Raw genomic sequence first — 57,192 nt, forward strand, 5'->3', positions numbered from 1 at the left:
CAGATCGCTGACCGACGTGTTGTCGAAATACAGGTCGGTCACACCGTCCAACATGGCAATCTCAGACGGGATTTCCGAAAGCGCGTGGGTGTCCGCAATGTCAAAGCTGAGTTCGGTATCCCCATTTCTCTGCGCTGCCTTGATCAACTCAACCGCGATGCCATAGGCCCGGTCGGCCTCAGATAGGGGCGTCTCTTGATCCACAGCCTCCGGTGATGACTGCCGGGGGGGCTCTTTGGCCTGTTCCTCCAACCTACGAAGCTTGGCGAGGTCTTTTATCTCTTTGGTTCGCCAATCAAACGGACCTTTCATCGCAGTCTCCCACACCTATATTCAATCACATACCGGGGCCAGATATCCCAGCCCGCAGCCACTCTCATTCCCCAGATCCGGCCCCAGATCCAGCCCCAGATCCAGCCCCAGACCTAGACATCAAACGTCGCAAAGACCGGCGCATGATCCGATGGTTTTTCCCAGCCGCGCGCATGGCGCAACACTTTGCTGGAATGGGCCGCGTTGGAAATGTCGGGCGTGGCCCAGACGTGATCCAAACGGCGCCCCTTGTCGGCGGCGTCCCAATCCTTGGCGCGATAAGACCACCAGCTATACAGCAGCCCATCGGGGATATCCTGGCGCGTGACATCCACCCAATCGCCAGCCTCTTGAACCTGCGCCAGATGCTCAACCTCGATCGGCGTATGCGACACGATTTTGAGCAGCTTTTTGTGATCCCAAACATCATCTTCACGCGGGGCGATGTTCAAATCCCCGACAAGAATGCTTTTCTCCGGCTTTTGCGCATGGAACCAATCGCGCATTTCGGTCAGGTAGTCGAGTTTTTGGCCGAATTTCACATTAACTTCACGGTCGGGTTTGTCCCCGCCTGCGGGCACATAGAAATTGTGGATCGTCACGCCATTTTCAAGCCGCCCAGCGATGTGCCGCGCGTGGCCCAGATCGGCGAAATCCTCGCGTGCGACCTCTTGGATCGGCAATTTCGACAGGATCGCGACGCCGTTATAGCCTTTTTGCCCATTGGCAACCATGTGGGTGTAGCCCAGCTCTGCAAACACCTCGGTCGGGATTTTATCGACCGGAGACTTGCATTCCTGCAGGCATAAAACATCGGGCGCGTCTTGGGTCATCAGCTGAGCAACCAGCCCCTGACGCAGGCGAACCGAATTGATATTCCAAGTGGCAAGTGTAAAGGGCATGAGCGTCTCCTGTCATCGCGGCGCGACTGTGCCAAGGCGCGAACAAAAGGGCAACCCGAAGACTGCGCTCCCGAAGACTGCTATTGTGATGGCCTGGCCGCAAGTTGGGTCAGACAGCTTTCCAAAAGCGGGAGCGCGATATCCTCGACATCCTGCAATACCGCTATTTTGCCCGACGTTTTGTACAGATCGCCCACATCGTGGTTTATCCCCATCCCGGCCAAAATCACGCTTGCGTCTTGATTGAGCTCGCCCACCATCTCCTTCAGGTGATCCCACAAATAGGACGGCGTGTTTGCTTCAAGCGTTGAGTCATCAACCGGGGCACCATCCGATATGACCACGACAAGATGGGGGCCGCTTGACTGGTCCTTGGCCCGTTTTACGGCCCAAAGAAGCGCTTCTCCGTCGACATTTTCTTTTAGAAGATCGGGGAGGAACATGGCCCGCAGGCTGTTGGATTTGTCCGTATCATCAAAGTCGGAATAGATGATGTGATTAAGCGCACATAGACGACCCGGCATTTCGGGTTGACCTTGCGATATCCAAAACTCACGGACTGGGGTGCCTTTCCATTCTACCGTTGTGAACCCCAATATCTGATAGGGTAGGCTCAACTTGACCGCGACTTGCGCTGACAACTCACACAGCAACGCTGCCAATTGGATATTGTCGCCGCGCATGGACCCGGAATGATCCACCAGGATCGTCAGACTGGCATCTTTCGGCAAAGAGATGCAGGTTGAAAGCTTGCCCGACAACACCGTTGCTTGCGCTTGCAACAGCGCCAACTCGCTGCCCCAACCGCACTGAACAGCACGCCACGTTTCATCGGCGGTTCGCACCGGTTCCCCTGAAAAACGAGACGAGATTTCTAGGGCTTTGGCGTGTATTTCTTGATCAAAGTGATCGGTGAATACCGAATAGGTGTCAGACAACCGCACCCTGTCATCAATGGGTACTGGCTTTGAAAAAAGCCTGCGTAACCAAGTCACTCACCACTCTCTACAGTTTGATGCAGGGGGCTAGCGCCCCCTGATCCGGTTTGCGTTTACTCTGGCAATTTCGCCATGCGCAGATAGGGCAAGACCTTGTTGATTTCACCGTATTTGGCCGCGGCATCCTCATCTGAGACCGACATCGGCACCACGACATCCTGACCAACGGTCCAGTTCGCCGGGGTCGCCACGTTTTCACGCGCCGAGGTCTGAAGCGCGTCCAATGCTCGCAATACTTCGGCAAAGTTGCGGCCAACGGTCATTGGATAGGTCATCGACAATTTCAGTTGCTTGTCGGGCCCAACGATGAACACCACCCGAACTGTCGCGCTATCCGCGGGTGTGCGGCCATCGGGCAGCACATATTCGGCCGGCAACATGTCAAACGCCTTGGCAACCGTCAGGTCTTCGTCGGCGATGATAGGAAAACCAGCGGGTGCCCCGGCGGTTTTTTCGATATCGGCTTTCCAACCTTTGTGCTCTTCGACACCATCGACGGAAATGCCCATCACCTTGGTGCCGCGTTTCTCCCATTCATCCGCCAATTGGGCAACAGCGCCGAATTCGGTTGTGCAAACGGGGGTAAAATCTTTTGGGTGGGAAAATAGGATCGCCCAGCTGTCACCGATCCAATCATGCAAGCTTAGCTCACCATGATCAGTGGTAACCGTCAGGTTCGGAATCTCGTCGTTGATGCGCAGACCCATGTCGCGTCCTTTCCTAAAAATGTCGTGGCCAGAAGATCGCCACGGCAAATAGATATTTTCCCCGCGTCAGATGTAAACCCCCTGCTTGCGAAGGTTGAGGCTGGGTGACACAGTGTCCCGGAATACCGCCCCTGAGGCGGCTCAGGTTTTGCTTTGGGAGACACGCATGATCGAGAAAAAACAGTTTTATATCAACGGTAAATGGGTCGCTCCGGCTGAGGGGCGTGATCATTCGGTGATCAACCCATCCACCGAAGAACCCTGTGCAGTGATCTCTTTGGGCGGTCAGGCTGATACCGATGCGGCTGTTGCCGCCGCCAAAGCCGCCCTGCCCGGCTGGATGGCCACCCCGGTCGAAGAGCGCATTACGCTTTTGGAAAACCTGCTGGCGGTTTACATGGATCGCGCCGAAGACCTTGCCCAAGCGATGACGGTCGCAATGGGGGCCCCCATTGATATGTCGCGCACGTCGCAAGTCGGTGCGGGCTCGTATCACCTGAAAAACTTCATCCGCGCGGCCAAGGCCTATGAATGGGAACACCCGTTTGATAACCGCACCGATGGGGCCCGCATCATCCATGAAGCCGTTGGTGTTTGTGCGCTGATCACCCCGTGGAACTGGCCAATGAACCAAGTCACGCTCAAGGTTGGCGCGGCTTTGGTTGCGGGCAACACCATGGTGTTGAAACCTTCTGAAGAAAGTCCGCTCGATGCCATCGTCTTTGCTGAACTGATGGATGAAGCTGGCTTCCCACCCGGTGTGTTTAACCTGGTGAATGGCGACGGTGTCGGCGTTGGTAGCCAGCTTAGCGCCCATACGGATGTGGATATGGTGAGCTTTACCGGCTCAACCCGCGCTGGCAAGCTGATCTCCAAATCAGCGGCAGATACGCTCAAACGCGTTCACCTTGAACTCGGTGGCAAAGGCGCAAACCTGATCTTTGCGGATGCCGATGAAAAGGCCGTCAAACGTGGAGTTTTGCACGTTATGGAAAACTCGGGTCAAAGCTGCAACGCCCCAACCCGCATGATGGTCGAAGCCGCTGCTTATGACCGCGTGGTCGAAGAAGCCACGGCCATGGCGCAGAAAATTCAGGTCGGCCCCGCCGATCAATCTGGCCGTCACATTGGCCCCGTCGTCAATGAAAGCCAGTGGAACAAGATCCAAGATCTGATCCAAACCGGCATCGACGATGGCGCGCGCCTTATCGCCGGGGGTGTCGGCCGCCCCGAAGGGTTGAACAAAGGGTTCTACGTCCGCCCAACGGTGTTTGCCGATGTGACCCCAGATATGACCATCGCCAACGAAGAAATCTTTGGCCCGGTCCTGTCGATCATGAAGTTCGAGTCTGAAGACGACGCCGTGCGCGTCGCCAATGACACGCCCTATGGCCTTACAAACTATGTCCAGAGCGCCGACCCGGCCCGCCGCAACCGGTTGGCCCGGCAATTGCGCTCTGGCATGGTCGAAATGAACGGCATGTCCCGCGGTAACGGTGCGCCGTTTGGTGGTATGAAAATGTCGGGCAATGGCCGCGAAGGCGGTCACTACGGCATCCACGATTTTGTTGAGATCAAATCGGTTTCCGGTTGGACCGAAGACGAAACTGCCTAGACATTTGCCGACAAAACAAAAGATCAAGGGCCTTGCCGCCTACGGCATGGCCCTTGCTTTTTCATCCAGCGCGCCTGTGTCACGTTAGCGTTTGTTGAAAGTCCCGACATGACGACGGCCGACTCGCCATCATTGGCCCAGGCCGCAAATTGAATTTTCGCCGAAAATTCGCCGCCCGGTTCAAAACGGTGTCTTCGCCCGAACCCGAATGCCTTTGCCGCTTTCAGGATGACCAAAGCGCAGCTCTTCGGCATGCAGCATCATTCGGTCATACCCGTCCGAGGTCTCGGGCGCATAGAGCGGGTCGCCGATGATCGGATGCCCCAGCGACAACATATGCACCCGCAACTGATGGGTCCGACCCGTTTTCGGGAACAACCGCACGCGGGTCTCATCCGCATTGGAGCGCATCACCTTCCAACTGGTCAGTGACGGCTTTCCGGTCTCTTGGCACACCATCTGGCGCGGCCGGTTTGGCCAATCCACAGTCAAGGGAAGATCGACCTCGCCTTCCTTTGGCTCCAACGCGCCAAACACCCGTGCCACATAGGTTTTCTTGGTTTTTCGCGCTTCAAATTGCGCGTTCAAATGCCGCTGAGCATAAGCCGTCAACCCAAAGACCATCACGCCGGATGTGTCGCGGTCAAGCCGATGAACCAACCGCGCCGTGGGAAAGGCAACTTCGATCCGGGTCAGCAAACAATCGGCCAAATCCTCCGTCTTTCCCGGCACCGATAACAGTCCGGCAGGCTTGTTCACCGCCAAAACCTCTTGGTCCTCATAGAGTACCTCAATCGGATCCATCGGCGGGTTGTAAACATCGTTTTGCTGCATTGGGGCCCCAGAGATTACGCCGCCCGACGCATCTGCCGGACCAAGGGCACGGAATAGATCACAAGCGCTGCCCAAATCAATGGGAAAGCCACCATGCGCGCCGGATCAACCGTTTCGCCAAAGGCAAACACCGCAACGAGAAAGATCATCGTCGGTGCAATATACTGCAAAATCGCGGTGGTTGATAAGCGTAAGAGCTTGGCACCATTGGCATAAATCAACAAAGGCACTGCCGTGACCAGACCACAGCCCATCAAGACCAAACTGTCATAGCCGCCGTTAAGAAACTGGCCTTGGGGGCCAAGCCAAATGAGGTAAAGCATTGATGGAACAGATAAAATCAAAACCTCAAGCATAAAACCCTGGTTGGGGCCAATCGGCAGAGATTTCTTGAAATAAGCATAAAAACCCCAACTGACCATGAGCCCAATCGGGATCCAGGGCGGACGTGGAGCGGCGACGAAAAGGATCAGAACCGCCAAAGCTGCCAAGGAAATTGCCAGCAATTGCATACGGTTAGGCCGCTCCCCCAACAACACAGCGCCCATCAACACGCTAAACAGCGGGTTGATATAATAGCCAAGCGCGGCATCAACGGTGCGGTCCACAGAAATCGCCCAGACGTAAATCCCCCAATTGACGGAAATGAGGGCGGCGGTGACACAACCCATGGCAAGCATGCGTGGATTGCGCAGCGCTTCGCGTAAATCTTTGGTTCTGCGCAATAAAATCAACACGACAAGGGCGACAGGAACAGACCAAATCACCCGATGTGCCACCACTTCGACAGCCGGCAAATGGCTGACAAGCTTGAGATACAGGGGCAAAAACCCCCACAAAAAATAAGACGAAATCGCAAAGGCAAGCCCGCGTGGGCTATCGATGTTGTCTGTCGATGTCATGGAAAAGTCTCCTTGGAGAAACCTAATCACGTCATTTGACCGGACAAAAGAGAGTGCGTGATGACATTTTGTGATGAGGCTGCACATTTTGTGATGATGCGGAGGCAATCCCCCCCAAACGGGCAAAGTTTTGTACAAATTGCCCCCTCACTTCGCCGGATTTTCGGAGTTCACAGGCCCTGTCGCAGCGCGCGTCCGGTTTTCGTTCGCAAAACAGGCAATCAGTCCAAAACCCTTTGAGTTTGGTAGAGATTGCCCCCTAGAAAATGGCGACCCAAGCGATCAACACCGCAAGACAAAGACACAAAGGACCGTAGTAGCGTCGATCCATCGTTGCAAAGGGTTCCACCGGAGTCAGCGCCCGCCAGGCTCGGGTGTAAATCGCGCCGCCGCGCAGAGCGAACACCGCGACCATCCCCCAAATCGCCAGGTCGTAAATCGCCAAGTCGTAAATCCAGTCAGGCGCGAAGGCATTGGACAGCCCCGAGACGACCAGAACGATATGACACCCCAGAAGCAAAAGAAGAGCGACCAAGGCGCTTGCCGCCGGGGGTGGCATTCGATCGACGCCCTCAAATCCGGCCACCCGCCGCGCGAGATCCTGCTCGGATGTCTCTGGCCAAGTCAGCCCAACGGCCCATGCAACATGCAGCCCTGCAAGCACTGTTAAAATGAAGCTTGAAACAATCGCGGCCATGAACGCCCCCTAAGAGTTTGGCCCACCATACGGAGGCGTATGGATCAATGCAACCGTGAAGCCCCCTCCTTGTTTGATGGCCCAGCCTGATGAACCAAGGCCCCCACCGCAAAAGGCCCCGACGTATCGGGGCCTTGGTCATTGTCTTGATGTTGATCCTGCGAAAAGGCCGGGGCGGGAGCCTAGACCTTTACCCGTTCCGATTTGGGATCGTAGAACGGCTTGCTCGAGACCTCGGCTTTGACGCGGGTGCCCATGACGTCGATCTCGTAAGAGGAGGCCAGAACATCGGCAAGTTTTTCGCCCGCCGCCGGAATGTAGCCCATGCCCATCGCGCCACCCAAGGTGTGGCCGTAATTGCCCGAGGTCAGATAGCCCACGATCTCACCATCGCGCAGGATAGGTTCGTTGTGATAGAGCATCGGCACCGGATCGGTCAGTTTGAATTGCAACAGACGGTTTTGGGGGCCGACCTCCTTGCGCGCAATCACCGCCTCGCGCCCGATGAAATCACAGCCCTTGTCGACCTTGACCGCAAAGCCAAGCCCAGCATCAACGACGTGATCTTCGCAGGTGATGTCATGACCAAAATGGCGATACCCTTTTTCGAGGCGGGCGCTATCCATCATATGCATGCCACAGAGTTTCAGGCCCATGTCCTGCCCGGCGGCGTGCAGGGTTTCGAACACATGACCGGCCATATCGGCAGAGACATAGACCTCCCAGCCAAGTTCGCCGACGTAAGTCACACGGTGGACACGGGCAAGGCCCATGCCGATCTCGATCTCTTGGGCGGTGCCAAAGGGGTTCACATCGTTGGTGAAATTGGCGGGCGAAACGGCTTGGAGCAGCTTGCGTGAATTCGGCCCCATAACGGCCAGCACGCCTTCGCCCGCGGTGACATCGGTGATGACCACGTTGAAATCACCCTGATTGCGCCTCATCCATGTTTGATCGGCAAGACGGGTCGCGGCCGGAGTGACCACGAGATAGGCCAGTTCCGAGAGGCGGGTGACCGTGACGTCGGCCTCAATCCCGCCGGAGCGGTTAAGGAATTGGGTGTAGACGATTTTGCCGGTTGGGACAGAGTAATCGCCGCCACCGATGTAGTTCATAAAGGCTTCGGCATCGGGGCCTTCGACACGGATTTTGCCAAAGGAAGACATGTCATACATGCCAACGTTTTCGCGAATGGCACGGTGTTCGTCGGCGCTGTTCTTGAACCAGTTCTGGCGTTTCCAGCTATAGCGGTATTCGCGTTCTTGCCCCGGATTGGCGAACCAGTTGGCGCGTTCCCACCCGGCGAGTTCGCCCATCACCGCGCCCTGTTCCAAAAGGTGGTGGTGGAAAGGGGTGCGGCGCACGCCGCGGGCGGTGGCCTTTTGGCGATAGGGGAAGTGATCGGCGTACAGCAGGCCCAGCGTTTCTTTGGAGCGTTCAAAGAGGTATTTTTTATTGCCTTGGAAGGGCTGCATGCGGGAAATGTCGACATCGCCGAGATCAAAAGGTTTTTCGCCGCTATCCATCCAATCGGCCAGTGCCATACCAGCCCCGCCAGCGGATTGAATACCGATGGAGTTGAAGCCCGCAGCGACCCAAACATTGTCCATTTCAGGTGCAAGACCAAGGTGATAGGCGTCATCGGGCGTAAAGGATTCCGGGCCATTAAAGAAGGTGTGAATACCCGCCTCGGCCAAGAGAGGCACACGTTCGACGGCCTTTTCAAGGATCGGCTCGAAGTGGTCGAAATCTTCTTGGAGCTGATCAAATTCGAAGCTCTCGGGGATGCCGTCCATCGCCCAGGGTTTGGATTGCGGTTCAAAGGCACCAAGCAGGATTTTGCCTGCGTCTTCTTTGTAATAAGCGTATTCGTCGGGCACGCGCAGCACCGGCATTTGCGTCAGACCGTCGATGTTTTCGGTGACGATGTAGAAGTGTTCGCAGGCGTGCAGCGGCACGTTCACCCCGGCCATTTTGCCAACTTCGTGGCCCCACATCCCGGCGCAATTGACCACCATATCGCATTCGATATGGCCGCTTTGCGCGCCATCATCCGCCATCCAATCAACACCGGTGACACGGCGGCCCTGTTTGACGATGTCGGTGACCTTGATGCGTTCTTTGACAAGCGCACCGCGTTGGCGGGCCCCCTTGGCCAGCGCATGGGCGATGTTGGCCGGGTCGCCCTGGCCATCAAGCGGCAGGTAAACCGCGCCTTTGATGCCATCAAGATTGATATGGGGATAGAGTTCCTGGACGCGCGCGTTAGATATTTCCTCGACCTCGACGCCAAAGGAACGGGCCATGGCGGCCTGACGGTAAATTTCTTCGCGGCGCTCTTCGGTCAGGGCAACGGTGATCGACCCGCAGCGTTTAAAGCCGGTGGCAACGCCGGTTTCTTCCTCAAGCGTGCCATAGAGTTCTTGGGAGTATTTCGCCAATTTGGTCATGTTTTTGGTGGCGCGCAATTGCGCGATCAGACCGGCGGCATGCCATGTGGTGCCGGAGGTGAGCTGTTTGCGTTCCAGCAAAACAACATCCTTCCAGCCCTTTTTGGTCAGATGATAGGCCACCGAACAGCCGATAACACCACCGCCGATTATGACCACACGGGCCTTTTGAGGAAGATTGCTCATGCGCTCACAGTCTCCGAAACGTCAAGAATTTTGAGGTAGATTGGCATGAAAGCCAAAAGGCGAATGTTGGAAATCCGTCATCTTGCGTCGGATTCTTGAGGGTTTTGCACCTTGGCCGCCATTTGCCGACGTTGTTTGCGCAGGGCAAAGGGGGTGATTCCGAAGAAGCCCTTGTAGAGGCCAGAAAACCCGCTGGGAAAACCGCAGGCAAGACCAACTTCGCGCACGCTCATATTGGTGTTGAGCAGCAGGTTGTTGGCGCGGGCCAGACGCAGTTCGCGGTAATAGGTATTGGGGGTGGTGTTGAGATGTGTGCGGAATTTGCGCTCGAGCGAGCGGCTGGAAATCTTGAGCACCTTGACCAGTTCCGCAATTGGCACCGGATCTTCGATATTGGCCTGCATGATTTGCAGACACTGATCGAGTTCACGATCGCCCGAACCCGTGCAGCGCGCACCACCAAGCGGCTGACGGGTGGAAAAATCGCGAATTTTCTCATGCAGGAGGATATTGGCGACGGTCATCAGGTTGGCCGAGGAGATGTGACGGCGCAAAACCGCGAGCATGACATCGACGGTGGCACCCATGCCTGCGCAGGTCACCACAAGGCCGTCTTCGGTGGCGATGGCGTTGTCTGCTTCAAACAAGACCGACCGTTCGCGCAGGATATCCGAGTTTTCCCAATGGGTTGACATGCGCGTCCCGCTGGCACCGCGTTCCTTGATATGGCGGCTGGCGGCTTCGGCCAACAGGAAGACCTGGGCACCACGAAAGGTATATCGGTCAATCTGAGTACCCACGGACAACGCCGCACAATCGGGATCGGCATTGCCAATCACAAAGGCATAATCGGCCTCGGGTTTAAGGGCGAAGGGCTCGGCGTTGACCATGAGGTCCGAACTGCTTTGGACAGGCCCGCCAAGAGCGGTGCGATAGGTCCAGGAAAAGGGCGGAAAGGCGGCGACGCGATTGGCGATGCGCATCGCGTCGATGATGCCCGCAACTTCGGTCAGGACAAACCCGTCTGAGACCAGCAGGTCAACATGCCAGGTGGATTTGTCCGCCCCGTTTGTCATACCACAACATGCCCGGCGGCGCGCAGACGGCGGGCGATTTCGGCGATATGGGCCGGGCCAGTTTCGCAACAGCCGCCAACGATTGTCGCGCCCATGTCAACCCAGCCCATGACATGTTCGGCATAGGAGTCGGGGCCTAAATCGCTACGGGCGCTGAGCGAATCGACGGTTGGGGCGTCTTGGAGGAAATCCGTGGTGATTTGGGTGAAACCGTTGGCATAGGCCCCAAATGGCAGGCCGGATTTGGCGAGTTGATGCAGCGCGGCAGGCATCGCCTCGGGGGCGGAGCAATTGGCCAGAAGCGCCGAGGCCCCCTCAATCAACGGTAAAACATCAGCGACCTTTTGCCCCGACCGCAAGAGGTTGCCGTCTTGGTCGTCAACGGTCAAAGCGATCCAGACCGGTTTGTCGGTCTGCCGCCCTGCGGCCACAGCAGATTGAGCATGCGCCAAGGAGGCCACGGTTTCAAAGAGGATGATGTCGGCCTGTGGCGCGAGGATCTGGGCGATCTCGGTGTAGAGCGGCGTGGCATCGGCGGGCTCGGGGTGGATGTCGGGGCGATAGCTTGCGCCCAAGGGGCCAATGGCCCCCGCAATCCGGCCAGAGCCATGGGTCATGCGGGCCTTTTGGGCTTCGGAGAGTGCCATTGCGTACAGGGTTTCAAACTGATCCTCGATCCCGGCGCTCACCAGCCTGTCCCGCAAAATCGCGTAGGTGTTGGTGGTGGCGATAGTCGCCCCGGCTGCAAAATAATCACTATGCACGGCCCCGACCAAACCGGGATGGCCAATCATCACCTGAGTTGACCACAAAGTGGTGGGTTTATCGCCGGCCCGATGGACGAGTTCCTGGCCCATGCCGCCATCCAAAAGTGTTATGTCTGCCATATCCGATCCTGTCCCATAGCAAAGGGGTGTGAGGGTGTGGGCCAAGGCCGCAGAGCGGCCTTGGGGGGGTGGTTTTGCCGTTGGGATTACGCGCGCAAGCGGGCGTTTTCGGGATCCCAAAGCGGTTGATCTTCTTGGACAACAGCTTTGCACATTTTGCCAAAGATGTTGACCTCTAGTTCGGTGCCCGGTGCCGCGAGATCAGGGCGCAGCATCGCCAAGGCGATCGAGGCATTCACCCGATAGCCATAGGCCCCTGACGTGGTTTCACCGACAACCGCACCGTCGTGCCAAATGGTTGACATATAAGGTGCATCTGCGTCTGGCGCATCTATGATCAGGGTCGCAAATGCCTTGTTCGACCCTTGCTTTTGCTCCTGCACAAGCGCGGCCTTGCCGGGGAAATCCTGCTCCTTGGTCAGTTTGACAAAGCGCCCGAGGCCCGCTTCAAGCATGGTGTAATCGGTCGACAAATCGCCCTTCCAGGTGCGATAGCCTTTTTCGATGCGCATACTGTCGAGAGCAAACATGCCAAAGGGTGTCGCCCCGGCGGCCCGAAGGACGGTGTACACTTGGGCGGCATGGGCGGTGGGCACATGCACCTCCCAACCAAGTTCACCGACAAAGGAGACCCGCGCAAACATCGCATCCTGACCGGCGATCTTGGCCTGCTGAAGGCTTAGCCAACCGGCGGACAGATCGGCGTCTGACACCCCGGCGAGCAGGTCGCGCGACGTCGGACCGGTGACAAGCATCGTGGTGTAGTCCGCAGAAACATCGTTGAGGGTGAGACCCGCAGGCAGGTTGCGCCAGAGCAGTTCGTAGTCATGCCATTGCGCCACAGCGGCGGTCATAAAGGTGAAGTCATCTTCACCATGACGGATACAGGACATTTCGGTGACAACCCGACCGCGGCTATCGGCAAAATAGACAAGGTTCATGCGGCCAATCTTGGGCAGCGCCCCGGCAACCATGCTGCGCAGCCATTCGGCGGCACCATCACCCGACAAGGTAAAGCGCGAGAAACCGGCCATGTCGATTACGCCTGTGCCGGTGCTGACGGCCTCGACTTCGCGTTTGACGGCTGCGGTCCATGAGCCTTGGCGATCCCATGTTTCGGTGCCCGCTTCTGAGGTATCGTCGCCGTCTTGGGCGAACCAACAGGCACGTTCCCAGCCATTAAAGGCCCCCATTTGGGCACCATCCGCGATCATGCGGTCATGGTTGGGCGAGAGCTTCTTGTTGCGCGCAGCGGGCCATTGGTGATGCGGGAAATGCATTGCGTATTCATGGCCGTAGGTTTCCAGCGCCTTGTCGCGGCAGAACTCAAAATCGCAATGAGCGGTGTAGCGGCGGGCATCAACAGCCCACATATCCCATTCGGTTTCCCCGGTGGTGATCCATTCGGCCATGACCTTGCCCGCACCGCCCGCTTGGACAATGCCAAAGGTGAAACTATGGGCTTCAAACGCATTTTTGACGCCAGGCATTGGGCCCATGAGCGGCAGGCCATCAGGCGCATAGGGGATCGGACCGTTGATATTACGACCAACCCCGGCCGTGCCCAGAACCGGCACACGCGCCATGGCGTCTTCGATATACCATTCGAGGCGTTCAAGATCGTCAGGATAGAGTTGGAAGCTGAAATCTTCGGGCATGGGATCGTCGGAGGTGACCCAATGGGCTTTGCAGTTGCGCTCATAGGGGCCGAGATTGAGGCCGTTTTTATCCTGGCGCAGGTAATAAGAGGAATCGACGTCGCGGATCATCGGGAGCTTTTTACCGTTTTCCTTGGTCCAAGCTTCGATTTCCGGGATTTCTTCGGTGAGGAAATACTGGTGGGACATGACGACCATGGGCACATCGCGGCCACCATAGGGTTTGAACCACTCACCAATGCGCGCCGCGTAATAACCGCCGCAATTGACGACGTAATCACAGGCGATATCGCCTTTATCGGTGTGGACGATCCATGTGTCATCGTCGTTTTGGGTGACGCCGGTGGCCGGGCAGAAGCGTTGGATTTTTGCGCCAAGATCGCGGGCCCCTTTGGCCGTGGCCTGGGTCAGTTGGGCCGGGTCAATATCGCCATCGAGCGGATCCCAAAGACCGCCCGCAAGGTCATGGGTCTCAAGGAAGGGATAGTATTCCTTGAGCTGTTCGGGCGACAACATATCAAGCTGGAGCCCCTGATAACGGCCCATGGAGGCGACCCGTTCAAATTCCTGCATCCGCTCTTTGGTGTGGCCCAAACGCAGGGCACCGGTGACGTGATAATTCATCGGATAGTCAACGTCTTCGGCCAAGGTGCGATACATTTCCAGCGAATAACGCTGCATGTTCATAATCGCCCATGAACTGGAAAAGTTCGGGCAATTGCCCGCCGCATGCCAGGTAGAGCCGGCCGTCAGCTCGTTCTTTTCGAGCAACACACAATCGCTCCAGCCCGCTTTGGCCAGATGGTACAGTGTCGAGACGCCAACGGCGCCGCCCCCGATGATGACCACACGGGCCGTAGTCGGAAAATCGCTCATGCTTGAGTTCCTTTACCTTGAGTTTTCTTAAAGCGTTTACAGTCTTGCCTGTATGCGGCATGCCTATTTCGTGCGTGCAATTTTCGTTCAGAGGACCACTTATGATTGAAAATTTTATCTATTGGCTGACCGACCCGGACGTTATCGAGCTGGATACCAGCGCTTATGAGTTTGTGGTTATCGAAAGCGGTGTCACTTCGATCTACGGAGCGCAGCTTAGTTTGGCGGAGCTGACGCAATTGCAAACCGCGGGCACTCCGGGCACTGATGATGATCGCACGGTTCTGGGCTATGTGAATGTCGCGGTGACCGATCATAACCGCACCTATTGGAACCCGTTTTGGGTCAGCGGCGCAGATCCCTCCAACCCTGATGTGGGCACGCCAACCGCCAACGCCCCGGCGTGGCTGGTCAACGCGCTGGGGACCGCGCGTGGCCCGGTCGGTCATGGTGAGATCGAAGACCCGAATAATCCGGGCCAGACGATCTATGGTCCGATCGTTGACTTCACCGATCCTGATTGGCAACAAATTGTTATAGATCAGGCTGTTGCAATTGTTCAGGCGGGCTATGACGGGGTCTTTTTGGATGATGTCGGGCGCTATTATCTCAGCGATGGTGATGTCGGGCAATCCATCCCTCTGGCGGAGCGGACCGAGGCCATGATGGAGCTGGTGAATGCTGTCTCTGACGCCATTTCCGCCATCAATCCCGACGCTTTGGTCTATATCAACAGCGACGCCTATATGACCTGGAACAACGGGGATGACGTCACCGCCGCCGAAGCGGATTTCATGCAAAATGTCGACGGAATTTTGATGGAGAACCTGTTCAACACGGCCCCCTATGCTCTGACGGCGGCGGCGGATGTTTGGACGGGCCACGCCAATATCCTGTCTGTGGAATGGGAGGACACGCTGCGCGATCCGGGAGCCTATGCGCATTTCTCCACCAGCCTTGGCATCACGACCCATGTGCCAAACGAAGCGTCCTATGACGACTTCACACCGCTGCCCACGTCGGTGCCAGAGCCCGAATACACCGTGATTGTCGGCACATGGCAGGGCGAAGTCATTCACGGCACTGAGGGCGACGACCTGATCTTTGCCCTGGGGGGCGATGATACCGTTTATGGCGGCGGTGGCAACGACACGATTATCGGCGGCGACGGGAATGACATGCTTGTTGGCGGCGACGGCAACAACGTTCTGATCGCTGGGGCCCCGCCGGACGAATTCGTCTGGGGTGGCTGAGCGCATCAGGGGCGCCGCCGCGCCGCTCATCCTATGCACCGCGCCCATCAATAGACAGGTGGCGCAATGACCCAAACCGCAATGGCCGGGTCATCATAGGGGTTGGACCAACGAAAGGCTTCGCCTTTGATGCGGAAACTGTCGCCGGGATGGAGCGTGAAGAGATGCCCGCCGATTTCAATGTCGAGCTTGCCGGTGATGACATAGCCGACCTCTTGGGTGGGACGGGTCACAGGCGTCGGCAGGGCCGCACCGGGCAGAAAGGTAGAATGCACCATTTCGAAATCATCGGTGAGATCGGGCGAGAGCAGCTCTTCCTTGAGGCCCACGTCGCCCGGCCCAATGGAACGCCGCGCACCAGATCGCACAATGCGGCCGGTTTCATGGGCGGGCGACGGGGCGTTGGAAAACAGGGTTGAGATCGACACATCCAGCGCCTTGGCCAGCGCGCGCAGATCGTCGATGCCGGGTTCGGACAGATCGCGCTCCACTTGGCTGAGCCAGCCCACAGACCGGCCCAGCGCATCTGCCAACTGTTGCAACGTCATGCTGCGGGTGCGGCGCAGGGCGCGAATATCGGCGCCCAAGGTGGTGGTGTGTCGGTGTGTCTGATCCATAGTCCGAGTCGTGAAATTATTACCTGGAATTTCACGCTGACACGGATCGGTGAAATTTCAAAGAAAAATTTCACGTCTCATCTTGCTTTTTGGCCACCAAATGAGAGCACCAGTGCCATAAACCCAAAAAAACACCCCCGACCAGGGGCCGAGGGTGTCGATTGATCGGTATAGGATGTTGAGGTTAGGGGCGTTCAAGTGCGATGGCTGTGCCTTCGCCGCCGCCAATGCAGATCGCGGCCACGCCACGCTTGAGCCCCCGTTTTTCCAAAGCATTCAGCAAGGTAACCATGATCCGCGCCCCAGAGGCCCCAATCGGATGGCCCAGCGCGCAAGCCCCGCCATTGACGTTCACCTTATCATGACCAATGCCCATTTCATGCATGAAGGCCATCGGAACCACGGCAAAGGCTTCGTTGACCTCCCACAGATCCACATCATCGACGCTCCAACCCAACCGCTCCAACAGTTTTTGGGCGGCAGGCACCGGCGCGGTTGGAAAGAGATTCGGCGCATGGGCGTGGCTGGCATGCCCCATAACGCGGGCGCGAATGGGCGCACCGGTAGCGGCAGCGGCCTCGGCAGTGGTCATGACCAAAGCCGCAGCCCCGTCGGAAATCGACGACGAATTGGCAGGGGTGACCGTGCCATCTTTACGAAAGGCCGGTTTCAGATGCGGGATCTTTTCGGGGCGGGCATTGCCGGGCTGCTCATCCTCGGCCACCGTGACATCGCCTTTGCGGGTCGTCATTGTTACAGCGGTGATTTCCCTCTCAAACGCCCCGGATTTTTGCGCCTCAAGCGCGCGGGACAGGGAGGCCAAGGCATAGTCATCTTGGGCCTGGCGGGTGAATTGGAAGGCTTCGGCGCAATCCTCGGCAAAGGTGCCCATCAAACGCCCCTTGTCATAGGCATCTTCGAGCCCATCAAGGAACATGTGATCCACAACCTGACCATGGCCCAAACGCGCACCGTCACGCATCTTGGGCAAAATATACGGAGCATTTGTCATACTTTCCATGCCGCCCGCGACAATGGCTGTGGCATGCCCCAAGGCCAGACGATCAAAGGCAAACATCGCCGCGCGCATGCCCGAACCGCACATCTTATTGAGGGTCGTCGCAGGGACTTCGTCGCCCAAACCGGCGGCAAAACCGGCCTGACGCGCCGGGGCCTGGCCTTGCCCAGCTGGCAAAACACAGCCCATCAACACTTCGTCAATCTCAGGAGTGGCCGCCTGGTCAAGCGCGGCTTTGATCGCGGCCCCGCCTAGTTTGGCCGCCGCTTCGCCCGCAAAGGCCCCCTGAAACCCGCCCATAGGTGTGCGCGCCGCACCTGTGATGACAACATCTTGCATGTGAATTCCTCCAATTCTTGGCCCCTGCATACCGAATGGTAAGGATTGGCGTCTAGGGTCTGTCTGACTTGAAAAAAGAGGCCGGCATGGATTTTTCAACCCAAAACAACGGAAATGTCAGTGTTGTCACTGTTGAGGCTGAGCGGATCGACGCAGCCGTTGCCATTTCATTTAAAGACAAGATGCGTGAACAGATGACTGATTTTAGCGGGCGTATGATTCTCGACCTGCAAAAAGTCAGCTTTATTGATTCAAGCGGGCTTGGTGCAATTGTTGCGGCAATGAAACTTATGCCATCGGGTGGCAAGCTTGAACTGGCGGGTCTGACCCCTGCTGTGGACAAGGTATTTCGTATGACCCGCATGGATTCGATCTTTTCCATCCATGAATCCGCGCAAACAGCACTGGCCGAAAGTGCATGATGGACTGGCGCTGATCGGAGTTTCTTGCATGACCGGCAAAACAGGCAACCAAAACGCATTGGCGTTTCGTTACGTGCTCCTGAGCACACCTGAAGCTGTGCGTGAAACGCTGACATCTTTGCGACGCGAATTGGAATCACAACATTTTTTCACCTGTCCCGGCGACATGTGGGAACTGGTGCTGGCCGAAGTGCTCAACAATATCGTGGAGCACGCCTATGGCGAAAGCCCGGATGGTGAAATCAGATTTGATGTTAAGTTTGATCAGGCACGTTTGATGGCGGGCTTTGTGGACAAGGGCACGGCAATGCCTGAGGGCGCGCTTCCTTCTGGGAACCCGACCAATTTGGATGTCGAACAACAGAATCTCCCCGAGGGCGGTTTTGGCTGGTATCTGATCCAAAGCCTAAGCGATCGTTTGATCTATGAGCGCAAGGGGTCAGAAAACCATCTCAGTCTTGAGATGAGATTGAAGATGCAGGCAGACGGGTAAGGCCCGCAATTTCCAAGGCCTGTGTCTAAGGTCAGTCTCCATGGTTTGGCACAAAGCCTTGGAAACTCCCCACCCCCGCCACAATCAGGGCCGATTTCAGGATCATACATGGTCTTGTAGCTGCATATAGCTTCCCTCGGCACCGTGTGTTCTAGCCCCCACCCAGTGCACGGTGTCGAGGACTACTTCCCTCCAATTTTTGATCCTGGTGATTAAGCAGGCGTTTTTGCCAGCCTAACGCTTGTGCACAATTAAGCCAGGCAAAGGCCGCGCGGTCTTGCGCTATGGCAACGCTTGCACATGGGACGCCGTCAACAGCGCGCCCTGCCTCTCATCAAAACACCCCTCCTCAAAAACACACGACCTCAAAACACCGGGTTCCTGCTGCAGCTCAGTTAACAAAATATGACGATCTGAATGCTGACCCAGTGCCCGATTCAAACCTTTGCAGGGTCACATTCTCACCCCATTTTTCAGCGAAAACTGGACTTGTAGCTGCATAGGCTTCCCTCGGTACCGCGTGTTACAGCCCCCACCCAGTGCGCGGTGCCGAGGATTTAAAATCCCCAGATTTTCACCCCCCATTCTCAGCGATTGACCTCGTGGCGATTGCACCTATTGTTTCGTTGGAACAACAGGATAATGACACGATGCGCGACTTCCACCAGCCCGGCCGATCTGCGGTTTTTGCAACCAATGGCATGTGTGCCACATCCCATCCACTGGCCGCCCAAACTGCGATTGATGTGTTGCGCAACGGCGGCAACGCCATGGATGCCGCTATCGCGGGGGCCGTCCTGCTGGGGCTGGTCGAGCCGCAGATGACCGGCCTCGGTGGCGATTGTTTTGCGCTGGTGTCAGAAGCCGGGTCAAACAATGTCACCGCGATCAACGGGTCCGGTCGTGCGCCCGGTGCAGCCAGCGCAGATCGGATATTGGCGCAAGGACACACAGAGATCCCGCTGCGATCTGCGGATGCAGTCACAATTCCCGGCGCGGTAGATGCCTTTTGCACGATGTCAGATCGCTGGGGAAAACTGGGGTTGGCAGACAGCCTCGCCCCTGCGATTTACTATATGGAACAAGGGGTTCCTGTAGCTCCGCGCGTCGCCGCCGATTGGGAACACTGCGAATCCACCCTCTCGGGCAGCGCCCGCCACGATTTTCTTGTAAAGGGGGGCACCCCCAAGGTTGGCGATATGTTTGCCATGCCAAAACAGGCTGACCTGTTGCGCAAGATTGCCAAACATGGGCGGTCAGCATTTTATGAGGGTGAGGCGGTTGATGACATGCTGAACACCCTGACGGCTGGCGGCGGCGTTCACACCGCTGAGGATTTTGCCAAGACCAACTGCACCATCGGTGAACCCGTCGCCGGATTTTACAAAGACCGCGAGCTGCTTGAGCATCCGCCCAACGGCCAGGGGATCATCGCGCATTTGATGCTCAATATCCTGTCGCATTTTGACCTGCCGAGCCTTGAACCGATGGGCGCGATGCGGGTGCATCTTGAGGCGGAGGCTGCGAAACTGGCTTATGATGCCCGCAATCGTTTTCTGTCTGACCCGGACCATATGACGAAACTGGACCACCTGCTTTCGGAGCAAACCGCCAAAAATTTGGCCGGGCTGATTGATCCAAATCGCGCCATGACCGCGCCAAATACGGTCAGCGAGGCGGTTCATAAGGATACGATTTACATCACGGTCGTTGATCGTGATCGCATGGCTGTTTCGCTGATTTACTCTATTTTTCATGGCTTTGGCTCTGGGATTTCCACGGATAAATTCGGCATCCTGTTTCAGAACCGCGGGGCTGGCTTTTCACTCACCCCCGGACACCCCAACGAGTTGATCGGTGGCAAGCGCCCGATGCACACAATCATCCCCGCAATGCTGCGTGACAATGGGCGGGTGAGCCTGCCCTTTGGTGTCATGGGCGGACAATATCAGCCAAACGGCCATGCCCGTGTCCTGACAAATTTGGTCGATTTTGGCATGGATTTACAAAGCGCGCTGGACGCGCCGCGTAGTTTTAGTGAAAGTGGCAAACTGAATCTAGAGCGCGGTTACGGCGACTCCGTTCGGGCGGTATTGGCGGAAAAGGGTCATGACATCGTCACACCGGATCAACCTATAGGTGGGGCGCAGGCGATTGCCATTTGGGAAAATGGCGTTCTCGAGGGGGCATCCGACCCACGTAAAGATGGCTGTGCCATCGGCTATTGATCCAGCATCGCTGTCGAAAATGAGGTTCAATAGAGACTGAAAATATATTGTGTTACAATGGATTAACGCCAATTTATCGCAATGGCCCAAAGCTTTTCATGGTCTCGCCCGATTTTCGCCCCGCTCTGACAGCAAACAGAGGGGGCGACAACTGGAGCGAGCAAATGATTCCCCCCCATACCGCCTTGGAAAACTATTTTTTTCGTGCATTTGATATTTCCGGACGGGCGACCCGAGCGGAATTTTGGTGGGTGACAGTGATCTTGATCGTTTTTGGCGTGATTGCTTTTGTCATGGATGCCTACACAATTTTCACCGCGCCGGTGACCAATTACAACCCGATGGCCTACCTGACACCATTCTTGCTTTTGGTGACCTTCATTCCGTCAACAACCTTGATGATCCGCCGCTTGCATGACGCGGGCCGGTCCGGCATGTGGTATTTTGTAAATTCGATCCCAATTATCGGGCCAATCTGGCTTTTGGTTTTGCTGGTTTTGCCGTCTGACACCGAACACAATCAATGGGGCCAGCCTCCGCAAGATCCGCGCGCAGCACGGACGTTCGACCAGTTTAATGGGCAAGGCAAAGCGCAGGTCAGCGACAGCAAACCCCATGATGCGCGCCAGAGCTATGCGACATTGCTCAGGCTGGAAGATGACCCGTCGCCCGAAGAAGTCGCCGAACAGCGTGAGCAGATCAGCGACTATTATCGAACGCGGGTTTTAGGCCGAAATTCAACGGCCTAAGCTCCCCCGCGTCCAGGTATGTGCGCGGGCCCAGGGTTTGGACTCTAGTAGGAATATTCGGAATAAATCCGGCTCAGATCGCCATTCCAATCCCCGTGATATTGCTCAAGCAGCTCATCTGCAGGCACCTGCCCGGTTTCCAGCGACTCTTTGAGCGCGTTGAGGAAATGGGTTTCATCCGGCACCAAACCGCCCGCGCCGGGTTTGGCGCGCGCCTTGAGACCAGCTTCTGAGATCGCCACCACCTCACGCGCGAGATCGTGCATCTTGATGCCGTTCACCTCGGTTTGCAGGCCGTGGATGGAGGCTTGAACCCGCAATTCTTGGCGCGTTTCATCATCCCAATCTTTGGCCAAATCCCAAGCCGCATCAAGCGCGGTTTGGTCATAGGTCAATCCAACCCAGAAGGCCGGCAACGCACAGAGGCGGCGCCATGGGCCGCCATCCGCCCCACGCATTTCGATGAATTTCTTGACGCGCGCTTCGGGGAAAACCGTGGTCAGGTGGTCGGCCCAATCGCTCAGCGTTGGAGTTTCACCGGGCAGTGCAGGAAGCTCCCCCTTGAGGAAATCACGGAAGGACTGGCCCAGCGCGTCTATATATTCACCGTCGCGATAGACAAAATACATCGGTACATCGAGCGCATATTCGACCCAAGCGTCAAAGCCAAACCCCTCATCAAAGACAAAGGGCAACATGCCGGTGCGCGCCGCGTCGAGATCGCGCCAAATGCGCGACCGCCAGCTTTTGTGACCGTTTGGTTTCCCTTCAAAGAACGGCGAATTGGCGAAAAGCGCGGTGGCAACAGGCTGGAGCGCCAGCGCAACACGCATCTTTTTGACCATGTCGGCCTCGGATGAAAAGTCGAGATTCACCTGCACGGTGCAGGTCCGATACATCATGGATTTGCCCATGGTGCCGACCTTGTCCATGTAGGAATTCATCAACCGATACCGGCCTTTTGGCATCATCGGCATCTGGTCGTGGGACCATTCCGGTGCCGCACCAAGACCGATAAAGCCAACGCCCAATTTCTCGGAAATGTCTTTGACATCAACAAGATGCGAATTCACCTCGTCACAGGTTTGGTGAATGGTTTCAAGCGGGGCACCAGAGAGTTCGAGCTGACCACCCGGTTCAAGTGAGATATTGGCACCGTCTTTTTCGAGACCAATGATATTGCCCCCCTCAAGGATCGGGGCCCAGTCATGGCGATCACGAAGCGCTTCGAGAACCGCTTTGATCGAGCGCTCACCCTCATAGGGGAGCGGCTTGTGGGTCTCTATGCAATAGCCGAATTTCTCGTGTTCGGTGCCGATGCGCCAGTCTTCCTTGGGCTTGCAGCCCGAAGACAGATATTCAGCCAACTGTTCGTGACGCTCGATAGGACCGCCGCCAGATTGAGGAATGGACATGGGCTCTCCGCCTGTTAGGTGCCGCTTGGGTTCCAAGCCATGAGGGGATTGACGCGCGGTGTCAATGCAGCGTCGCGATGGTTGAGCGCTGTGACGGCTTGCGCCAGATCACATAGCTGTGTGGTTCTGTTGCCGTCATTGCACGAATTGCGGTGTCAAAATCGGCACCGGGCAATGCCGAGAGCATATCAAAAATCGTGTCGGTTCCGGCCGCGTCAATTGGGATGTGCAGCGTACCGTCTTCGCCAACAAAAACCCATTGGATTCCGTCTGGGGCACGCACCTCAACAGTCACGCGCCACAGCCCATCGACCGATAGAATGCCCCCGCCTTCGGGGGCGAAATAGCTGATTTGGCGTTCGTTGATCTGAACGATGCCAGGGCCGCCCTGATCATGCGAGAAACGGGCGCGGCGCATACCAGTGGCACATAGAAAGGCCCCGAGCACGGCGATGAAATAGCCGATCCAATGCAGGATTCCCCCACCTGTAAACAGCGCCCAATAGAGCCCAATAGCGCAGACCAACGCGCCGATGAGGGCTTCGCTCCAACGCGACAGCTCGCGCGCGGCTTCGGGGCGGATCAAGCTCATTTTCAGTCCTTGGGTGATGCATGGCGGAGAGCGCAGTGCGGCGGCGATTACATATGCATATCGGCCCTTTGCCCGGTTCTGCAAGGGCCGTGCAGGTCATACCCCAGAAGACCGGCCCGCTGTGCAAAAATGCACAGAACTTCCGGGTTCACGCACAATAAAATAAGCTTGTTTTGAATGTGATCCAAGGGTGGCCCAAATCCGTTCCACAAGCGCCAGAGTTTTGAAGACTGAGTTTCAAGGCAGCATTTCAAGGCGACTTGCCGCGTCAATTTCAGACGCATGTTGAAAATCACCTGCAGGCTGCGCATTCCCGCAAACGGCAGGTCAGCGAAAATAAAGGGACCATCATGTCCAACTTCAAAACGTTCCTCGGCGGGATCGCCGTCTCTGTTGCTTTGGCCACATCCGCACTGGCGGCTGGCGTTGATGTCAACGCATCAAACACGGGTCTGGCCATGCAAGGCTATGATCCTGTTGCCTATTTCACCGATGGTGAACCCACCAAGGGCGACTACCAAACCACAACCGTCTACAACGACGCGACTTATTGGTTCTCATCCGAAGAAAACAAAGCTGCGTTTGAGGCAAATCCAGAAGCCTATGCCCCGGCCTATGGCGGCTATTGCGCCTTTGGCACCGCGATGGGTTTCAAATTTGATGGCGACCCAACTCTTTGGAAAATCGTTGATGACAGGCTGTACCTGAACCTGTCGCCAGCCATTCAGGAACGTTGGGCGGGCAATATCCCCGGTTTCATCGCCGATGCAGACAGCAAGTGGGGTGACATTGTTGATGTGGAGCCGGCGGTTTTGCTTGAGCAGTAAGACTGTTGAAATCTGATCTGTGGCGGCACCTTGGTCGCCCCAGATCACCAATCGCCCAAGCGGGTTTGCCAAATAGTCATCGCGGCAACAGCAGCGGTTTCCGCCCGCAAAATGCGTGGACCAAGGCTTAGGGTATGCGCATTGGGCAGGCTTTGCAGACGGGTGCGTTCGGCGTCCGAAAATCCGCCTTCTGGGCCAATAAAGATACACCATGCCCCCTTTGGCGCATCGCTCAGGCCGCGCTGCGAACCGGCCTCGGCCTCATCACAAAACAGAATCTGCCGGTCAGCGGCTTGGGCGAGCAGCGCATCGAACTTGGTCAAAGCGGTGACCTCGGGCACATAGGTCGCACCACATTGCTCCGCCGCCTCAACCGCATGGGCTTGTAAGCGATCCTGACGAATGCGTTCGGAATTGGTGAAATCGGTGACCATGGGCACAATGCGCCGCGCACCCATTTCGACAGCTTTTTCAACGATAAAATCGGTGCGCGCCTTTTTGATCGGCGCAAAGCACAGCCAGAGGTCGGGCGGCATGACCTGTGGGGCGATGAGGTCATGGCATTGCAAGGTGCCGCCACGTTTCCCGGCCGCGACGACTTGGGCACGCCATGCGCCATCGGTGCCGTTGAACAGAGCGACATGCGCCCCAACAGGCAAGCGCATCACCCCAAAGAGATAATGCGCCTGGTCGCGCGACAGCGAGACGTCTTGTCCCTGCCCCAAGGGTTGCTCTACATAAAGGCGGATTTTAGCTTTCATGAGGCGCAGCATATGACCGGCACCGAGCAGACACCAGAGCCAGAAGGTCAGGTTTCCGATGCTGTGAAAGGCAATTGGGTCGACACCCATGCGCCCGAAGGATTGCGGCCCTATCTGCGGCTAAGCCGGGCAGATCGCCCGATTGGATCGTGGCTTTTGCTGTTGCCGTGTTGGTGGGGCGTGTTGCTGGCGATGGTGCATGACGGGCAAGTCCGGCTGTTTGATCTCTGGATCATTGTTGGCTGTGGTCTTGGTGCGGTTTTGATGCGCGGCGCGGGCTGTACGTGGAACGATATCACGGATCGCGATTTTGATGGGCGGGTTGAGCGCACGGCGTCGCGCCCTATTCCATCGGGGCAAGTGAGCGTGAAACAGGCGTTGGCTTGGGCGGTGCTGCAATGCCTGATCTCCTTTGCGATCCTGCTGACCTTCCCGCCAATGGCAATTTTGCTGGGGGTTTTGGCGCTGATCCCGGTGGCAATTTACCCCTTTGCCAAGCGGTTCACCTGGTGGCCGCAGGTGTTTTTGGGCATCGCCTTTAACTGGGGGGCCTTACTGGCGTGGACGGCCCATACCGGGAGCCTTGGCCTCCCGGCGGTGTTTTTGTATCTGGCGGGCATGGCCTGGACGCTATTTTACGACACGATCTATGCCCATCAGGACACCGAAGATGATGCGCTGATCGGGGTGAAATCCACCGCGCGGCTGTTTGCCGATAACACGCCGCGCTACTTGGCGTGGTTCCTTGTTTTGACCGTTGCGTTGTTGGGCGTGGCCATCATTGCCGCTGCGCCGGACGGGGAAATCCTGCAAATGATGATTTTGCTGGTGGGGCCTTGGGCGATGGGCTGGCATTTGATGTGGCAGCTTCGTCGCCTAAAGATGGACGATAACGACAGATTGCTGGAATTGTTTCGATCAAACCGGGACGCTGGGCTTATCCCTGTGCTGTTTTTTGCCGCTAGCCTATTCGCTTGATTGCGAATTCCGTTTCGCTTGCGTATCAACGCCTAAGACTTAATCAGGACCGGAGCGTCTATGCGCCTTTCCTCCATCGCGACCTTTGTCGGAACTTTCACTGCGGCTGGCGCTGTCAGCCTTGTCAGTGCCTATTTCTCCGCCGGGGTTATTGAAACCGCTTCAAAGACCGATGTCCTTCAACAGCTGGATCTGGCCGGGCTGACATGGGCTGAAGTGGATACCAACGGCTTGCAGGTCTTTTTGATCGGCACAGCACCGGACGAAGCCGCGCGTTTCCAAGCGCTGAGCACCGCCGGAAGCGTGGTGGATGCGGCGCGGGTGATTGACCAGATGCTGGTCGAAGAACCCGAAGACATCGCCCCGCCTGAGTTTTCCATTGAGATTTTGCGCAACGATGCCGGTGTGTCGGCGATTGGACTGATCCCAAAGGCCACCGATCGCGAAGAGCTGATCGAGGGGTTTGCCAAGCTTGCCGGTGAGGGTGAAGTGTCTGACCTGCTTGGAGTTGCAGATTATTCTGCACCTGATGGCTGGGACACGGCGCTGAGTTTTGCGCTGACCGCACTGCGTGATTTGCCCCGCTCGCAGATTTCCGTGCGCCCCGACCTGGTGGCGATCAAAGCCATGGCCGAAAGCGAAGAACATCGCCGCCGCATCGAAAGCGGCTTGGCACGCAGGGTGCCGGAGGGCTTGAAACTGGCGCTGGAGCTGACCGCCCCGCGCCCGGTGATTTCGCCCTTTACGCTGCGCTTTATCATTGATGACAGCGGCCCGCGTTTTGACGCCTGTTCCGCCGATACCGAAGAGGCCAGCCAACGGATTTTAAAAGCCGCCACCGATGCGGGTTTGGAAGGCAAATCCTCCTGCACGCTTGGCCTTGGTGTGCCATCGCGCCGGTGGGCCGATGCCGCCGTTTTGGCGATTGCCAAACTGGCCGAGTTGAAGGGCACTTCGGTCACATTTACCAATGCCGATATTTCGCTGGTCGCCCCCGAAGGCACCAGCCAGGACGTGTTTGACCGCGTGGTCGGGGAGCTTGAAAGCGCCCTGCCCGGCGTGTTTGCATTGCACGCGGTGCTGCCAAAAGCGCCCGAGCAATCCGAAGAAGGCCCCCCGGAATTCACCGCAACCCTAAGCCCCGAAGGCAAAGTGCAATTGCGCGGCCGGGTGTCGAGCGAAATCGCCCGCCAAACCATGGATAGCTATGCGCGCGCCCGATTTGGGTCTGATGACGTCTATACCGCCGCCCGCGTTGCCGAAGGGTTGCCCAGTGACTGGCAGGTGCGCACATTGGCCGGGCTGGAAGTTTTGTCGAGCCTTGTGAACGGGGCGGTGACCGTGACGCCCGACAATGTTGCGATTTCCGGCAAGACCGGCAACCAAAATGCCCGCGCCGATATTGCCCAGCTTTTGGCCTCAAAACTTGGCGATGCGTCGGAGTTTGAGATCAATGTTGAGTATATCAAACAGCTTGACCCGACGCTGGGGCTTCCTTCTCCCGAGGAATGTGAAGCGCAGATTGTCGAGATTATCGGCACCCGTAAAATTTCGTTCGAACCGGGGTCGGCGACCTTGGATGGCTCGGCCGAGGACATCATGGATGAGCTGTCGACACTGTTGAAAAAGTGCGGAAATATCCCGCTTGAGGTCGGTGGGCACACCGACAGCCAGGGTCGTGAATCGATGAACCAGAAGCTAAGCCAAGACCGTGCCCAGGCGGTTCTGGATGCGCTACGAGAACGTCTTGTGCCGGTGCGGGCCTATACGGTCACCGGCTATGGCGAAGCGACACCGATTGCCGATAACGACACCGAAGAAGGCCGCGAAGCCAACCGCCGCATCACCTTTACCCTGCTGAAAGATAAGCTTGAAGAGGCTGCGGAGGCAGAGGCGGCGGATGCGGCAACTGATCCTGCTACAAATGATCCTGAGGCCTCAGGGGCCGGGGATGACAAAAAAGACGACAATGCCGACGCAGACGCGGCAGAGGGGACCAAGGATGGATAGAACGCAGTTCATCATAATGACGGCTGTCATTCTTTTTGTGGCCTTTTGTGTGGGCTGGTTTGCCCATTGGCTGCTGCATCGTTTTACCCGCGTCAGTCAGGCCGACATGGATCAACTGGAACGCATGAGCCAAGAGTTGCACGAGGCCGAAGAGACCCGCGATCAGGCCATCACCTATCTGCAACAACGCGAAGCCGAGCTGACCAACCAATTGGCCCAGACCGAAGCAGAATTGTCGGCAGCGATGGATGGGTTGCGTGAAGCCCGTCAAGAGGCCGAAGAAATGCGCGTTTATGTCGAGCGTCTTCAGGGTCAGGCCTGATCTGAACCGAATACTTGCGCCCGTGCCCCTTTCCAGTCGGGGCACGATATGGGATGACCGGGGCAACCGTTCCCAACATGCGATCCCAGACCATGACCCAGATTATCTCCTCCCTCTCCGAGATTTCAAACCGCTATGACGCGCTTTTTGTCGATCTGTGGGGGTGCGTGCATAACGGCGTCACCGCCTTTCCCGAAGCCGTGGCCGCGTTGCAGGGCTATCGGGCCAAGGGCGGCATTGTGGTGCTGGTCACCAATGCCCCGCGCTCGCGCCATGAGGTTGCCAAGCAATTGGTGCGGTTTAACGTGCCCGACGATGCCTATGACGACATCGCCACATCCGGCGATAGTGGGCGCGCGGCGATGTTTCAGGGGGCTGTCGGCTCCAAGGTGTGGTTCATTGGTCAGCCACATGATCTCCCGTTTTTTGAACCGCTGAGCCTGATCGACAACCCCGTTGAGATTGAACAGGTCGCGCTGGACAAGGCCGAGGGCATCGTTTGTTGTGGCCCCACCGATCCCCATGCCGACCCTGACGTGATGCGCCCCCAGTTTTTGATGGCAAAACAGATGGGCTTGAAGCTGCTTTGCGCCAATCCCGATATTGTTGTGGATCGCGGTGAGACACGCGAATGGTGCGCCGGGGCCTTGGCAAAACTCTATACCGAAATGGGCGGCGAGAGCCTGTATTTCGGCAAACCGCACCCGCCGATTTATGATCTGGCGCGCCGACGTTTGGCGACATTGAAAGCAGGAATCCCCGATGCTTCGATCCTTGCGATTGGCGACGGACCGCATACCGACATTCTGGGAGCCATGGGCGAGGACATCGATTCCCTGTTTATCACCGGCGGATTGGCGCGCGCGGAAACAAAAACCACAACCGATCCCGAGGCTCAGGCGCTAACGGATTATATTGGCAAGGAAAACATCAACCCGCAATTTAGCATAGGGATGCTGCGTTAACAGAATTCCCCCTTGATTTTTCTGCAGCTGCGAAGTAATTAAATTACCAAGCACAGCAGAAAGACGCCCGTTTGTTACCCAAAGGTCGTAGGGCGGTCATCATGGAGGATGAGATGTTGGACAACCTGCCACGCGGCACGATCTGCATCGAGGATATCGAAATGGGCATGTCGCGGTACCTGCGCAAGCAAGTCACCGACCGTGATATCGAGATGTTCGCCGAGGTTTCGACGGATCATAATCCAGTGCACATGGATGACGATTATGCACAGGATACGATCTTTGAAGGACGCATCGCCCACGGCATGTTGACCGCTGGCTTGATCTCTGCGGTGATTGGTGAACAGCTGCCCGGCCACGGGACCGTGTACATGGGTCAGACGCTCAAGTTTCTGGCCCCTGTACGCCCCGGCGACATGGTTTATGCCGAGGTCAAAGTGGTTGATATTGATCATGGCAAACGCCGCGTGACGTTGGAATGCCATTGCTCGGTGGATGGCAAGAAGGTGTTGATCGGTGAGGCCAAGGTGTTGGCACCGTCGCGCAAGTTCGACTGACCATCAGCGCCCCCCCCAAGAACACGGCCGGATCGTTTCGCGATCCGGTTTTTTTGTGCCTGCGGGATGGTGGGTGGGGCGAGGGCGCAGCCCAGCGTCCATCCCTATCCCTACTCAACAGGCGTCAAATCCAAACCCGTCAGGGATTGCATCTCGGCCCTCTAAAACCAGATCGGCCATCACCTCGGCCGCTTTCGGGGCCATGCCAAAGCCGATCTTGAAGCCTCCATTGGCAACAAAATGCCCATCGCGGCCTGGCCAGGCCCCCAGCAGAGGCGCGCGGGAGCGTGCCCTTGGCCGCACCCCGGCCCAGCGGCCAATCTCCTCGGCCTCTCGTAATATGGGCATGGCCTCATGTGCCCGGGTGATCAGGTCGTCACATTGCGCGTCCACAGACGTTGGGTCTTCAAACTCACGCTCTGAGGTCGAGCCGATGGCAACCGTCCCATCCGCATGCGGAATGATGTGCAAACCGCCAACAAACACCTGTGGGGCGTCGGATGCGGCATGGCGCAGCAACACCGATTGACCTTTGACGCCATCGCCGATTTTGCGGCCCAGTTGATCCGAAAGGTCATGCAAACCGCGCCAGCCCGTCGCCCAGACAACAGCCCCTGCATCCGGTGCCACTTGGCAGAACTCAACACCACGCGCCGTCAGCGCTGCAACCAAAGCGTTACAAGCCCGGCGCGGTGCCATGCGGGCGGTCAGTGTATCGCGGATCAGCCAGCCGCTTGGGCTGGTCGGCGCAAAATCTCCGGCATCTTGGACACGGATAACATCCCACGCCGCCTGGCCCTGCCATAGATCATCAGCCCCCTGCCCGCGCCGACGCGCCAAGTCCAAAGCGGGCTCATCCGCAACCGGCTGCAAACGTCCGGTGCGCCCATATCCCGCAGACACACCCCCCTCCGCCGCGACCTTGGCCCAAAAGGCCTCGGCCATCAGCAAGCTTTCCAGTTGAAAGGCTTTTTTGGGGTTCCAGTTTTCGGGTACATGCGGGGCGAGCGCCCCAACCATCCCGCCCGATGACCCGGTTCCCGGCCCAAACGGATCAACAACACGCACGCTGGCGCCGCGCAAAACGCAGACCCACGCCACGGACAGGCCGAAAATGCCCGCCCCCCGAACTGTCACATCCACTTTTGCCGTTGCACTTGCCATTATTGGTACTCGCTGTATGTCCTGCGGCACGCTTGTAAGGACAAAGCCGATGACAGACCACAGCAGCCTCGATTGGCGCGGCGAAACGCCCGTGTCGACCCGCTTTGACGACCCATATTTCTCGCTTGAGAATGGGCTGGACGAAACCCGGCATGTGTTTTTGCAAGGCAACGATTTGCCCGAGCGGTTTTGCGATGGGTTTCACATTGCTGAATTGGGCTTTGGCACCGGGTTAAATCTGCTCGCGGCATTGGAGCTTTGGCGGCAGGCGGGTGCACAGGGGCAGTTGCATTTCACCACATTCGAAGCCTTTCCTTTGGCCCCCCAAGAGATGATCCGCGCTCAGGCCGCCTTTCCAGAGCTGGCTGTTCTGGCCTCGGAATTGGCCCCGCATTGGGGAGCTGCGCAATTTCAGCTGCCGGATTTGCGCTTTGAGATGGTGCAAGGCGATGCACGCGAGACATTGCCAGCCTGGAACGGCACAGTGGATGCATGGTTTTTGGATGGGTTTTCGCCAGCCAAAAACCCTGAGCTGTGGTCACCCGCTTTGATGGCTGAGGTTGGCGCTCATATGAAACCGGGAGCAACCGCCGCCACCTATACGGCGGCAGGCCATGTGCGACGTGGCCTTGTCGCTGCGGGGCTCGACGTGGCGCGCATCCCCGGCTATGGCCGTAAGAGACATATGACACGGGCCAGCAAAGCCCTTTGACGAGGGCCCGAAATGGCACAGCAAAATCAGGCCCTTGGCATTTGGCTGATGGTCGCCACCATGTTCATTTTCGCCGTTCAGGATGGCATGTCGCGCCATTTGGCTGACACCTACAATGTCATGATGGTTGTGATGATCCGCTATTGGTTCTTTGCCGCCTTTGTCATTGCGTTTGCGACACGCCAAAGCGGTGGTTTACGAGCGATTGCCCGAAGCAAAAAGCCGTGGCTTCAGCTGTTTCGAAGCGCTCTTCTGGTGCTTGAAATTTGCGTGACAGTTCTGTCGTTCGTGTATCTTGGACTGGTGGAAAGCCACGCGATTTTCATCTGTTACCCGCTGATTATCGCCGCCCTGTCCGGCCCGGTTTTGGGCGAACATGTGGGGTGGCGGCGCTGGGGGGCGATTGGCGTTGGCTTTGTCGGTGTTCTGATCGTCCTACAGCCCTCGGGCGGGGTGTTTTCACCCTATGCGATCATCCCGCTGGTTGGGGCGTTGATGTTTGCGCTCTATGGGTTGCTCACGCGATTTGCAGGTCGTCATGACAGCGCCATGACGTCGTTTTTCTGGACCGGCACAATTGGCGCCCTCACCGCGACGATCATTGGCATCACCTTTTGGGAGCCAATGAGCACGCCGGATTGGGGGTGGATGATTGCGCTGAGTCTGCTTGGCATTTTGGGGCATTTCCTGTTGATCAAATGCTATGAAATTGCCGAGGCCAGTGCGCTGCAACCTTTTGCCTATCTGCAATTGGCCTTTGCCAGCGCCTTTGGTGTGATGCTGTTTGGCGAGATCATCCGCCCCAATGTTGCCCTTGGATCGGTCATCATTATTGGCGCAGGCCTATTCACCCTGTGGCGCGAGCGCCGGAAGCGTTGAGCCGATCAGCTCCTTGGAGAAGGGCACCGGATGCGGGTTTTGGCCAAGACGCGCGCGGTAAACCGGCAAACTTTCCGAGACACGCATCACATAGTTACGCGTTTCATCAAAGGGAATGAACTCAATAAAATCAATAACATCGACCTCGCCCTTACGGGGGTCGCCATAGAGTTTCATCCATCTGGTCGGACGCGATGGTCCGGCATTATACCCGGCCGCCATCATCACCGCATTGGCATCGAACCGACGCGCCAGCGTCGCCAGATAGGTGGAGCCAAGCGTGGCATTGTAGGCCGGATCGCTGAGCAGTTTATCTTTGCTATACTCAAGGCCAAGCTGACCCGAGACCTCCTTGGCGGTGCCGGGCATGAGCTGCATATAGCCCCGCGCACCCGCCCCGGAAATCACACCGGGATCAAATTCCGATTCCCGGCGCGAGATCGCCAAAACCAGTTCTTTGGGCACCGGAAAGGAGGCTTTGGCGATCTGATCGGGCACCGCATAATAGGGGGCTGCCAGCTCATGACCAAATTTCGCCGCCCGTTTGCCCAACATGACCTGAATATGGGGCCGACGCATATCGCCCAGCATCCGGCCAATTTGCCCCATGCCCACACGATCTTGCGATTCGGCCAGATGGGTCAAAAACCGCTCGGCCAGGCTTGTTTCACCGGCGGCCAGCAAGACCACCCCGGCATTGAAGACCGAGGTTTTGGTGAAGGCGGCGTTGCGCCAGTCGGGGAAGGTTTCGGAGCCATCCAAAGTGCCGTCAAACCCAACCCCGCCACGTTCCGCCGCCAGCAGCCCGTAAAACGATGTCTGGTATTTCGCACCAAGCCCATAGGCCTCCTTGGCGGCGCTGGCATCGCCCATGGCTTCAAACGCGCGCCCCAGCCAATAGCCCGCCCGACCAAGGGAAATGGGTGTCCAGACAGCGGCGCGGAAATTGCTAAAATGCTGAACAGCCAGTTCGGGATTGTCCAAAAAGCGCAGCGCGAGATACCCCGACAGCCATTCCAAATCAGCGAAATTGGAGCCTTCGACCAGATGGTGAGACGAGGCGATGTTATAAGCCTCGGTCACGGCCCCCGCACGCATGCGTTTTCGGGCCAGATCGCGCCGTGATCGGGCCCAGGCCCATGGCTCACCCAAGGTTTCTGCACTTTGCGACTGCGTCAGCAGCAACGCAATCGCATCGACGTCGCGGCCCTTGCGCACACGCCACATAAACCGTTCAAAGGCCAGCCCCGGATGATCCTGAAGCGCGGCTGGCACCTTTTCGATCAAAGCATCGACGCCGTCACCCTTGTTGCGCAGGGCCAAACGGGCTTCGGCCAGAGCCTGCCAACCGTCATCCACATAGGGAATCATCGCGCCAGCGTTGCGGCTCCAGCCCTTCCAAAGCGCGTAATCCAGACGCGCGACATGATGCGGGCCGAGAATGTCGCCCCAATTTTCCAAAAACGCCCGCCGTTCATCACCCGACATCGACAAGGTTCGCCATGCCAGCACGATTTCCGCCTGCGCCGCGCCTTCGTCCCCTGTATCAAGCCAAGCCCGCGCCAAGGACAGGGCTCCGGTGCCCGTTTCAGGGGTGTGATCGTCATAAAAGGCGCGAATATCTGCGTAAGAGGCGGATGACATCGACGCTTCGGACTTCTCCTTGAGATAGACCAAGCCCGGCCAATCCCCATTGCGCGCCAGAAAATCCTGCACTTCGACGGCGTCACCGCGCCCGGCGCGCAGGGCGTGCCACAAAATAACATCCAAAGCGGCCTGACCATCGCCGCGGGCTTCGATTCGGGCCGCGGCCCAATTGCCGTTGCGCATTGCCTCCATCGCACGGGCCATAGATTGGCCAGCATCTTGGGCCCACACAGGCAAGCTGGTGAGGAAAAGAAACACTGTCAGGAAACCTGAGACAAGAACACGCGACATCGGCTTGCATTTTCCGGCTTGAAAAGGAATAGACGCTTACGGAGGAAGATATAGCCAGCCAGCGGGCCTTCAACTGACAATCCTGTTTGGTGGCGGTTTTTCTCCTGAACCTGATGATGAACAGAAAATAGGAGCGTGAGATGTTCAAGGGATCAATGCCAGCCCTGGTCACGCCGTTCAAGGACGGCGCAGTGGATTTCGCCACGCTCAAACACTTGGTCGATTGGCAAATTGAGCAAGGGAGCCATGGGCTTGTCCCGGTTGGCACCACAGGCGAAAGCCCGACGCTGACCCATGACGAACACGAAGCTGTGATCGAAACCGTGGTGAAACAAGCCGCCGGTCGCGTGCCCGTGATCGCCGGAGCCGGGTCAAACAACACCGCCGAGACCATCCGATTCGTGCAATTTGCCGCCAAAGTTGGTGCGCAGGCGGCGCTCGTGGTGACGCCGTATTACAACAAACCGACCCAAGCCGGTCTGATCGCGCATTTCACCGCCGCCCATGACAGTGCGGATTTGCCGATTGTTATCTACAATATTCCCGGCCGTTCGGTTGTAGATATGTTGCCCGAAACCATGGGTGAGCTGGCCAAGCTGAAAAACATCGTCGGCGTCAAAGACGCCACCGGTGATTTGGCGCGGGTCTGCCAACAGCGGATCACCTGCGGCACCGATTTCGCGCAGATTTCCGGCGAGGATGCCACGGCGCATGGGTTTAACGCCCAAGGCGGTATCGGCTGCATCTCGGTCACCGCCAACGCGGCCCCTGCCCTGCTTGCTCAGATGCAAGAGGCCTGTTTGGCGGGCGATTACGCCAAGGCGCTGGAACTTCAGGATAAGGTCATGCCATTGCATCAGGCGATCTTTGCTGAGCCGGGCCTGTGCGGCGCGAAATACGCCATGTCGAAGCTGGGTCTTTGCGACGAAGAAGTCCGCCTGCCACTGCTTCCGGTCGGAGAGGAAACCCGCTCCAAGATCGACGCCGCACTGGCGCATGCTGGCTTGCTCTAAGATTTAGGGCGTTTCAACATTCAAAGGGCGGGGCTTATCACCCCGCCCTTTTTTGTTTCCGTGTAACGCTGTGCTGACTCAAGTCTCGGCCAAACTCTCGGCCAAACTCTCGGAGAGAATGCGCGCGGAGGGGGCAGACAGCCGCCACCGCGCGTCCCCTAAAAAACCAAACGAGACGCTGCTCAGAGCCCTTCGGGTTGCCCGACAATAACAAAGCGCAACGCGTCGGGCTTGAGAAGCTCAGCGGCCACGCGCTTAACATCCTCCAAGGTCACCGCATCAACCTGTTCGTTCCGGGTGGTGATGTAATCGGGGGTCAGCCCCTCCATCTGCATCCCGACCAAGATGCGCGCAATCGGCCCATTGCCATCAAAGCGCAGAGGATAGGCCCCGGTCAGATAGGTTTTGGCCCGTGTGAGTTCGTCTTGGGTCACGCCATTTTCAGCCATTTTCGCCCATTCATCCTGAATGACAGACACCGCTTCGGCAATACGATCATTGGCAGAGGCGACGCGCCCAAGGTACAATTCGGCGTGGTTTTTGGGAACCAGATAGGAATACACCCCATACGTTAGCCCGCGCTTTTCACGCACCTCTTGCATCAGACGCGCTTCAAAACCGCCGCCGCCAAGAATAACATTCAGCACGTAAGCGGCAAAGAAATCAGGGTCATGGCGTTTCATACCTTTGTGACCAAAAATTGCGACCGATTGCGGCGTGTCGAATGGAATAACGGTAACGCCCGCCTTGGTTTGCACATCCAGATCGGCCGGGGGCGTTGCGCCGGTGGCGGGCAAATCGGACAGGAGCTCATCCATCAAGGCAGCGAGTTCCTCGGCAGAAATATCACCCGCCGCAGCAACATAGACCTGATCGCGCGTCATGATAGATTGATGCGCCGCAACCAGATCATCGCGGGTCAGAGCCGCAACGCTGGCTTCGGTGCCATTGTAATCCGAGCCATAAGGATGGTCACCAAACACCATGTGATCCCAGCTTTGGTTGGCAATGCTGTCAGGGTCTTTGGTGTCAGATTGAATGCCCGCAATCACCTGTCTGCGCACCCGGTCAATCGCGTCTTGGTCAAAACGTGGTGACATCATCGACAGACGCAACAACTCCATCGCGTCATCCCGCGTTTCCGTCAGAAACTTTGCCGAAATCCGCAATGAATCATCGCCAATATCGTATTTGAATTGCGCCGCGATGCTTTCACCGGCCTGGGCAAAGGCGCGTGCATCCAAGTCGCCTGCCCCTTCTTCGAGCAGCGCAACCATCAGATTGGCGGCCCCGCGTTTGCCAGCCGCGTCAAGCGACGCACCGCCCTTGAACCGAAGCTCAAGCGCCACGAATGGGATCGAGGGTTCTTCGACCAGCCACGCTTTGAACCCGCCAGCGCTTTCGACTTCCTGAATATCGGTGCTGGCCTGGGCGCTCAGGCTTGCAAAGATCAGGCCGATTGCAAAAAAGATCTGTTTCATTGACCAATCTCCTGGGCGGCTTGGCCAGTTAAATAGCCGGTCACGGAATTCTTGAGGTTAAACACCTCATGGGCGGCGGCGATCACATCTTCCGCAGTCACGGCCTGCAAAACATCAGGCCAGGCCTGCACGTCTTCGACGGTTAAACCCGAGGTCAACGCCACCCCATAGCGACGCGCCAAACCATTGGCGTCGTCACGGGAATAGATTTGCTGAGCCTTCATCTGAAACTTGATCCGTGCCAGTTGCTCTTCGTCCACGCCTTCTTGCAAGAACTCCGATACCGCAGCATCCAAGGCCGCCTCTCCCTCCTCTAGGGAAACCCCGGCTGCAGGGACGATGATCAGACCAAAGGTGCTGTCATCCAGCGACACGCCGCTATAGAAGGCGCTGCTATACACCGCTTGTTGGGTCTCGAACTGTAATTTTCGGGTCAGGACGCTGGTTTGTCCACCGGCCAAAAGCTCGGCCAGAATGGTCAAAGCTGCGGCTTTCTCTTGGTCGCCGCTGTCGCGTTCGGGGGCCAAATAGCTTCGCATAACATAGGGTTGCGCAACGCGGGGATCACGAAACGTCATACGCCGTTCCGCCATATGACGCGGTTCGGACGGACGGGCACGTTCCCCCAATTCGGGATTGGCAGGCAAAGGGCCGTAATACTGATTGGCCAGTTCCAGAACCTCTTGCGGTTCCACGTCACCGGCGACGATCAAGATCGTATTATTGGGTGCGTAGTATTTTTGGTAAAAGGCCAGCGCATCCTCAAGAGACAGCTGTTCCATCTCATGACGCCATCCGATAATCGGCGTGCCATAAGGGTGGTTGAGGTAGAGCGCGGCGCGTCTTTGTTCGCGAAACAAAGAGCCGGGATCATTTTCAACCCGCGTGTTTCGCTCTTCGATAATAACTTCGCGTTCGGTGGCAATGTTTTCTTCGGTCAGGCGGATGTTGCGCATCCGGTCCGATTCCATTTCCATCATCAAAGGCAAGCGATCGGCGGCAACCCGTTGGAAATAGCCGGTATAATCAAAGCTGGTAAAGGCATTGTCAGACCCGCCATTGGCGGCAACGACCTTGGAAAATTCCCCGGCTTCAAGCTTGTCCGTCGCTTTGAACAACAGATGTTCGAGAAAATGCGCCACGCCCGATGTGCCGCGCGGTTCATCCGCCGATCCGGCGCGGTACCAAAGCATGTGAACCAAAGCCGAGCTACGATGATCTTCGATCACCACAACGTCCATACCGTTATCAAGCTTGTAGGTTGTGACCTGATCACTGGCCGCCGCCAATCGCGGTACCAGCGCCATGGCGCACACTGCGAGAGTGGAAAGGAAGGGCAATCTCGGCATAGGGGCTCCTCTTTCTGATTGTGTCAGATGGAACCTACGCTACCGTTGGTTAACTTCAACCTGTCATGACAGCTCTGTGACCGCAATTCAGCAAACAAAGAGCCGAAGACAGGATCGTTAACGGCCCGGAGGCGGTGCCGAGGGGGTGCGCGCTCCGGCTTTGCGATAGCGGGCCAACCAGCTGTAGGGATCCAACGACTGCCGTTTATAGGCGCGGTAGTATTCATCCTCGGGGACGATGGACCATGAAAAGAGCGATTTGCGTTTGCGATAAGCGTGGTCTTCTGTCGCCAGGGTCTGACGGATTTCGCCGTCGCGGCCATAACGGCTTGCGCGCGAAATAATCGCCGTGTCGGACGATGGAACGCCCCCCCCCGATGCCAAACGGGACGGATCCCCCCCCAAGGCCACGACCGCGTCAACTTTGGGTGTTTGATCGGTGCGGTTGGCACCACCCGGAGTCGGGGGCGGCAAATCCGAATAGTTTTCGGGTTGCACCAAGGGTTTGGCCGGAAGAACCGAGAATTCCTCAGGTTGGCCATTATAGGATTTGAGGTTGTGAAGGGTGATGTCCCGTTCACGTCCACTGCTGCAGGCCGTAAGACCCACAAGTGCTACCAATGCCACAAGATGCGTGATCCGCATCGCCACCCTCCGGTTTTCATTTTAAGACAGCTTTAAACCATTGCGCGGGCGAGGTCACGAGGCGTTTTTGCCTCCTGGGAAGAGCACAAGCCCCAAAGCGCCGGCGAAAATCGCCACATCGGCGACGTTAAAGGCAAATGGGTTGTCAAAACCGCAGCAAGACATGTTGAGAAAGTCCGCAACCGCCCCATAGGCGACACGATCCACGACATTTCCCAATGCACCACCAATGAGCATACCGGCGGAAATCAGCCCATAGCGCCCCGGAGGGTCGCGGCGCATCCAGACCAAGACAAATAAAACGATGCCAATAGCAACGGAAATCAGAATCCAACGGGTCGCGGGGGCTTCGCCCGCCAAGAGACCAAAATTGATGCCGTAATTCCACGCCATGCGGAAATTCAACAGCGGTGGCCAGACTTCGATATTCAAACGCGTGGCCAGATCCATCACATGGACGACCCAGATTTTTGTCAGCTGATCAATCACAAAGATAATGCCTGCCACAGCCCAGACCAATCGCAACATCCCGCTTTGACGCTGTTTTCCCACGCGTTCCATGTTCTTTTTCTGCCCCTTCTTAGGCTTTTGCTCTTTTTTTGCCTTGATCCTCGAGGTGGATCGCTCAGTCGCCCCCCCTATACGTTTGCGCGTAGTTGAGCCGACAATGCAAATCAATTAGGGCCGATTTAGCCCAAGCACGATCAAAGGCAAAGCGCTGGCGGCGGGGAAAAAGTCGTAGAGACACCGCAAAAAGGTTACTCTGCTGCGGTTCTCAACAGATTGAGCAAGGCGCGATAGCTCGAAAAAGCCGCCTTTTCGTCTAGGGCAACGTCATTATTGAGCGTCACAGCGGCGCATAACGTGTTTCCTTGGCTATCCTGCACCACGGTTGTCATGTTCAGAACGCCAATTTCCGACCCGCCTTTATAGGCGATTTGCCGCCAATCTTTGTTCGACGCCGGGCCGGAGCTAATCCGATAAGGCGTCAAATCAGCGGTTTCGATCAACAGGGCGCAAAGCCGATCCAATCCGACATACCATTCCACCCCCGGCTGATAGGCGGGCAAGCTGGCGGATTTTTGGAGCGTTTGAGCGGCTTGGGCAGCTTGGGCAGCTTGGGCGGCGATTTCGGCACGATTGGCGGGGTGGTCCAAATAGGTTTGGCGCGCATCATCGTCGAACTTCAGGGCAAAGAATTCGCGGGTGCTTGGCACAAAATCCATTCCCAAAGCAGCGGCGATCCGGGGGCGGCCAAGCAGATGCATGAGATGATCAGTGGCGGTGTTATCGCTGATCGAGATCATCAAGGACGCCAAGGTTTGCACCGTGATCGGCGCGCCATCAGGATAGTCCTGCAACATACCGCTTGGCAGGGATTTCAAGGAGTTATCAAGGGGGACCACGTCGTCCCAGCGCAGCACACCCTTGGCAATATCTTCGCTCAGAACCTTGAGAACGGCGATTTTAAAGGCCGACCCAACGGCAAGCGGTTGATCGGACTGGCGTTGGGCCAGAACCTCGCCGTTTTTCAGCACAAGCCAAGCAACATCGGCACCGAGGGGAGCGAAGCCAGCCAGCGCCTCATCAAGAGTAGCAACCCGTGGCGTCACCCCAAGAATGCGCAGCCCTTCGATCCGCCCCATGCCATTCAGGCCGATCAAGCCAGTGACAAGATGAGAGGCGGTTTCGATCTCAAACCTGTCGCCCTCAACATGAACATGAGTAACGGGGCCAATATCGGCGCGCATGTCGCGGCTGATGTCGTGCAATTGGGTCAGAGGGATGGCGTTGAGAAAGGCCGGAGTGAACATCTCGGAACGAGGGCCGGTTGCGAGAAGCTCATGGAGCAAGGCCTCGGCCCTGGGATGGTTCGCGGGATCGGCCCGCAGGGATGCGGGCCAGATCAGGATCAAAACGGCAAGAACAAGTTTCAATGAATTCAAGTTCTTGCCTCCTATACCTTAGTGACGGAAGTGGCGCATTCCGGTGAAGACCATCGCAAGACCGGCCTCATCGGCGGCGGCGATGACTTCGTTGTCACGCATCGAGCCACCCGGCTGGATCACACAAGTCGCCCCGGCGGCGGCGGCTTCCATCAACCCGTCAGGGAAGGGGAAGAACGCGTCAGATGCCACAGCCGAGCCTTTGGTCAGCGGCTCAGGCAATCCCAAAGTCTCGGCCATACGCTCGGCCTTTTTGGCGGCGATCAAGGCGCTGTCGACGCGGCTCATCTGACCGGCACCAACACCGACGGTGGCCCCGTCTTTGACATAGACAATGGCGTTGGATTTCACATGCTTGGCGACTTTCCACGCAAAGAGCAGGTCAAGCATTTGCTCATCGCTCGGCGCGACTTTGGTCACAACCTTGAGATCGTCCAACCCGATAAAACCAACATCCTTGTCTTGCATCAGGAAGCCGCCGGCGACCTGGCGCAGGGTTTGGCCACCGGCGCGCACATCTGGCAACCCTCCAGTTGTCAGCAAACGCAGGTTCTTCTTGGCGGCAAAGACCTCTTTGGCCTCATCCGTCGCGTCCGGCGCGATGACCACTTCGGTAAAGATGCCGGTGATTTCGCGAGCGGTGTCGGCGTCAAGTGTTTGGTTCAACGCAACAATGCCGCCAAAGGCCGAGGTGCTGTCGCAGTTGAACGCCGCCTTATAGGCCTCGGTCAGGGTTGCGCCACGGGCCACACCGCAAGGGTTGGCATGTTTGATGATCGCACAGGCGGCAGTTTCGGCCGGGTCAAATTCCGCCACCAATTCAAACGCCGCGTCGGTGTCGTTGATGTTGTTATAGGAGAGCTCTTTGCCCTGATGCTGAGAGGCTGTGGCGACGCCGGGGCGATTGGTGCCATCGGTGTAAAACGCCGCCTTTTGGTGCGGGTTTTCACCATAGCGCAATGTCTGGGCCAAAGTGCCAGCTTTGGCACGGCGGTAGGGTGCGTCCAGATCAATGGCATCGGCCATCCAGTTGGATACAGCTGCGTCATAGGCCGCGGTGCGGGCATATGCCTTTTGCGACAGCTTGCGGCGGAACTTCGGGCAGGTTGCGCCGCCGTGCTGATCCATATCGGCCAGCAATTTGTCATAGTCTTCGACATCAACAACCACCGACACAAAGGCGTGGTTCTTCGAAGCCGCGCGGATCATCGCCGGGCCACCGATGTCAATGTTTTCAATGCACTCGTCCCATTCTGCGCCTTTGGCGACGGTCTCTTCGAACGGGTAGAGATTGACGACCAAAAGGTCGATCGCGCCAATGCCATGTTCCTCCATCGCGGCGACATGGGTGTCATTGTCACGCAGGGCTAGCAAACCGCCATGCACCATCGGATGCAGGGTTTTGACCCGGCCATCCATCATTTCGGGAAAGCCGGTGATTTCGGCGACATCTTTGACAGAAACACCCGCATCGCGCATGGCTTTGGCAGAGCCGCCGGTCGACAAAATCTCGACCCCGCGCGCATCCAGCGCCTTGGCCAGGTCAATAAGACCGGTCTTGTCGGATACAGAAATCAGCGCGCGGCGGATGGGTTGATCGGTCATTCAGGCGGTTCCCAGAGCTGTTAAGTCTCGATGTCCGCCTCATCTTGGGCCAGATCGCGAATAGCAACGGCAGTTTCCTGCGCCTTGGCAAAAGACCAGCGGACGCGCGTCGCATACTCCATTGCGCGGCCGGATAAAACGATCTGTTTCGTCGCGCGCGGTTGAAGGCGACCTTTTTCAAGGTAAACCGACGGTTCCAGCTCCAGGCTATAGTCGCCTTCGGTCCGAAAAACCCATATTTCCCCGGATCTTAGCGCCATGGAAACCGCTTGCCCGTTTAAATCAAGCGCCACATCCACCTCTGGGTGCAAATGAAAGCGGACGTCAAAGGGAACACCCGCAAGGCGCGATTGATCCATGGCTTTGTCGAAACGCTTCTTGGCGGGCGAATCAAGCGCGACCAAGTAATCTTCGCCATTGAGGGTGCGCCCATCGAGCATCAGCTCAAGGCTACGGGCATGTGTCAGCCCATGAATCGCCACATAGCCGTCCATCCCTCCCTCAAAGCGGAAGCTTTCAGGCAGGTGGGTCATTTGCACCGGCACATGGCTTGGCAAATCCTCCAGCAATTCGCGTTTGGACGCGCCAATCCAACGCGGCGGTGCCAATCTGGCGCTTGAATAGCCTTGTAACGACAGCGTTGAATGCGAGAGGGTCGCGCGGCCAGCGCGGCGCCAATCTTCGCCAAACCCACCGCCAGAGCCACAATTGACAATCATCGGACGACGCCCGGATGTGAGTTCAAACGCCAAGGTCGAGGCATGTGCATGCGCCGAGGCGCTTCCCGAGGGCGGTGGCGCGGCATCAACGATGACTGTGGTACGACCGCCAGACAGGCGTGCAAAGCCCATAGCCAACCCTTCGGCCTGACGTTTTTTGTTTCCAGAAGCCGCCAAGGCTTGATCCAAACGCCCTTCGAGCCCCCTGCCCCCGCCGTGAAAGCGCGCCAAACCCCCATCGGCATGGCGCAGCGTGCGCAGGGTCGGCGCGATTTGGGCAATGGCTTCGAGATGAGCGTCCGCAGGTGTCTTGCCAGACTCATTGAGCGCCAATTGCGCCCATGTCAGAAGGGTAAAGACTTCGAGAAGTTCTTCGGGATTGCGGGTCGGAATACCGCCTTGATCATTGATTTGGCGCTGACATTCTTCGCCCAACGCAAGGCGCGCCGGTTCGATATGATGCTCCATCCCTTCGAGCGACAAGCCCGCGTATAACAGACCGGTCAGCGCCTCAAACCGAGGCAATCCCGGCGTTGCGGTGTGCCAGCGCCTTCCCAGAAATCGGGCCTGAATCGCCAGAGATCGAAAATAGCCTTCGGAATCGACGGATTTGCCGCGCAACAAGAACAGCGCATGATGCACCCACCGAATAAGCCGCCGACCCGTCAGTTCCGGCGTCCAGCCCGGCCCATGACCCGCGCCATACCGCTCAATCCAGCCCCACAGCCAGCTTTGCGCCAATTCCCGCGCCTTGAGATCCCCAACAGCAGCAAGATCATCAAGCCAAGCAAACCCATGAATTTCCTCGGCAAAAGCATGGTCAGGCAGGTCGAGATCCCAGATCATCTGGTCCTTGGCTTCGACCAAATGGCCCGCAAACATCAGGTTGCCCGCCATCATTTGGCGGCCACGCGCAAAGAAGCCGACAGTGCGTGGTTCTGGATTGGAGACAAAGGCCGTCGCTGCACGCGTACGTGCTGCCATACGCGCATGCATACGGTTCATCACGCGCGCCCGCGCGGTTCGCCAACTTTGCCGTTTGGCCATCTGCACTGCCTCTTGTCACCCGGATGGGCCGCCCAGTTTCGGGCCATTCTTTGCCCGCAGCATATCGCAGCAATTTCACAAAGTCATCAGCGCAATGCCATGCCGTTGCGGTGGGCCTTATCCCTTTTGCAGAGCCGCCATATAAAAACCGTCCATTCCGCCGCGATCTGCCCAAAAATCGGGCCGCAGGCGAAGACCGCCTTCTTCGGATTGCCAGCCGTCTTCGATCCAAGGAAGGTCTAGCGGGACAATGGATATGTCTTGGTGTCGCTCCAGCGCCTCTTCGACCTGACACTCTCCCTCATCGGGGATCAGGCTACATGAGGCGAAAACCAGCCGACCACCGGGTTTCAATAGGGTCAGGGCATGGTCGATCATCTGTGTTTGCAGGCCAATCAGTTCTGCGATTCGCTCGCCCTCATGGGAATGGGGCAGGTCCGGGTGCCGGCGAATGGTGCCGGTCGCGGAACAGGGCGCATCCAGTAAGATCGCATCATATTGCCCCTCATGCTCGAGCGCGTCGCCTTCGACCAGCTCAGCGTCAAGCCCAGTGCGGCGCAGGTTGTCACGCACACGGCGCAGGCGCAACGCCGAGATATCAAGCGCCGTAACCAGTGCTCCGGCTGCGGCCAATTGCATGGTTTTGCCGCCCGGAGCCGCGCACATATCCAAAACCTGCAACCCAGTGACATCGCCGAGCAGCTTAACCGGCAAGGCTGCGGCGGCGTCTTGAACCCACCAATCACCGTCATCGAACCCCGGCAAGGCCGAGACCTGCCCTCCGTCTTGCAGACGGACGGATCCGGTCGGCAGCAACTCGCCTCCAACGGCCTTGGCCAAGGCCTCAGCGTCGCCCTTGGCGGTCAAATCAAGCGGTGCGCCTTTGTGATGAGCAATTTCCATCGCCGGGAGAATTTCAGAGCCCCACGCCTCGATCAGAGGGCCGCGCAACCATTTGGGTAGGCGTGGCACGCGCAAACTGTCCCAAGTTTCCGGGCCTGTGGCGGCGATTTTTCGCAAAACGGCATTGACCAGCCCCTTGGCCCCTTGGGTATGCACGCCAACGGCGGCGACATTGACGCAATCGCTGACCACGCCATGCGCAGCCCCACCGGTGCACAGCTCATAGGTGCCCAGACGCAGAATATTCATCACGCGGGTTTCTGGTTTCTTGCGCAAATGATGCTGCAACAGCCGATCCGCCCGCTCCATGCTCCGTAAAACATCCGCCGAAAGCCGCTGTGCTGCGGCACGATCCGCCGGGCCAAGCCGCTCCAACACGGCGACGTTTTCAGACAAAGGGCGCCCCTCGTCCAAGACCTGGTCCAAAAGATCGACGGCGGCTTTGCGGGCCGGGCTGGGCTGTTGCGGCATGTGTTCTCCATAGGCTGCGCTTTCGGGCCACCTTGCCCCTACGCTGCCGCGCCGTATATCAAGGCCACAAAGCCGAGGAAAGCACCATGTCCGACACGCCCAACGATCTCCCGCCCGCCGCACAACGCGCATTGGCCGAAGCCGCCGAACGCCGCGACGCCCAAGCGGCCAAAGAAAAAGCCACTCCAAAGGAATTGGGGGGCCGCGATGGGCTAGACCCGGCCCGCTATGGCGATTGGGAGAAAAAGGGCATCGCGATTGATTTCTGAGCGGGCCTAGCTCGAGCGGGAGTTGCGCGGGGCGGACAGAGCCCTTTACAAACAGGCACGCTCAAAACGGTTTGTCGGATTGACAGGTCGGAGTGGCACAGGTTTTTAGCAAACGGTTTTGGCACACGTTATTGACCGGCCAAAACCTTTGAAACACTCGCTGGGCACGACAGCACGCCCTCGCCCAGCGTCTTCTTGGTAACGTCACCGTGACGGCACACGCGTCTTGCCTGCGAAAGATCGGAGCGCCCCTCAGCTCCCCCGCTTTTATCGGAGCGTGAGGGCGGGTGGGTGGGGAACGCTGCGATCAAAGCGGGGGAGCTGATCAGCCCTTAAGCCCCAACACATCAAGCATATCATATTCCCCCGGCGCTTTGTCTTGTCCCCAAAGCGCGGCCTTCAGCGCGCCACGGGCAAAAAGCGAGCGATCCGATGCCATATGTTTGAGCATGATCCGCTCACCGCCGGTGGCAAAAATCACCTCATGCTCGCCAATCACATCGCCACCGCGAATCGCGTGAAAGCCAATGTCACCTTGTTTGCGCGCCCCTGTGATTCCGTCACGACCCCGATCTGAGACATCATCCAAAGCAACACCGCGCCCTTCGGCTGCGGCTTCCCCGAGCATCAACGCCGTGCCCGACGGCGCATCAACCTTGCGGTTGTGATGTGCCTCTACAATCTCAATGTCCCAATCGACGTCCAGTGCCGCCGCCACCTGTTTGGTCACTTGCGTCAGAAGATTGACCCCAAGGCTCATATTGCCGGCGCGGACAATCACCGCATGCCGCCCGGCTAGGTGGATCTTGTGCAAATCATCGTCGGACAGGCCGGTTGTGCCAATCACATGCACCGCACGCGCCTGCGCCGCCAGGGCCGCAAACTCAACTGTTGCGGCTGGCGCGGTAAAATCAATCACCGCCTGCGCCTTGGCAAAGGTTTCAAGCGCATCATCGCTCACCTCGACACCCAATGCGGCACCGCCCATCGCCGTGCCAAGGTCACGACCAACCCAGTCATGCCCCTTGCGCTCCAACGCGCCTGCCAGTCGCAATTTGTCATGCGCTAAAATCTCACGCACCAACATTTGGCCCATCCGGCCAGACACGCCTGTCACCACTACGCCTGGGGCTTCGGTCATCGCTTTTTCTCCATTCGCTATTATTCGCCTGCATACCCGCCTTGGCCCGCTTGGCAAAGGGGGCCTTACCGCTTAAGTCTGGCTACATGGCAAAAAACAGATCCAAAGAACAAACCGGCCCCCGTCAGCGTCAATTGCGCGTGGCCGAGCTTATCCGGCGCAAATTGTCCGAAACCTTGTTGCGTGGCGAAATCCATGACCCTGACTTGAACAGGCTGAACCTGACTGTCGGGGATGTGCGTGTGTCGCCCGATTTGCGTGTGGCAACGGTGTATGTTGTCCCGCTCGGCGGCAAAGGTGCAGAAGAAATGAACGCAATTTTGCGCCGCAACAAAGGCGAATTACGCCGCGCCGTCACACATGGGTTATCGCTCAAATTCGCACCTGAATTGCGCTTCCGTCTGGATGATACCTTTGATCAGATGGATGAAACCCGCCGCCTCTTCGACAACGAAGACGTGCGCCGCGATTTGGACAAATAATATGACGCCTCTGCGCGCCCTTTTGGCAGGCCTCGCGCTTGCTTTTTGTACTGCGGCCCCTGCGGCCGCAGTCGATTGCGCGCGCGAGGCATATAAGGGCAATCGCTATACGGTCTGCACTGTCTCGCCAAAAATCGAGGATTTGCGGCTGTTTTTGAATGGTCGCGATGGCACGCCCTTGGGATCATTCGAAAATGTGCAACTACAGCTGCGCGGATTGGGGCGGACCCTGATCTTTGCGATGAATGCAGGCATGTACCACGAAGATCGCAGCCCGGTCGGGCATTATCTTGAAAACCAGACCGAGGAAATGCGCGTGTTGTCAGGGGCCAGCCCCGGCAATTTCGGTCTCTTGCCCAACGGCATTTTCTGCATTCGCCGCAACCGCGCCGATGTGATCGAAACGCGTGCTTACCTCGCGACGAAACCCAATTGCCAACACGCCACCCAATCGGGCCCGATGCTTGTTATCGACGGGGTCATGCATCCCCGTTTCCTTGAAAACAGCACGTCACGATATATCCGAAATGGGGTCGGCAGCGCCGACAGCGGCGCGCGCACGGTGTTTGTTATTTCGGACAACGCCGTCACCTTTTACGAATTCGCAGAGTTTTTCCGCGACAAACTCAACACACCAAATGCGCTGTTTTTGGATGGCAATGTCTCGCGGCTTTATGCGCCGCAGCTTGGCCGTTCGGATACGGGGCGGCGGATGGGGCCCATTGTTGGCGTGTCTGTCCCAGCCACGCAATAGCCCCAGCAGCCTTGCAATAACGAGGATCACAAAGATGCCCGCCTCCCCTCTCGACCTGACCCAAGCTTTGTTGGGGGCCGCCAAAGCGGCTGGTGCCGACAGCGCCGACGCTATTGCCTTAAGCGGCACTTCGATAAGCATTGATGTCCGTGATGGTAAGCTAGAACAGGCGGAACGTTCCGAAGGGCAAGACATTGGATTGCGGGTGTTTGTTGGTCAGCGCAGTGCCATTGTATCGGCCTCTGACACTCGGCCCGAGACCTTGCAAACCATGGCAGAACGCGCTGTGGCCATGGCCCAGGAAGCCCCGGAAGATCCCTATGCGGGCATTGCTGATCCCAGCCAATTGGCCCGCGATTGGGATGTTGACGCGCTGGAGCTTCACGACCCAAGCGCCGAACCCGCGCCGGGGGCATTGCAAGACGATGCCCAGCGCGCCGAAGCCGCGGCGGCCGCCCAAGACGGGATCACTCAGGTGCAATCGGCCTCGGCTGGGTATGGATCATCGGAGGTTGCGATCTCGGCATCAAACGGATTTGCAGGCGGCTATCGCCGCACATCTCGGTCGGTGTCATGTGTCGCAATTGCGGGTGAAGGCCTGACAATGGAGCGCGATTACGATGGTGACGGGCGGGTGTTTCAATCGGAATTGCGCAGCCCCGAAGAGATCGGGCTGACCGCAGCGACACGCGCTTTGGCGCGAATGAACCCGCAAAAACCCAAAACCGGGGCCTATCCTGTGCTGTTTGATGAACGGATTTCATCCTCCCTGATCGGGCATCTGATGGGGGCGGCAAATGGTGGCGCGATTGCGCGGGGATCATCTTGGTTGCTGGACAATTTGGGGGATCAGGTTCTGCCCAAGGGCATTGATCTGGTGGAAAACCCGCATCGCCCACGCAAAACCGCATCACGTCCGTTTGATGCAGAAGGGCTTGCGACGCGCAGCCGCAAGATCATTGATGACGGCACCCTGACAGGCTGGACGCTTGACCTTGCCAATGCGCGCAAACTTGGGCTGAACTCGACCGGGAACGCGGCACGTAGCGTGTCAGGCGGAGTGGCCCCTGCGTCTTGGAACCTTGAATTGACCCAAGGCAGCGCGACACAGGCCGAGTTGATGGCGCAAATGGGCACCGGGCTTTTGGTGACGTCGATGATTGGCTCGACCATCAACCCCAATACCGGGGATTATTCGCGCGGGGCGGCGGGTGTCTGGATCGAGAATGGCGAACCAGCCTATCCTGTCTCGGGTGTGACCATCGCCGGGAACCTACGCGATATGCTGGGGTCGATCATCCCGGCCAATGATGCACGCGCGTGGCTCACCTATGTGGTGCCATCATTGCTGGTTGAAGGAATGACCCTTGCCGGCGAGTGATCTGACCTTATTGACGGAAACCGCCCGCGAGGCGGGGAAACTGGCGCGCAGTTTTGTGGGTGGGGAGTTGGATATCCGCCACAAAGAGGACAACGCCGGGCCGGTGACAGCGGCAGATCTGGCGGTCAATCGGTTGCTCGAAGACAGATTGCGCAGCGCACGTCCGGACTATGGCTGGCTGTCTGAGGAAAGCGATGACAACGAGGATCGCCAATCCAAAAAGCGGGTGATTATCGTTGATCCCATTGACGGCACCCGCGCCTTTATCGAGGGCGGGAGCACTTGGTCGCATGCTTTGGCAATTGTTGAAGACGGGGTGCCCGTGGCGGCGGCGGTGTATTTGCCGATGCTCGATCGCCTGTATAGCGCCTCGCTCGGACAAGGCGCGCGGCTTAACAGCCTGCCCATCGGGGTGAGCCAGACACACGACGTCGATGCCTCGGATGTGCTGGCCACCAAACCAAGCCTTGATCCGCAATTTTGGCCACGCGGCGTGCCATCGGTCAAACGCCATCACCGCCCGTCCTTGGCCTATCGTCTCAGCCTCGTTGCTGAAGGCCGTTATGACGCGATGTTCACGTTTCGACCAAGCTGGGAATGGGACATCGCCGCCGGTGCATTGATCTTGTCTGAGGCAGGCGCACGGGTAACAGACCGGCGCGGCGCGGTGTTAAAATTCAACAATCCAGTGCCCCAAACCGATGGCGTTTTGGGCGCAAACCCCACATTACACGCGGCATTTCTTGACCGTTTGGTCTGAAAAACGTGGGTTTTTCACGGTTTTGCGTCATATCGCACCAAGTTTCCCCGCGACATGGCGCAGGGGGTGGGATTTCCTGTCATAACTCTGTAACAGATGCGCAATCCAACACTCGGAGACCAGCCGTTGCTAGATCTTACGCATGTTCGCACCACCCTTTCAGACCATTATGACCTGACTCCGTCGCCCGAATTGGCGGCGTCGATGCAGGACATTTATGCACGTATGGACCGGGTTGTGGCCCCCCCCGATTGGGCCATCTATGCCCCCTATGTCAAAGCTATCAATGCGCTCAAGAAAGAGCGCAATGCGGTGATCTTGGGCCACAACTATATGACGCCGGAAATCTTTCACGGCGTGTCCGATTTTGTCGGCGACAGCCTGCAATTGGCCATGAAGGCCCAGGACGTTGAAGCCGATGTGATCGTACAGGCCGGTGTGCATTTCATGGCCGAGACCTCGAAAATCCTCAGCCCGTCCAAAACCGTGCTCATGCCGGATATGCAGGCGGGTTGTTCTCTGGCCGAAAGCATCACCGCCGAGGGCATCGAAGAGATGCGCGCCAAATATCCCGGCGCGCCGGTGGTGACCTATGTGAACACCACAGCCGAGGTCAAAGCCGCCTCTGACATCTGCTGTACCAGCTCAAACGCCGTCCAGATCGTCAACGCGATGGAAAGCGACACGGTCATCATGACACCGGACCAATATCTGGCCCAGAACGTCGCGAACGAGAGCTTTAAGAACGTGGTGTATTGGCCCGGTTCTTGCATCGTGCATGAACAATACACGGCCAAAGACCTTCGGGATTTCCGCGAATGGAACCCCGGCACCCGCCTGATTGCGCACCCTGAATGCCCGCCCGACGTGGTGGCCGAGGCCGATTTCAGCGGCTCGACCAGCGGTATTTTGAAATACGTGCATGATGAGAAGCCTGAAAAAGCCATGCTGATCACCGAATGTTCGATGGCATCAAACATTGCCGATGAACTTCCTGAGGTGGATTTTGTCGGCCCGTGCAACATGTGCCCCTATATGAAGAAAATCACCTTGGAAAAGGTGCTTTGGGTGCTGCACACGATGGAAAATCAGGTCGAAGTCGACGCGCAGGTGGCCGACAAAGCCCGGCTTAGCGTTCAGCGCATGATTGATTTGTCGCGCAAACTGGGCCTCTGAGCACGTCATGAAAACCATCTCGACCGACCGGATCGTCATCATTGGCGCAGGGCTTGGCGCGCTTTATGCGGCGCTGAAACTCGCCCCGCGCCCGGTGGTGATGATCTCGCCCGAGACCTTGGGCGAAGGCGCAAGCTCGGCCTGGGCTCAGGGCGGCGTGGCGGCGGCGATGGATGCCTCGGACAGCCCCGACAACCATGCGCGCGACACGGTTAACGCCGGGGCCGGAACGGTTGACCCGGCTGTGGCCGATCTGGTGACACGCGAGGCGCGCGATTACATATTGGACCTGACCACGCTTGGCACGCCCTTTGATCGCACCAAGGACGGCGGCTATGTTCTATCGCGCGAGGCGGCGCACAGTTTTGCCCGTGTGGTGCGTGTCAAAGGCGATCAGGCCGGGGCCGAAATCATGGCCGCGTTGATTGACCAAGTACGTAAAACCCCATCAATCCAAGTGCTCGAAGGCACCATGGCCGTGGAGCTTGAAACCACCGATGACCGGGTGACTGGCGTCGCCATTCAAGACGCCTCTGATGCGCGATCTGCCCCGGTGATGCTGCGTGGTTCTGCGGTTTTGTTGGCGGGTGGTGGCTCGGGTGGGCTTTATGCCTTGACGACAAATCCGCCACGTATTCGAGGACAGGTGATTGGCATGGCGGCGCGGGCCGGTGCCCTGATCGCCGATGCGGAATTTGTTCAGTTCCACCCCACGGCGATGGATGTGGGCGAAGACCCGGCCCCCTTGGCGACCGAAGCCTTGCGCGGTGAAGGCGCGGTGTTGATAAACAAAGACGGCGAACGGTTTATGCAGGCCCTGCACCCGGACGCCGAATTGGCCCCACGCGATGTTGTGGCGCGGGGAATTTTTGCCCAAAGCCAGATGGGTAATCGCCCGATGCTCGACACCCGCGAGGTGCTTGGCGAAGCGATCAAGGAGCAATTCCCAGCCGTGGCCGAGGCCTGTGCCCGCAACGGGATTGATCCCGCGATTGAGCCGATCCCCGTGGCCGCCGCCGCGCATTATCATATGGGCGGCATCGCCACTGACATGCAGGGGCGCGCCACACTGGAGGGGCTTTGGGTCTGTGGCGAAGCGTCGTCAACAGGGCTACATGGTGCCAATCGCTTGGCCTCCAACGGGCTGCTAGAGGCCTTGGTCTATGCCCGGATTTGCGCCGAAGGCATTGCCCAAACGGTGCCCACCGGAAAAGCCGCCCCGATCAACATCCGCTTTGAAGGCGGCGGGACGCCTCCGGCTGAAACGGCTGTTACGGACTTGCGCACAACGATGACATCTCTGGTCGGCGTTGTGCGAAATGCCCCCGGATTGCGCGAGGCGTTGCGGCGGATTGCTGCGCTGGAAACGGCCCATGGTGACAGCCCCTCGTTCCTTAATATGTGCGCGACCGCGACCCTTATTGCCGCCGGAGCGCTGAGCCGAAAAGAAAGCCGTGGTGCCCATGAGCGATCAGATTTCCCCGACGCGCTAGACGGCCCCGGCCAACGATCACAGGTATATTTGCCGCAGGCGCTCGCCCTTCGGGCGCAGGTTTGTAAGGACATGACATGAGCTTTGCCACCGTTCCCGATTTGGTTCTAGAACCGATGATCCGCAACGCGCTGATGGAAGATTTGGGCAGTTATGGCGACGTGACCACCCGCGCCGTGATCCCGGCGGACACGCGTTATGACGCCCGTTTGAACGCCCGCGAAGACGGGGTTGTGTCTGGCATGCAGGTTGCCGCTATCGCCTTTGGCTTGGTGGATGCGCAGTTACAGATAAAGACGCATATCGCTGATGGTCAGCCTTGCAACAAGGGGGACACGCTCATGACGATTTCGGGGGCTGCCGCATCCATTTTGTCGGGCGAGCGTGTGGCCTTGAATTTCGCCGGGCGTCTGACCGGCATCGCCACCAAGACCGCCGGGTTTGTCGCGCAGGCCAAGGGCACCAAGGCGCGCATCACCTGTACCCGCAAAACCACCCCCGGCCTGCGTTTGGTCGAAAAACTGGCAGTGCTGCATGGGGGTGGGTTCAACCATCGCTATTCGCTGTCGGATGCGATCCTGATTAAGGACAATCACATCGCCGCAGCGGGTGGCGTGCGCGCCGTGCTTGAGGCAACCAAAGCCCATGCCAGCCATATGATGGCGGTTGAGATCGAGGTCGACACGCTTGAGCAGTTGGCCGAGGTGCTGGAGGTCGGCGGCGCATCGGTCGTTTTGCTTGATAACATGGACAATGACACGCTGCGCGAGGCGGTTGCCATGGTCGAGGGTCGCATGACCACCGAAGCCAGCGGCAATGTTACTTTGGACCGGATCACCTCGATTGCCGCCACTGGCGTCGATTACATCTCATCCGGCGCGCTAACGCATTCGGCGCGCACGGTTGATCTTGGGCTGGATTTCTAGGCGCTTTTGCCCCGCGAAATGCCCTCGTCCGGGTTACCCGCCCGGAGTGATGACGCTGATCACGGTGTAAGGAAGAGGCGCGGGGCTATCTGGTGAAACGCCGGGCAGCGCGCTGCGCGGGCCTCCGACGATCACAGCTTCTGGTGTGACCACACTTCTTTCGGCCTGAATTTGTTCGACGATTTCTATATGTTCAGGCTTAAGATGTTGATCTTCGCACACCCCTTTCTTTTTCCATAGCGCATGGGTCACCGCCCCGGCAGTAAAAGAGGGGACCACCCGCTGAGAGACCTCATCGCCCTCATGGTTCAACACCAGTGTTTCAATGGTTTCGGCCATCAAATACGCGCTTTCGGCAAAGGTCATATTGCGGATATTGCGCATTTCGTCGGTGATCAGATCGGCAGGCACGCGGCCTTCATCGTTGAGACATTTGCGCGCGACAAAAGCCCAATCGTGGATGACATAGGCCGGTCCATAGGCCCAGGCGTTGAACCCCGGCAAGCCTTGCACACCGCGCGGCACAGAACCGCCATCGGTGTAAAACGCTTCGGGTGTGATGACTTCAGAGCCTGGCGAAGGCTGTGCCTTGGTGTCGCGAATAAAACGGAGCTCCGCCCCCGGAATCGGGACGTAAATAAAGGTGCCATCGCCATATCCACTCGTAGCACCGGACCCGACCCAGACCACCACCGCCTGTCCTTCAAACGTGCCGGGGAAAACTTTGTTTTGATCGACATGCCCACAAGCCGTCAGCAGCAAACCAGCGCAGAACAGAAAATGCTTCATGAGAACGTCCCCTTAAATATAGGTAGCATATGTCAAATCAGACGCACTGCCTATTGCGCACCGGTTTTGATATGACAACTGGGTCGGGCCAACAACCACGCCGCGGCATTTTCCCTAGGCCGCTTGACCCCAGTGGCGCATAGATTAGGCTTGCTGCAACCGCGAACATTTGTTCAATGACCGGCCTGTGGCCGGATCAGTCTTAACAGCCCGGAAGGATTTCCATGCAACGGCTTCACCTTGTTTTTGGCGGCGAACTGACCGACCCGTCGACCACCGTTTTCCGCAATATAGATGAGATCGACATTGTCGGTATTTTTCCGAACTATGAGACCGCGTTCAACGCATGGAAGGCCGCGGCGCAGCGCACTGTGGACAACGCGCATATGCGGTATTTCATTGCGCATTTGCACAGGTTACGGGACGAAGAGCAATCCGCCTCTTCGACCGAGGAGCTGAGCTAAGACGTGTCCCGCCGCGCGTTATCGCTTGCAACTTATCTGGCATTTGCGCGCGGCAATGCCTTTCCCAAATCCGTGGATTTGCCTGCCCGCCCGGCGGGGCCAGTGGTTTGGGCCTATGCCGAGAGCCACGAACAGGGCCGCGCCTTGGCAAGCCTATGCGCAAGGCTTCGCGGCCTGAGGCCAGAGATCACGGTATGTGTGTCGGGCAAAGTGCCTGAACGGGCCGATTTGGACCAGGTCAAGTTACCGGCTGATACGGTGTCTGAATGTGAACAGTTTGCCCAGGCGTTAAAGCCCAATGTCGTTCTTTGGGCTGGCCGCACGCTGCGCCCGGCGCTGCTTGATGCGCTGGATCAGCAGGGCTGTCATTTTATTGCATTGGATGCCCAGGATCAGCTTTGGCTTACCCCTGCCCCGCGTTGGATGCCCGACCCCGGACCGGCGGTTTTGGCGCTGTTCGACAGCTTTTACACAGTCAGTGCCGAGGCGAACCGTCGGTTAAGACGCCTTGGGGTTGATCGTTCGCGGCTCCGCAAAAAGGGGCCGCTGATTGACAATGACCCGCCGCCCGGCTGCGATGATCTTCAACATGAAGAACTGGCCAGCCTGTTATCGGGACGCCCGGTGTGGCTGGCGGCAAACCTTCCCAGCGATGAGGCCGGTGACGTTTTGCGCGCCCATCGCATTTCGTCGCGGCTTGCACATCGGCTTTTATTGATCCTGGTCCCGGAGCGGGATGAAGACGCGCCGGGTATCGCAGCCGAGGCCGAAAACCTGCAACTGAGGGTGTGCCTTTGGGACCAGGGTGAGCTGCCTGATGAGAACACACAGGTTTTGATCACTGACGGCCCTGAGGAATTGGGGCTTTGGTATCGACTGGCCCCGTTGGTTTTTTTGGGCGGTTCCTTGGCACATGGTCATGGCGGGCAGGATCCGTATTTGGCAGCGGCGCTTGGGGCGGCCATTTTGTACGGCCCAAATGTCGGCCAGCATGTTGATGCTTATTCACGACTTGTCGATGCAGGCGCAGCGCGGATCATCCGTGACACCGACAGTCTCGCAGCGGCGGTCTCACATTTGGTCGCCCCTGATCAGGCGGCTGTGATGGCCCATGCAGGATGGGATTTGGTCTCATCAGGGGCGGCCCTTGTCGATGCGGTCTTGTCTGAGATATGTGCGCATCTTGATACAACAGGAGAGCCGTGATGCGTCCGCCCCGTTTCTGGCTGACACCCCCAGATAAACCTGCTCTGCGCGCGCGGTTCTTGGCCCCATTGGCCGCGATGACGAAACGGGCCACCGCACAACGCGTGGCGAAAGAGCCGGATTTCGTGGCAGATGTTCCGGTGATTTGTGTAGGCAACATAAATGCGGGCGGCACAGGAAAAACACCGACCGTCATCGCCTTGGTTCAGCTGTTGGTCGAGCGCGGTCTCAAGGTGCATGTGGTCTCGCGCGGGTATGGCGGGCGTTTGTCCGGCCCGGTTGAGGTCGACCCAAAGACCCATACCGCCGAGCAAACCGGGGACGAGCCGCTGTTGATCGCAGCTTTTACCCGCGCTTGGGTCGCCAAGGACCGTGCCGCCGGTGCGCGGGCGGCGCAGGATGCCGGGGCCGAGGTGATCATTTTGGACGACGGAATGCAAAACCCCTCGGTCCACAAAGACCTGACACTGGTAACGGTGGATGCTGTCGTCGGTTTCGCCAATGGGCGGTGTCTGCCTGCCGGGCCCTTACGTGAACCGGTGGGCATAGGCATGAAACGCGCCGATCTGGTTGTTTCGATTGGGCCGGATACCGCACAGGCCCGGTTTGCACAGCTTTGGAAAACCGCGATAACGGTGCCCCATCTCACAGGCAAGTTAGAGCCGCTCCAAACCGGGATGGACTGGGCGGACCTGCCCACATTGGCCTTTGCCGGTATTGGTCACCCCGAGAAGTTCTTTGCAACCCTGCGCGGCCTTGGGGCAGACATCAAACGAGCCGAAGCGCTTGCGGATCATCAGCCCCTGTCACAGACGTTGTTGACGAGACTGGAAA

General features: G+C 57.9%; 54 protein-coding genes (1 of these 54 only partly in view). 26 read left to right on the forward strand and 28 right to left on the reverse strand.

Annotated elements, in window-relative coordinates:
* The 4 genes from ACRBB0_RS05160 to ACRBB0_RS05175 all read right to left on the reverse strand — a co-directional run.
* The coding region (locus ACRBB0_RS05160) for a hypothetical protein (protein WP_431373340.1) at positions 1-312 on the reverse strand (312 nt) is incomplete at its 3' end.
* A 113-nt stretch (positions 313-425) separates the two neighbouring features.
* Positions 426-1,214 (reverse strand): exodeoxyribonuclease III, encoded by a 789-nt coding sequence (locus ACRBB0_RS05165; RefSeq protein ID WP_431373341.1) that lies wholly within the window; start codon positions 1,212-1,214, stop codon positions 426-428.
* Positions 1,215-1,294: 80 nt separating this feature from the next.
* The gene (locus ACRBB0_RS05170) at positions 1,295-2,152 is read right to left on the reverse strand and encodes a cobaltochelatase CobT-related protein (protein WP_431373342.1); all 858 of its coding nucleotides are present in this window, start codon (positions 2,150-2,152) and stop codon (positions 1,295-1,297) included.
* 113 nt (positions 2,153-2,265) lie between these two features.
* The gene (locus tag ACRBB0_RS05175; protein WP_431373343.1) at positions 2,266-2,919 is read right to left on the reverse strand and encodes a peroxiredoxin; all 654 of its coding nucleotides are present in this window, start codon (positions 2,917-2,919) and stop codon (positions 2,266-2,268) included.
* A gap of 166 nt (positions 2,920-3,085) precedes the next feature.
* Here ACRBB0_RS05175 and ACRBB0_RS05180 point away from each other — a divergent pair, with 166 nt between their 5' ends.
* Positions 3,086-4,534 (forward strand): aldehyde dehydrogenase family protein, encoded by a 1,449-nt coding sequence (locus ACRBB0_RS05180; RefSeq protein ID WP_431373344.1) that lies wholly within the window; start codon positions 3,086-3,088, stop codon positions 4,532-4,534.
* Positions 4,535-4,714: 180 nt separating this feature from the next.
* Here ACRBB0_RS05180 and ACRBB0_RS05185 read toward each other — a convergent pair whose 3' ends face one another.
* From ACRBB0_RS05185 to ACRBB0_RS05215, 7 genes are all read right to left on the reverse strand, one after another.
* The gene (locus tag ACRBB0_RS05185) at positions 4,715-5,368 is read right to left on the reverse strand and encodes an RluA family pseudouridine synthase (protein WP_431373345.1); all 654 of its coding nucleotides are present in this window, start codon (positions 5,366-5,368) and stop codon (positions 4,715-4,717) included.
* A gap of 14 nt (positions 5,369-5,382) precedes the next feature.
* Positions 5,383-6,270, reverse strand: coding sequence for an EamA family transporter RarD (gene rarD, locus ACRBB0_RS05190; protein ID WP_431373346.1), 888 nt, complete (start codon positions 6,268-6,270; stop codon positions 5,383-5,385).
* Between the two features lie 259 nt (positions 6,271-6,529).
* Positions 6,530-6,967, reverse strand: coding sequence for a DUF3995 domain-containing protein (locus ACRBB0_RS05195; RefSeq protein WP_431373347.1), 438 nt, complete (start codon positions 6,965-6,967; stop codon positions 6,530-6,532).
* 182 nt (positions 6,968-7,149) lie between these two features.
* The gene (locus tag ACRBB0_RS05200; protein WP_431373348.1) at positions 7,150-9,603 is read right to left on the reverse strand and encodes a GcvT family protein; all 2,454 of its coding nucleotides are present in this window, start codon (positions 9,601-9,603) and stop codon (positions 7,150-7,152) included.
* A 77-nt stretch (positions 9,604-9,680) separates the two neighbouring features.
* A complete protein-coding gene (locus ACRBB0_RS05205; RefSeq protein ID WP_431373349.1) occupies positions 9,681-10,679 on the reverse strand; it encodes a GlxA family transcriptional regulator in 999 nt (332 codons plus the stop codon).
* A complete protein-coding gene (locus ACRBB0_RS05210) occupies positions 10,676-11,566 on the reverse strand; it encodes a homocysteine S-methyltransferase family protein (RefSeq protein WP_431373350.1) in 891 nt (296 codons plus the stop codon). The genes ACRBB0_RS05205 and ACRBB0_RS05210 overlap by 4 nt, the downstream gene beginning before the upstream one ends.
* A gap of 86 nt (positions 11,567-11,652) precedes the next feature.
* A complete protein-coding gene (locus tag ACRBB0_RS05215; RefSeq protein WP_431373351.1) occupies positions 11,653-14,100 on the reverse strand; it encodes a GcvT family protein in 2,448 nt (815 codons plus the stop codon).
* A gap of 101 nt (positions 14,101-14,201) precedes the next feature.
* Here ACRBB0_RS05215 and ACRBB0_RS05220 point away from each other — a divergent pair, with 101 nt between their 5' ends.
* On the forward strand, positions 14,202-15,353 hold the full coding sequence (locus ACRBB0_RS05220; RefSeq protein WP_431373352.1) for a hypothetical protein: 1,152 nt from the start codon (positions 14,202-14,204) through the stop codon (positions 15,351-15,353).
* A 47-nt stretch (positions 15,354-15,400) separates the two neighbouring features.
* On the opposite strand, the gene ACRBB0_RS05225 is transcribed toward ACRBB0_RS05220, so the two are convergent.
* Entirely contained in the window at positions 15,401-15,970 is a 570-nt protein-coding gene (locus ACRBB0_RS05225; RefSeq protein WP_431373353.1) for a helix-turn-helix domain-containing protein, read from the reverse strand.
* A 184-nt stretch (positions 15,971-16,154) separates the two neighbouring features.
* A complete protein-coding gene (locus ACRBB0_RS05230; RefSeq protein WP_431373354.1) occupies positions 16,155-17,327 on the reverse strand; it encodes an acetyl-CoA C-acyltransferase in 1,173 nt (390 codons plus the stop codon).
* A gap of 86 nt (positions 17,328-17,413) precedes the next feature.
* On the opposite strand from ACRBB0_RS05230, the gene ACRBB0_RS05235 reads away from it, so the two are divergent.
* From ACRBB0_RS05235 to ACRBB0_RS05250, 4 genes are all read left to right on the forward strand, one after another.
* Positions 17,414-17,749 carry an STAS domain-containing protein gene (locus ACRBB0_RS05235; protein WP_431373355.1) on the forward strand — a complete coding sequence of 112 codons (336 nt, stop codon included), beginning with the start codon at positions 17,414-17,416 and terminating at the stop codon, positions 17,747-17,749.
* A gap of 28 nt (positions 17,750-17,777) precedes the next feature.
* Positions 17,778-18,242, forward strand: a complete 465-nt coding sequence (locus tag ACRBB0_RS05240; protein WP_431373356.1) for an ATP-binding protein — start codon at positions 17,778-17,780, stop codon at positions 18,240-18,242.
* Positions 18,243-18,892: 650 nt separating this feature from the next.
* On the forward strand, positions 18,893-20,470 hold the full coding sequence (ggt, locus tag ACRBB0_RS05245; RefSeq protein ID WP_431373357.1) for a gamma-glutamyltransferase: 1,578 nt from the start codon (positions 18,893-18,895) through the stop codon (positions 20,468-20,470).
* 164 nt (positions 20,471-20,634) lie between these two features.
* Entirely contained in the window at positions 20,635-21,219 is a 585-nt protein-coding gene (locus ACRBB0_RS05250) for a DUF805 domain-containing protein (protein WP_431373358.1), read from the forward strand.
* A 44-nt stretch (positions 21,220-21,263) separates the two neighbouring features.
* On the opposite strand, the gene ACRBB0_RS05255 is transcribed toward ACRBB0_RS05250, so the two are convergent.
* Positions 21,264-22,634: a glutamate--cysteine ligase gene (locus ACRBB0_RS05255; protein WP_431373359.1), complete on the reverse strand. Its 1,371-nt coding sequence runs from the start codon at positions 22,632-22,634 to the stop codon at positions 21,264-21,266.
* Between the two features lie 61 nt (positions 22,635-22,695).
* Positions 22,696-23,226: a hypothetical protein gene (locus ACRBB0_RS05260; protein ID WP_431373360.1), complete on the reverse strand. Its 531-nt coding sequence runs from the start codon at positions 23,224-23,226 to the stop codon at positions 22,696-22,698.
* 350 nt (positions 23,227-23,576) lie between these two features.
* Here ACRBB0_RS05260 and ACRBB0_RS05265 point away from each other — a divergent pair, with 350 nt between their 5' ends.
* Entirely contained in the window at positions 23,577-24,053 is a 477-nt protein-coding gene (locus tag ACRBB0_RS05265) for a YHS domain-containing (seleno)protein (RefSeq protein WP_431373361.1), read from the forward strand.
* Between the two features lie 44 nt (positions 24,054-24,097).
* On the opposite strand, the gene ACRBB0_RS05270 is transcribed toward ACRBB0_RS05265, so the two are convergent.
* Positions 24,098-24,814, reverse strand: coding sequence for a 16S rRNA (uracil(1498)-N(3))-methyltransferase (locus tag ACRBB0_RS05270; protein ID WP_431373362.1), 717 nt, complete (start codon positions 24,812-24,814; stop codon positions 24,098-24,100).
* A gap of 12 nt (positions 24,815-24,826) precedes the next feature.
* Here ACRBB0_RS05270 and ubiA point away from each other — a divergent pair, with 12 nt between their 5' ends.
* The 5 genes from ubiA to ACRBB0_RS05295 all read left to right on the forward strand — a co-directional run bounded on the left by ubiA (position 24,827) and on the right by ACRBB0_RS05295 (position 29,646).
* A complete protein-coding gene (gene ubiA / locus ACRBB0_RS05275) occupies positions 24,827-25,792 on the forward strand; it encodes a 4-hydroxybenzoate octaprenyltransferase (protein WP_431373363.1) in 966 nt (321 codons plus the stop codon).
* Between the two features lie 60 nt (positions 25,793-25,852).
* Complete coding sequence (locus ACRBB0_RS05280) at positions 25,853-27,802, forward strand: OmpA family protein (protein WP_431373364.1); 1,950 nt, start codon at positions 25,853-25,855, stop codon at positions 27,800-27,802.
* Positions 27,795-28,124 (forward strand): hypothetical protein, encoded by a 330-nt coding sequence (locus ACRBB0_RS05285; RefSeq protein WP_431373365.1) that lies wholly within the window; start codon positions 27,795-27,797, stop codon positions 28,122-28,124. The genes ACRBB0_RS05280 and ACRBB0_RS05285 overlap by 8 nt, the downstream gene beginning before the upstream one ends.
* A 92-nt stretch (positions 28,125-28,216) precedes the next feature.
* On the forward strand, positions 28,217-29,089 hold the full coding sequence (locus tag ACRBB0_RS05290) for a TIGR01459 family HAD-type hydrolase (protein ID WP_431373366.1): 873 nt from the start codon (positions 28,217-28,219) through the stop codon (positions 29,087-29,089).
* Positions 29,090-29,202: 113 nt separating this feature from the next.
* Entirely contained in the window at positions 29,203-29,646 is a 444-nt protein-coding gene (locus ACRBB0_RS05295; RefSeq protein ID WP_097803591.1) for a MaoC family dehydratase, read from the forward strand.
* A gap of 114 nt (positions 29,647-29,760) precedes the next feature.
* Here ACRBB0_RS05295 and ACRBB0_RS05300 read toward each other — a convergent pair whose 3' ends face one another.
* Positions 29,761-30,810, reverse strand: a complete 1,050-nt coding sequence (locus ACRBB0_RS05300; protein ID WP_431373367.1) for an NAD(P)/FAD-dependent oxidoreductase — start codon at positions 30,808-30,810, stop codon at positions 29,761-29,763.
* 49 nt (positions 30,811-30,859) lie between these two features.
* Between ACRBB0_RS05300 and mnmD the strand changes: the two genes are divergently transcribed.
* Both mnmD and ACRBB0_RS05310 read left to right on the forward strand, forming a co-directional pair.
* Positions 30,860-31,522 (forward strand): tRNA (5-methylaminomethyl-2-thiouridine)(34)-methyltransferase MnmD, encoded by a 663-nt coding sequence (gene mnmD, locus ACRBB0_RS05305; protein WP_431373368.1) that lies wholly within the window; start codon positions 30,860-30,862, stop codon positions 31,520-31,522.
* Positions 31,523-31,534: 12 nt separating this feature from the next.
* Positions 31,535-32,401 carry a DMT family transporter gene (locus ACRBB0_RS05310; RefSeq protein ID WP_431373369.1) on the forward strand — a complete coding sequence of 289 codons (867 nt, stop codon included), beginning with the start codon at positions 31,535-31,537 and terminating at the stop codon, positions 32,399-32,401.
* Here ACRBB0_RS05310 and ACRBB0_RS05315 read toward each other — a convergent pair.
* Positions 32,366-34,339 carry a lytic transglycosylase domain-containing protein gene (locus tag ACRBB0_RS05315; protein WP_431373370.1) on the reverse strand — a complete coding sequence of 658 codons (1,974 nt, stop codon included), beginning with the start codon at positions 34,337-34,339 and terminating at the stop codon, positions 32,366-32,368. The two genes, ACRBB0_RS05310 and ACRBB0_RS05315, sit on opposite strands and share 36 nt — an antisense overlap.
* 140 nt (positions 34,340-34,479) lie before the next feature.
* Between ACRBB0_RS05315 and dapA the strand changes: the two genes are divergently transcribed.
* On the forward strand, positions 34,480-35,352 hold the full coding sequence (gene dapA, locus ACRBB0_RS05320) for a 4-hydroxy-tetrahydrodipicolinate synthase (protein ID WP_431373371.1): 873 nt from the start codon (positions 34,480-34,482) through the stop codon (positions 35,350-35,352).
* 182 nt (positions 35,353-35,534) lie between these two features.
* Here dapA and ACRBB0_RS05325 read toward each other — a convergent pair whose 3' ends face one another.
* The 8 genes from ACRBB0_RS05325 to ACRBB0_RS05360 all read right to left on the reverse strand — a co-directional run bounded on the left by ACRBB0_RS05325 (position 35,535) and on the right by ACRBB0_RS05360 (position 45,518).
* Positions 35,535-36,833, reverse strand: coding sequence for a M16 family metallopeptidase (locus ACRBB0_RS05325; protein WP_431373372.1), 1,299 nt, complete (start codon positions 36,831-36,833; stop codon positions 35,535-35,537).
* The gene (locus ACRBB0_RS05330; RefSeq protein WP_431373373.1) at positions 36,830-38,182 is read right to left on the reverse strand and encodes a M16 family metallopeptidase; all 1,353 of its coding nucleotides are present in this window, start codon (positions 38,180-38,182) and stop codon (positions 36,830-36,832) included. The genes ACRBB0_RS05325 and ACRBB0_RS05330 overlap by 4 nt, the downstream gene beginning before the upstream one ends.
* Before the next feature lie 117 nt (positions 38,183-38,299).
* Complete coding sequence (locus ACRBB0_RS05335) at positions 38,300-38,827, reverse strand: DUF3035 domain-containing protein (RefSeq protein WP_431373374.1); 528 nt, start codon at positions 38,825-38,827, stop codon at positions 38,300-38,302.
* 54 nt (positions 38,828-38,881) lie between these two features.
* Positions 38,882-39,352 (reverse strand): signal peptidase II, encoded by a 471-nt coding sequence (lspA, locus tag ACRBB0_RS05340; RefSeq protein WP_431373393.1) that lies wholly within the window; start codon positions 39,350-39,352, stop codon positions 38,882-38,884.
* A 233-nt stretch (positions 39,353-39,585) separates the two neighbouring features.
* Entirely contained in the window at positions 39,586-40,773 is a 1,188-nt protein-coding gene (locus tag ACRBB0_RS05345) for a serine hydrolase (protein WP_431373375.1), read from the reverse strand.
* Positions 40,774-40,791: 18 nt separating this feature from the next.
* On the reverse strand, positions 40,792-42,378 hold the full coding sequence (gene purH, locus ACRBB0_RS05350) for a bifunctional phosphoribosylaminoimidazolecarboxamide formyltransferase/IMP cyclohydrolase (protein WP_431373376.1): 1,587 nt from the start codon (positions 42,376-42,378) through the stop codon (positions 40,792-40,794).
* A gap of 20 nt (positions 42,379-42,398) precedes the next feature.
* On the reverse strand, positions 42,399-44,144 hold the full coding sequence (locus tag ACRBB0_RS05355) for a heparinase II/III family protein (RefSeq protein WP_431373377.1): 1,746 nt from the start codon (positions 44,142-44,144) through the stop codon (positions 42,399-42,401).
* A gap of 117 nt (positions 44,145-44,261) precedes the next feature.
* On the reverse strand, positions 44,262-45,518 hold the full coding sequence (locus tag ACRBB0_RS05360) for an RsmB/NOP family class I SAM-dependent RNA methyltransferase (protein WP_431373378.1): 1,257 nt from the start codon (positions 45,516-45,518) through the stop codon (positions 44,262-44,264).
* 86 nt (positions 45,519-45,604) lie between these two features.
* On the opposite strand from ACRBB0_RS05360, the gene ACRBB0_RS05365 reads away from it, so the two are divergent.
* Entirely contained in the window at positions 45,605-45,787 is a 183-nt protein-coding gene (locus ACRBB0_RS05365; protein WP_431373379.1) for a DUF1674 domain-containing protein, read from the forward strand.
* 325 nt (positions 45,788-46,112) lie between these two features.
* Here the strand turns inward: ACRBB0_RS05365 and dapB are convergent, their stop codons facing one another.
* Positions 46,113-46,928: a 4-hydroxy-tetrahydrodipicolinate reductase gene (dapB, locus tag ACRBB0_RS05370; protein ID WP_431373380.1), complete on the reverse strand. Its 816-nt coding sequence runs from the start codon at positions 46,926-46,928 to the stop codon at positions 46,113-46,115.
* Positions 46,929-47,014: 86 nt separating this feature from the next.
* On the opposite strand from dapB, the gene rbfA reads away from it, so the two are divergent.
* From rbfA to nadC, 7 genes are all read left to right on the forward strand, one after another.
* Entirely contained in the window at positions 47,015-47,410 is a 396-nt protein-coding gene (gene rbfA / locus ACRBB0_RS05375) for a 30S ribosome-binding factor RbfA (RefSeq protein WP_431373381.1), read from the forward strand.
* A 1-nt stretch (position 47,411) separates the two neighbouring features.
* The gene (locus ACRBB0_RS05380) at positions 47,412-48,164 is read left to right on the forward strand and encodes a phosphodiester glycosidase family protein (RefSeq protein ID WP_431373382.1); all 753 of its coding nucleotides are present in this window, start codon (positions 47,412-47,414) and stop codon (positions 48,162-48,164) included.
* A gap of 34 nt (positions 48,165-48,198) precedes the next feature.
* Entirely contained in the window at positions 48,199-49,545 is a 1,347-nt protein-coding gene (locus ACRBB0_RS05385; RefSeq protein ID WP_431373383.1) for a TldD/PmbA family protein, read from the forward strand.
* The gene (locus ACRBB0_RS05390; RefSeq protein WP_431373384.1) at positions 49,532-50,305 is read left to right on the forward strand and encodes a 3'(2'),5'-bisphosphate nucleotidase CysQ; all 774 of its coding nucleotides are present in this window, start codon (positions 49,532-49,534) and stop codon (positions 50,303-50,305) included. Before ACRBB0_RS05385 ends, ACRBB0_RS05390 begins: the two co-directional genes overlap by 14 nt.
* Before the next feature lie 126 nt (positions 50,306-50,431).
* Positions 50,432-51,481, forward strand: coding sequence for a quinolinate synthase NadA (gene nadA, locus ACRBB0_RS05395; protein ID WP_431373385.1), 1,050 nt, complete (start codon positions 50,432-50,434; stop codon positions 51,479-51,481).
* Between the two features lie 7 nt (positions 51,482-51,488).
* Positions 51,489-53,054 carry an L-aspartate oxidase gene (locus ACRBB0_RS05400; RefSeq protein ID WP_431373386.1) on the forward strand — a complete coding sequence of 522 codons (1,566 nt, stop codon included), beginning with the start codon at positions 51,489-51,491 and terminating at the stop codon, positions 53,052-53,054.
* Positions 53,051-53,899: a carboxylating nicotinate-nucleotide diphosphorylase gene (gene nadC / locus ACRBB0_RS05405; protein ID WP_431373387.1), complete on the forward strand. Its 849-nt coding sequence runs from the start codon at positions 53,051-53,053 to the stop codon at positions 53,897-53,899. Before ACRBB0_RS05400 ends, nadC begins: the two co-directional genes overlap by 4 nt.
* Before the next feature lie 33 nt (positions 53,900-53,932).
* On the opposite strand, the gene ACRBB0_RS05410 is transcribed toward nadC, so the two are convergent.
* A complete protein-coding gene (locus tag ACRBB0_RS05410; protein WP_431373388.1) occupies positions 53,933-54,688 on the reverse strand; it encodes a hypothetical protein in 756 nt (251 codons plus the stop codon).
* A 224-nt stretch (positions 54,689-54,912) separates the two neighbouring features.
* Between ACRBB0_RS05410 and ACRBB0_RS05415 the strand changes: the two genes are divergently transcribed.
* The 3 genes in view from ACRBB0_RS05415 to lpxK are tightly spaced (at most 3 nt apart) and all read left to right on the forward strand, a layout consistent with a single transcriptional unit that may run on beyond the window.
* Positions 54,913-55,152, forward strand: coding sequence for a DUF4170 domain-containing protein (locus tag ACRBB0_RS05415; protein ID WP_431373389.1), 240 nt, complete (start codon positions 54,913-54,915; stop codon positions 55,150-55,152).
* A gap of 3 nt (positions 55,153-55,155) precedes the next feature.
* Entirely contained in the window at positions 55,156-56,358 is a 1,203-nt protein-coding gene (locus tag ACRBB0_RS05420) for a 3-deoxy-D-manno-octulosonic acid transferase (protein WP_431373390.1), read from the forward strand.
* A protein-coding gene (lpxK, locus tag ACRBB0_RS05425; protein ID WP_431373391.1) for a tetraacyldisaccharide 4'-kinase crosses the window boundary here: on the forward strand, positions 56,358-57,192 show its 5' portion. The gene runs 161 nt beyond the window's last position; the window shows 835 of its 996 coding nt (coding positions 1-835); its start codon is at positions 56,358-56,360; its stop codon lies off the right edge, out of view. The genes ACRBB0_RS05420 and lpxK overlap by 1 nt, the downstream gene beginning before the upstream one ends.

Source organism: Pelagimonas sp. (assembly GCF_050633425.1).
Lineage (GTDB): Bacteria > Pseudomonadota > Alphaproteobacteria > Rhodobacterales > Rhodobacteraceae > Pelagimonas.

Bases quoted from the DNA above. Each gene is read 5' to 3' on its own strand.
- ACRBB0_RS05285 (WP_431373365.1), top strand. From the start codon at position 27,795: ATGGATAGAACGCAGTTCATCATAATGACGGCTGTCATTCTTTTTGTG.
- ACRBB0_RS05300 (WP_431373367.1), bottom strand. From the start codon at position 30,810: ATGGCAAGTGCAACGGCAAAAGTGGATGTGACAGTTCGGGGGGCGGGC.
- ACRBB0_RS05385 (WP_431373383.1), top strand. From the start codon at position 48,199: ATGCCCGCCTCCCCTCTCGACCTGACCCAAGCTTTGTTGGGGGCCGCC.
- ACRBB0_RS05200 (WP_431373348.1), bottom strand. From the start codon at position 9,603: ATGAGCAATCTTCCTCAAAAGGCCCGTGTGGTCATAATCGGCGGTGGT.
- ACRBB0_RS05290 (WP_431373366.1), top strand. From the start codon at position 28,217: ATGACCCAGATTATCTCCTCCCTCTCCGAGATTTCAAACCGCTATGAC.
- ACRBB0_RS05215 (WP_431373351.1), bottom strand. From the start codon at position 14,100: ATGAGCGATTTTCCGACTACGGCCCGTGTGGTCATCATCGGGGGCGGC.
- ACRBB0_RS05185 (WP_431373345.1), bottom strand. From the start codon at position 5,368: ATGCAGCAAAACGATGTTTACAACCCGCCGATGGATCCGATTGAGGTA.
- nadC (WP_431373387.1), top strand. From the start codon at position 53,051: ATGAGCTTTGCCACCGTTCCCGATTTGGTTCTAGAACCGATGATCCGC.
- ACRBB0_RS05415 (WP_431373389.1), top strand. From the start codon at position 54,913: ATGCAACGGCTTCACCTTGTTTTTGGCGGCGAACTGACCGACCCGTCG.
- mnmD (WP_431373368.1), top strand. From the start codon at position 30,860: ATGACAGACCACAGCAGCCTCGATTGGCGCGGCGAAACGCCCGTGTCG.
- ACRBB0_RS05255 (WP_431373359.1), bottom strand. From the start codon at position 22,634: ATGTCCATTCCTCAATCTGGCGGCGGTCCTATCGAGCGTCACGAACAG.
- ACRBB0_RS05365 (WP_431373379.1), top strand. From the start codon at position 45,605: ATGTCCGACACGCCCAACGATCTCCCGCCCGCCGCACAACGCGCATTG.
- ACRBB0_RS05315 (WP_431373370.1), bottom strand. From the start codon at position 34,339: ATGTCGCGTGTTCTTGTCTCAGGTTTCCTGACAGTGTTTCTTTTCCTC.
- ggt (WP_431373357.1), top strand. From the start codon at position 18,893: ATGCGCGACTTCCACCAGCCCGGCCGATCTGCGGTTTTTGCAACCAAT.
- ACRBB0_RS05235 (WP_431373355.1), top strand. From the start codon at position 17,414: ATGGATTTTTCAACCCAAAACAACGGAAATGTCAGTGTTGTCACTGTT.
- ACRBB0_RS05260 (WP_431373360.1), bottom strand. From the start codon at position 23,226: ATGAGCTTGATCCGCCCCGAAGCCGCGCGCGAGCTGTCGCGTTGGAGC.
- ACRBB0_RS05205 (WP_431373349.1), bottom strand. From the start codon at position 10,679: ATGACAAACGGGGCGGACAAATCCACCTGGCATGTTGACCTGCTGGTC.
- rbfA (WP_431373381.1), top strand. From the start codon at position 47,015: ATGGCAAAAAACAGATCCAAAGAACAAACCGGCCCCCGTCAGCGTCAA.
- ACRBB0_RS05195 (WP_431373347.1), bottom strand. From the start codon at position 6,967: ATGGCCGCGATTGTTTCAAGCTTCATTTTAACAGTGCTTGCAGGGCTG.
- ACRBB0_RS05355 (WP_431373377.1), bottom strand. From the start codon at position 44,144: ATGGCCAAACGGCAAAGTTGGCGAACCGCGCGGGCGCGCGTGATGAAC.
- ACRBB0_RS05175 (WP_431373343.1), bottom strand. From the start codon at position 2,919: ATGGGTCTGCGCATCAACGACGAGATTCCGAACCTGACGGTTACCACT.
- ACRBB0_RS05180 (WP_431373344.1), top strand. From the start codon at position 3,086: ATGATCGAGAAAAAACAGTTTTATATCAACGGTAAATGGGTCGCTCCG.
- ACRBB0_RS05230 (WP_431373354.1), bottom strand. From the start codon at position 17,327: ATGCAAGATGTTGTCATCACAGGTGCGGCGCGCACACCTATGGGCGGG.
- ACRBB0_RS05280 (WP_431373364.1), top strand. From the start codon at position 25,853: ATGCGCCTTTCCTCCATCGCGACCTTTGTCGGAACTTTCACTGCGGCT.
- ACRBB0_RS05310 (WP_431373369.1), top strand. From the start codon at position 31,535: ATGGCACAGCAAAATCAGGCCCTTGGCATTTGGCTGATGGTCGCCACC.
- dapA (WP_431373371.1), top strand. From the start codon at position 34,480: ATGTTCAAGGGATCAATGCCAGCCCTGGTCACGCCGTTCAAGGACGGC.
- purH (WP_431373376.1), bottom strand. From the start codon at position 42,378: ATGACCGATCAACCCATCCGCCGCGCGCTGATTTCTGTATCCGACAAG.
- ubiA (WP_431373363.1), top strand. From the start codon at position 24,827: ATGACCGGCACCGAGCAGACACCAGAGCCAGAAGGTCAGGTTTCCGAT.
- ACRBB0_RS05330 (WP_431373373.1), bottom strand. From the start codon at position 38,182: ATGCCGAGATTGCCCTTCCTTTCCACTCTCGCAGTGTGCGCCATGGCG.
- ACRBB0_RS05270 (WP_431373362.1), bottom strand. From the start codon at position 24,814: ATGAAAGCTAAAATCCGCCTTTATGTAGAGCAACCCTTGGGGCAGGGA.
- ACRBB0_RS05250 (WP_431373358.1), top strand. From the start codon at position 20,635: ATGATTCCCCCCCATACCGCCTTGGAAAACTATTTTTTTCGTGCATTT.
- ACRBB0_RS05380 (WP_431373382.1), top strand. From the start codon at position 47,412: ATGACGCCTCTGCGCGCCCTTTTGGCAGGCCTCGCGCTTGCTTTTTGT.
- ACRBB0_RS05325 (WP_431373372.1), bottom strand. From the start codon at position 36,833: ATGAAACAGATCTTTTTTGCAATCGGCCTGATCTTTGCAAGCCTGAGC.
- ACRBB0_RS05400 (WP_431373386.1), top strand. From the start codon at position 51,489: ATGAAAACCATCTCGACCGACCGGATCGTCATCATTGGCGCAGGGCTT.
- ACRBB0_RS05360 (WP_431373378.1), bottom strand. From the start codon at position 45,518: ATGCCGCAACAGCCCAGCCCGGCCCGCAAAGCCGCCGTCGATCTTTTG.
- ACRBB0_RS05240 (WP_431373356.1), top strand. From the start codon at position 17,778: ATGACCGGCAAAACAGGCAACCAAAACGCATTGGCGTTTCGTTACGTG.
- dapB (WP_431373380.1), bottom strand. From the start codon at position 46,928: ATGACCGAAGCCCCAGGCGTAGTGGTGACAGGCGTGTCTGGCCGGATG.
- rarD (WP_431373346.1), bottom strand. From the start codon at position 6,270: ATGACATCGACAGACAACATCGATAGCCCACGCGGGCTTGCCTTTGCG.
- ACRBB0_RS05335 (WP_431373374.1), bottom strand. From the start codon at position 38,827: ATGCGGATCACGCATCTTGTGGCATTGGTAGCACTTGTGGGTCTTACG.
- ACRBB0_RS05295 (WP_097803591.1), top strand. From the start codon at position 29,203: ATGTTGGACAACCTGCCACGCGGCACGATCTGCATCGAGGATATCGAA.
- ACRBB0_RS05220 (WP_431373352.1), top strand. From the start codon at position 14,202: ATGATTGAAAATTTTATCTATTGGCTGACCGACCCGGACGTTATCGAG.
- ACRBB0_RS05410 (WP_431373388.1), bottom strand. From the start codon at position 54,688: ATGAAGCATTTTCTGTTCTGCGCTGGTTTGCTGCTGACGGCTTGTGGG.
- ACRBB0_RS05225 (WP_431373353.1), bottom strand. From the start codon at position 15,970: ATGGATCAGACACACCGACACACCACCACCTTGGGCGCCGATATTCGC.
- ACRBB0_RS05210 (WP_431373350.1), bottom strand. From the start codon at position 11,566: ATGGCAGACATAACACTTTTGGATGGCGGCATGGGCCAGGAACTCGTC.
- ACRBB0_RS05265 (WP_431373361.1), top strand. From the start codon at position 23,577: ATGTCCAACTTCAAAACGTTCCTCGGCGGGATCGCCGTCTCTGTTGCT.
- ACRBB0_RS05165 (WP_431373341.1), bottom strand. From the start codon at position 1,214: ATGCCCTTTACACTTGCCACTTGGAATATCAATTCGGTTCGCCTGCGT.